The organism is Paraburkholderia susongensis, from assembly GCF_900177725.1.
Taxonomy (GTDB): Bacteria; Pseudomonadota; Gammaproteobacteria; order Burkholderiales; family Burkholderiaceae; genus Paraburkholderia; species Paraburkholderia susongensis.
In genome coordinates, this window is the sequence record NZ_FXAT01000002.1 from 285,180 (window position 1) to 342,027 (window position 56,848).

General features: G+C 62.0%; 53 protein-coding genes and 1 tRNA gene (1 of these 54 running past the window's edge). 27 read left to right on the plus strand and 27 right to left on the minus strand.

Annotation, left to right across the window (positions count from 1 at the left end; genetic code table 11):
• Positions 1-330: 330 nt before the first annotated feature.
• Entirely contained in the window at positions 331-528 is a 198-nt protein-coding gene (locus B9Z01_RS06395; RefSeq protein WP_085481413.1) for a ribbon-helix-helix protein, CopG family, read from the plus strand.
• A gap of 547 nt (positions 529-1,075) precedes the next feature.
• Here B9Z01_RS06395 and B9Z01_RS06400 read toward each other — a convergent pair.
• From B9Z01_RS06400 to tig, 7 genes are all read right to left on the minus strand, one after another.
• The gene (locus B9Z01_RS06400; protein ID WP_143808844.1) at positions 1,076-1,381 is read right to left on the minus strand and encodes a hypothetical protein; all 306 of its coding nucleotides are present in this window, start codon (positions 1,379-1,381) and stop codon (positions 1,076-1,078) included.
• A 124-nt stretch (positions 1,382-1,505) separates the two neighbouring features.
• A tRNA-Val gene (locus tag B9Z01_RS06405) sits at positions 1,506-1,581 on the minus strand.
• Between the two features lie 89 nt (positions 1,582-1,670).
• Positions 1,671-1,943, minus strand: a complete 273-nt coding sequence (locus B9Z01_RS06410) for an HU family DNA-binding protein (protein WP_008923411.1) — start codon at positions 1,941-1,943, stop codon at positions 1,671-1,673.
• A 371-nt stretch (positions 1,944-2,314) separates the two neighbouring features.
• The gene (lon, locus tag B9Z01_RS06415; RefSeq protein WP_085481415.1) at positions 2,315-4,732 is read right to left on the minus strand and encodes an endopeptidase La; all 2,418 of its coding nucleotides are present in this window, start codon (positions 4,730-4,732) and stop codon (positions 2,315-2,317) included.
• Positions 4,733-4,932: 200 nt separating this feature from the next.
• The gene (gene clpX / locus B9Z01_RS06420; protein WP_085481416.1) at positions 4,933-6,204 is read right to left on the minus strand and encodes an ATP-dependent Clp protease ATP-binding subunit ClpX; all 1,272 of its coding nucleotides are present in this window, start codon (positions 6,202-6,204) and stop codon (positions 4,933-4,935) included.
• A 197-nt stretch (positions 6,205-6,401) separates the two neighbouring features.
• Positions 6,402-7,055 (minus strand): ATP-dependent Clp endopeptidase proteolytic subunit ClpP, encoded by a 654-nt coding sequence (gene clpP, locus B9Z01_RS06425; protein WP_006048927.1) that lies wholly within the window; start codon positions 7,053-7,055, stop codon positions 6,402-6,404.
• A 196-nt stretch (positions 7,056-7,251) separates the two neighbouring features.
• On the minus strand, positions 7,252-8,598 hold the full coding sequence (gene tig, locus B9Z01_RS06430; protein WP_085481417.1) for a trigger factor: 1,347 nt from the start codon (positions 8,596-8,598) through the stop codon (positions 7,252-7,254).
• Between the two features lie 539 nt (positions 8,599-9,137).
• Between tig and B9Z01_RS06435 the strand changes: the two genes are divergently transcribed.
• From B9Z01_RS06435 to B9Z01_RS06445, 3 genes are all read left to right on the plus strand, one after another.
• Complete coding sequence (locus B9Z01_RS06435; protein WP_085482037.1) at positions 9,138-10,283, plus strand: glycerate kinase; 1,146 nt, start codon at positions 9,138-9,140, stop codon at positions 10,281-10,283.
• Between the two features lie 63 nt (positions 10,284-10,346).
• Positions 10,347-10,796 carry a MarR family winged helix-turn-helix transcriptional regulator gene (locus B9Z01_RS06440; protein WP_085481418.1) on the plus strand — a complete coding sequence of 150 codons (450 nt, stop codon included), beginning with the start codon at positions 10,347-10,349 and terminating at the stop codon, positions 10,794-10,796.
• A gap of 116 nt (positions 10,797-10,912) precedes the next feature.
• The gene (locus B9Z01_RS06445) at positions 10,913-11,200 is read left to right on the plus strand and encodes a hypothetical protein (RefSeq protein WP_085481419.1); all 288 of its coding nucleotides are present in this window, start codon (positions 10,913-10,915) and stop codon (positions 11,198-11,200) included.
• Between the two features lie 191 nt (positions 11,201-11,391).
• Here the strand turns inward: B9Z01_RS06445 and B9Z01_RS06450 are convergent, their stop codons facing one another.
• Both B9Z01_RS06450 and B9Z01_RS06455 read right to left on the minus strand, forming a co-directional pair.
• Entirely contained in the window at positions 11,392-11,769 is a 378-nt protein-coding gene (locus tag B9Z01_RS06450; protein ID WP_085481420.1) for a glyoxalase, read from the minus strand.
• Positions 11,766-12,851 (minus strand): zinc-binding dehydrogenase, encoded by a 1,086-nt coding sequence (locus tag B9Z01_RS06455; RefSeq protein ID WP_085481421.1) that lies wholly within the window; start codon positions 12,849-12,851, stop codon positions 11,766-11,768. The genes B9Z01_RS06450 and B9Z01_RS06455 overlap by 4 nt, the downstream gene beginning before the upstream one ends.
• A gap of 139 nt (positions 12,852-12,990) precedes the next feature.
• Here B9Z01_RS06455 and B9Z01_RS06460 point away from each other — a divergent pair, with 139 nt between their 5' ends.
• A complete protein-coding gene (locus tag B9Z01_RS06460) occupies positions 12,991-13,914 on the plus strand; it encodes an AraC family transcriptional regulator (RefSeq protein WP_085481422.1) in 924 nt (307 codons plus the stop codon).
• 37 nt (positions 13,915-13,951) lie between these two features.
• On the opposite strand, the gene B9Z01_RS06465 is transcribed toward B9Z01_RS06460, so the two are convergent.
• A complete protein-coding gene (locus tag B9Z01_RS06465) occupies positions 13,952-14,818 on the minus strand; it encodes an SDR family NAD(P)-dependent oxidoreductase (protein ID WP_085481423.1) in 867 nt (288 codons plus the stop codon).
• 97 nt (positions 14,819-14,915) lie between these two features.
• Here B9Z01_RS06465 and B9Z01_RS06470 point away from each other — a divergent pair, with 97 nt between their 5' ends.
• Together B9Z01_RS06470 and B9Z01_RS06475 are read left to right on the plus strand one after the other, a co-directional pair.
• On the plus strand, positions 14,916-15,584 hold the full coding sequence (locus tag B9Z01_RS06470) for a TetR/AcrR family transcriptional regulator (RefSeq protein ID WP_085481424.1): 669 nt from the start codon (positions 14,916-14,918) through the stop codon (positions 15,582-15,584).
• 62 nt (positions 15,585-15,646) lie between these two features.
• Positions 15,647-16,588: a D-alanyl-D-alanine carboxypeptidase family protein gene (locus tag B9Z01_RS06475; RefSeq protein ID WP_275937487.1), complete on the plus strand. Its 942-nt coding sequence runs from the start codon at positions 15,647-15,649 to the stop codon at positions 16,586-16,588.
• Positions 16,589-16,688: 100 nt separating this feature from the next.
• Here the strand turns inward: B9Z01_RS06475 and B9Z01_RS06480 are convergent, their stop codons facing one another.
• Positions 16,689-16,988 (minus strand): DUF4148 domain-containing protein, encoded by a 300-nt coding sequence (locus B9Z01_RS06480; RefSeq protein WP_085481426.1) that lies wholly within the window; start codon positions 16,986-16,988, stop codon positions 16,689-16,691.
• 285 nt (positions 16,989-17,273) lie between these two features.
• Between B9Z01_RS06480 and B9Z01_RS06485 the strand changes: the two genes are divergently transcribed.
• From B9Z01_RS06485 to B9Z01_RS06495, 3 genes are read left to right on the plus strand one after another with little or no spacing between them, the layout of a single operon-like run.
• Entirely contained in the window at positions 17,274-20,504 is a 3,231-nt protein-coding gene (locus B9Z01_RS06485) for an efflux RND transporter permease subunit (RefSeq protein ID WP_085482039.1), read from the plus strand.
• Between the two features lie 48 nt (positions 20,505-20,552).
• Positions 20,553-21,980 carry an efflux RND transporter periplasmic adaptor subunit gene (locus tag B9Z01_RS06490; protein ID WP_085481427.1) on the plus strand — a complete coding sequence of 476 codons (1,428 nt, stop codon included), beginning with the start codon at positions 20,553-20,555 and terminating at the stop codon, positions 21,978-21,980.
• Positions 21,981-22,013: 33 nt separating this feature from the next.
• Entirely contained in the window at positions 22,014-23,522 is a 1,509-nt protein-coding gene (locus tag B9Z01_RS06495) for an efflux transporter outer membrane subunit (protein WP_085481428.1), read from the plus strand.
• 110 nt (positions 23,523-23,632) lie between these two features.
• On the opposite strand, the gene B9Z01_RS06500 is transcribed toward B9Z01_RS06495, so the two are convergent.
• The 8 genes from B9Z01_RS06500 to B9Z01_RS06535 all read right to left on the minus strand — a co-directional run bounded on the left by B9Z01_RS06500 (position 23,633) and on the right by B9Z01_RS06535 (position 31,656).
• Positions 23,633-25,117, minus strand: a complete 1,485-nt coding sequence (locus tag B9Z01_RS06500) for a heavy metal sensor histidine kinase (protein WP_085481429.1) — start codon at positions 25,115-25,117, stop codon at positions 23,633-23,635.
• The gene (locus B9Z01_RS06505) at positions 25,114-25,791 is read right to left on the minus strand and encodes a heavy metal response regulator transcription factor (RefSeq protein ID WP_085481430.1); all 678 of its coding nucleotides are present in this window, start codon (positions 25,789-25,791) and stop codon (positions 25,114-25,116) included. The genes B9Z01_RS06500 and B9Z01_RS06505 overlap by 4 nt, the downstream gene beginning before the upstream one ends.
• 142 nt (positions 25,792-25,933) lie before the next feature.
• The gene (gene hutC, locus B9Z01_RS06510; protein WP_085481431.1) at positions 25,934-26,677 is read right to left on the minus strand and encodes a histidine utilization repressor; all 744 of its coding nucleotides are present in this window, start codon (positions 26,675-26,677) and stop codon (positions 25,934-25,936) included.
• Positions 26,678-26,737: 60 nt separating this feature from the next.
• Positions 26,738-28,348 carry an HAL/PAL/TAL family ammonia-lyase gene (locus B9Z01_RS06515; RefSeq protein WP_085481432.1) on the minus strand — a complete coding sequence of 537 codons (1,611 nt, stop codon included), beginning with the start codon at positions 28,346-28,348 and terminating at the stop codon, positions 26,738-26,740.
• Positions 28,349-28,408: 60 nt separating this feature from the next.
• Positions 28,409-29,200: an ABC transporter ATP-binding protein gene (locus B9Z01_RS06520; RefSeq protein WP_085481433.1), complete on the minus strand. Its 792-nt coding sequence runs from the start codon at positions 29,198-29,200 to the stop codon at positions 28,409-28,411.
• A 32-nt stretch (positions 29,201-29,232) separates the two neighbouring features.
• On the minus strand, positions 29,233-29,979 hold the full coding sequence (locus B9Z01_RS06525) for an ABC transporter permease (protein WP_085481434.1): 747 nt from the start codon (positions 29,977-29,979) through the stop codon (positions 29,233-29,235).
• Between the two features lie 18 nt (positions 29,980-29,997).
• On the minus strand, positions 29,998-30,720 hold the full coding sequence (locus tag B9Z01_RS06530; protein ID WP_085481435.1) for an ABC transporter permease: 723 nt from the start codon (positions 30,718-30,720) through the stop codon (positions 29,998-30,000).
• 90 nt (positions 30,721-30,810) lie between these two features.
• Positions 30,811-31,656 (minus strand): transporter substrate-binding domain-containing protein, encoded by an 846-nt coding sequence (locus B9Z01_RS06535; RefSeq protein WP_085481436.1) that lies wholly within the window; start codon positions 31,654-31,656, stop codon positions 30,811-30,813.
• 816 nt (positions 31,657-32,472) lie between these two features.
• Between B9Z01_RS06535 and B9Z01_RS06540 the strand changes: the two genes are divergently transcribed.
• The 3 genes from B9Z01_RS06540 to B9Z01_RS06550 all read left to right on the plus strand — a co-directional run bounded on the left by B9Z01_RS06540 (position 32,473) and on the right by B9Z01_RS06550 (position 34,765).
• Positions 32,473-33,063: a c-type cytochrome gene (locus B9Z01_RS06540; RefSeq protein ID WP_244195940.1), complete on the plus strand. Its 591-nt coding sequence runs from the start codon at positions 32,473-32,475 to the stop codon at positions 33,061-33,063.
• Between the two features lie 472 nt (positions 33,064-33,535).
• Positions 33,536-34,336 carry a hypothetical protein gene (locus B9Z01_RS06545; RefSeq protein WP_085481438.1) on the plus strand — a complete coding sequence of 267 codons (801 nt, stop codon included), beginning with the start codon at positions 33,536-33,538 and terminating at the stop codon, positions 34,334-34,336.
• 9 nt (positions 34,337-34,345) lie between these two features.
• Positions 34,346-34,765, plus strand: coding sequence for a DUF4279 domain-containing protein (locus B9Z01_RS06550; RefSeq protein ID WP_085481439.1), 420 nt, complete (start codon positions 34,346-34,348; stop codon positions 34,763-34,765).
• Between the two features lie 318 nt (positions 34,766-35,083).
• Here B9Z01_RS06550 and B9Z01_RS06555 read toward each other — a convergent pair whose 3' ends face one another.
• On the minus strand, positions 35,084-36,547 hold the full coding sequence (locus tag B9Z01_RS06555) for a catalase (protein WP_085481440.1): 1,464 nt from the start codon (positions 36,545-36,547) through the stop codon (positions 35,084-35,086).
• 90 nt (positions 36,548-36,637) lie between these two features.
• Positions 36,638-37,279 (minus strand): HD domain-containing protein, encoded by a 642-nt coding sequence (locus tag B9Z01_RS06560; protein ID WP_085481441.1) that lies wholly within the window; start codon positions 37,277-37,279, stop codon positions 36,638-36,640.
• A gap of 211 nt (positions 37,280-37,490) precedes the next feature.
• Between B9Z01_RS06560 and B9Z01_RS06565 the strand changes: the two genes are divergently transcribed.
• Positions 37,491-38,456 carry a GlxA family transcriptional regulator gene (locus B9Z01_RS06565; RefSeq protein WP_085481442.1) on the plus strand — a complete coding sequence of 322 codons (966 nt, stop codon included), beginning with the start codon at positions 37,491-37,493 and terminating at the stop codon, positions 38,454-38,456.
• Positions 38,457-38,524: 68 nt separating this feature from the next.
• On the opposite strand, the gene B9Z01_RS06570 is transcribed toward B9Z01_RS06565, so the two are convergent.
• Positions 38,525-39,010, minus strand: a complete 486-nt coding sequence (locus B9Z01_RS06570; protein ID WP_085481443.1) for a hypothetical protein — start codon at positions 39,008-39,010, stop codon at positions 38,525-38,527.
• A 280-nt stretch (positions 39,011-39,290) separates the two neighbouring features.
• Here B9Z01_RS06570 and B9Z01_RS06575 point away from each other — a divergent pair, with 280 nt between their 5' ends.
• From B9Z01_RS06575 to B9Z01_RS06595, 5 genes are all read left to right on the plus strand, one after another.
• Positions 39,291-39,884: a cytochrome b/b6 domain-containing protein gene (locus tag B9Z01_RS06575; protein WP_085481444.1), complete on the plus strand. Its 594-nt coding sequence runs from the start codon at positions 39,291-39,293 to the stop codon at positions 39,882-39,884.
• Between the two features lie 2 nt (positions 39,885-39,886).
• Positions 39,887-40,660, plus strand: coding sequence for a molybdopterin-dependent oxidoreductase (locus B9Z01_RS06580; RefSeq protein WP_085481445.1), 774 nt, complete (start codon positions 39,887-39,889; stop codon positions 40,658-40,660).
• 50 nt (positions 40,661-40,710) lie between these two features.
• Positions 40,711-41,325, plus strand: a complete 615-nt coding sequence (locus B9Z01_RS06585; RefSeq protein WP_085481446.1) for a hypothetical protein — start codon at positions 40,711-40,713, stop codon at positions 41,323-41,325.
• Between the two features lie 389 nt (positions 41,326-41,714).
• Positions 41,715-42,290 carry a DUF308 domain-containing protein gene (locus B9Z01_RS06590; RefSeq protein WP_085481447.1) on the plus strand — a complete coding sequence of 192 codons (576 nt, stop codon included), beginning with the start codon at positions 41,715-41,717 and terminating at the stop codon, positions 42,288-42,290.
• A 277-nt stretch (positions 42,291-42,567) separates the two neighbouring features.
• Positions 42,568-44,040 (plus strand): HD domain-containing phosphohydrolase, encoded by a 1,473-nt coding sequence (locus tag B9Z01_RS06595; protein WP_085481448.1) that lies wholly within the window; start codon positions 42,568-42,570, stop codon positions 44,038-44,040.
• A gap of 62 nt (positions 44,041-44,102) precedes the next feature.
• Here the strand turns inward: B9Z01_RS06595 and B9Z01_RS06600 are convergent, their stop codons facing one another.
• Together B9Z01_RS06600 and B9Z01_RS06605 are read right to left on the minus strand one after the other, a co-directional pair.
• Positions 44,103-44,477: a cupin domain-containing protein gene (locus B9Z01_RS06600; RefSeq protein ID WP_085481449.1), complete on the minus strand. Its 375-nt coding sequence runs from the start codon at positions 44,475-44,477 to the stop codon at positions 44,103-44,105.
• 173 nt (positions 44,478-44,650) lie between these two features.
• On the minus strand, positions 44,651-45,601 hold the full coding sequence (locus B9Z01_RS06605) for an AraC family transcriptional regulator (protein WP_085481450.1): 951 nt from the start codon (positions 45,599-45,601) through the stop codon (positions 44,651-44,653).
• A gap of 210 nt (positions 45,602-45,811) precedes the next feature.
• Here B9Z01_RS06605 and B9Z01_RS06610 point away from each other — a divergent pair, with 210 nt between their 5' ends.
• A complete protein-coding gene (locus B9Z01_RS06610; protein WP_085481451.1) occupies positions 45,812-47,188 on the plus strand; it encodes an NAD-dependent succinate-semialdehyde dehydrogenase in 1,377 nt (458 codons plus the stop codon).
• A gap of 395 nt (positions 47,189-47,583) precedes the next feature.
• Here the strand turns inward: B9Z01_RS06610 and B9Z01_RS06615 are convergent, their stop codons facing one another.
• Together B9Z01_RS06615 and B9Z01_RS06620 are read right to left on the minus strand one after the other, a co-directional pair.
• The gene (locus B9Z01_RS06615; RefSeq protein ID WP_085481452.1) at positions 47,584-48,447 is read right to left on the minus strand and encodes a shikimate dehydrogenase family protein; all 864 of its coding nucleotides are present in this window, start codon (positions 48,445-48,447) and stop codon (positions 47,584-47,586) included.
• A 235-nt stretch (positions 48,448-48,682) separates the two neighbouring features.
• Positions 48,683-49,756, minus strand: a complete 1,074-nt coding sequence (locus B9Z01_RS06620) for a Gfo/Idh/MocA family protein (protein WP_085481453.1) — start codon at positions 49,754-49,756, stop codon at positions 48,683-48,685.
• A gap of 222 nt (positions 49,757-49,978) precedes the next feature.
• Between B9Z01_RS06620 and B9Z01_RS06625 the strand changes: the two genes are divergently transcribed.
• Both B9Z01_RS06625 and B9Z01_RS06630 read left to right on the plus strand, forming a co-directional pair.
• Positions 49,979-50,581: a nuclear transport factor 2 family protein gene (locus B9Z01_RS06625; RefSeq protein ID WP_085481454.1), complete on the plus strand. Its 603-nt coding sequence runs from the start codon at positions 49,979-49,981 to the stop codon at positions 50,579-50,581.
• 131 nt (positions 50,582-50,712) lie between these two features.
• Complete coding sequence (locus tag B9Z01_RS06630; RefSeq protein ID WP_085482041.1) at positions 50,713-51,510, plus strand: sugar phosphate isomerase/epimerase family protein; 798 nt, start codon at positions 50,713-50,715, stop codon at positions 51,508-51,510.
• Between the two features lie 5 nt (positions 51,511-51,515).
• Here the strand turns inward: B9Z01_RS06630 and B9Z01_RS06635 are convergent, their stop codons facing one another.
• The gene (locus tag B9Z01_RS06635; protein WP_244195941.1) at positions 51,516-52,508 is read right to left on the minus strand and encodes an IclR family transcriptional regulator; all 993 of its coding nucleotides are present in this window, start codon (positions 52,506-52,508) and stop codon (positions 51,516-51,518) included.
• On the opposite strand from B9Z01_RS06635, the gene B9Z01_RS06640 reads away from it, so the two are divergent.
• The 5 genes from B9Z01_RS06640 to B9Z01_RS06660 form a co-directional block, all read left to right on the plus strand.
• Positions 52,491-53,312 (plus strand): sugar phosphate isomerase/epimerase family protein, encoded by an 822-nt coding sequence (locus B9Z01_RS06640; RefSeq protein ID WP_085481455.1) that lies wholly within the window; start codon positions 52,491-52,493, stop codon positions 53,310-53,312. The two genes, B9Z01_RS06635 and B9Z01_RS06640, sit on opposite strands and share 18 nt — an antisense overlap.
• Before the next feature lie 107 nt (positions 53,313-53,419).
• On the plus strand, positions 53,420-54,211 hold the full coding sequence (locus B9Z01_RS06645) for an alpha/beta fold hydrolase (protein ID WP_244195942.1): 792 nt from the start codon (positions 53,420-53,422) through the stop codon (positions 54,209-54,211).
• A 28-nt stretch (positions 54,212-54,239) separates the two neighbouring features.
• Positions 54,240-55,268, plus strand: a complete 1,029-nt coding sequence (locus B9Z01_RS06650; RefSeq protein WP_244195943.1) for an alpha/beta fold hydrolase — start codon at positions 54,240-54,242, stop codon at positions 55,266-55,268.
• Between the two features lie 9 nt (positions 55,269-55,277).
• A complete protein-coding gene (locus tag B9Z01_RS06655; RefSeq protein WP_085481458.1) occupies positions 55,278-56,156 on the plus strand; it encodes an alpha/beta fold hydrolase in 879 nt (292 codons plus the stop codon).
• Between the two features lie 221 nt (positions 56,157-56,377).
• Positions 56,378-56,848 carry the 5' portion of an alpha/beta fold hydrolase gene (locus B9Z01_RS06660; RefSeq protein WP_085481459.1) on the plus strand. It continues 300 nt past the right edge of the window, so only the first 471 of its 771 coding nucleotides appear in the window; the start codon lies at positions 56,378-56,380; the stop codon falls past the right edge of the window.

Sequence of the window (56,848 nt, forward strand, 5' to 3'; positions counted from 1 at the left end):
TGCGACGCGTCAACGACGGCACCAGTCCAATCCGCGCTTTTTTGAGCAGGCGCGTTCCCTAGGAAAGAAGATGACGGCAGGAAGCGACAACGAACGCAGCACCTTGACCCATACGGCCGTCTGGGCGCTTGAGCGCCCGGCCCAGCAACGATACGGTCGCGATGCGACCAGGCTAAGCTGGTCGGTCGCGCAGGAACTGCGTAACCGGCGGCGTATAGGCGAGCGATTCATGGATCGACGGCGCGTGGTGCGCTCGTGGCGTCAAGATGATGACCCGGATCACGTCTTGTATTATAATTGGATTAACATACTTGGGTGTTGCTTCTCATCATGGAAACGAAAAGCGCTCGATTCACGATTCTGATCGATCCTGTGAAGAAGGAAGCGTTCGAAAAACTGTGCGCAGCACAGGACCTGACGCCCTCACAGGTGGTGCGTCAACTGATTCGCGAATACCTTGAGCAGCACGGCGTCACCTACAAGACAAAGAGCGCCGTTGGCGCCCGCCCGCGTCGAAAAACGGCCTGAGGTACATCCGGCTCAAGCCCATGACGTGATCCGGCGAAGAGGCCGCCGCCCGTTCGCGCTGGCATGCTGCCGGGTACTCTTTCGGGCTGCTTCCTTTACAGCATACCCATAAATCACGAGTCTTCTGATGTGCGCGACGACGCACGGTCGCCAGTGTCGCGCAATATTATGGGTTGGAAATGCACCGCCTGGAGGTGAAAGCAGAACTGCTCTGTTTTCTCGCGTTATCTGAAATCTTTGCCTTTCGCTCCAGGGGCACATGATTGCAGATCGACCATCTCGTCGAAAGCATAAGGATCTGGCTACGGCGCCACGATCATCGCGTCGACTGGCGCGAGCGGTGGTTACCACGATCGGTTGAATCCGCCATTTACCTAGCTGTTGCATCTCGTTGATCAGGTAATAAATTGAGCACATATTCACTCAGAAATCCTAATTAATTGACGGAGACTCAAGCGTTCAATTGAACCATACTGGTTCGCTACCCCCCCCTTTGGGGATCGTATGCGTTGTCTTCGGACCGTGAGCGGATCCTGTTTACTGGCGTTCAGCGTGGAAGGTCAGGGGCCGCGAGGCGGGAAAACACGTTTTCGGCCACAGGAAGTTGGAGTCTCGCCTGAACGACATCTGGAATTTGAGTGGCTTTGCTTAGGCGCGTTTCCTCGGCCGGCATATTCAACCGCGCGAGATCGTCTTCGTTTTCGTCGCTTACCAGCCGCTCCAGATAGTCGGCCCAGGCCTGGCTCATCCGTCGTCGCTGATCGAGGAATTGAGCCCGGCCGTATGCGTCTCCAAGTTCCTCGTCGCTGCCGTGTGCAAGATGCCGTTCAACGATTTCCTTGTCGTAGCCCAAGCGCTCCCGAATCAGCGTACCTGTCCGCAGGCAACAAAAAACCCGCATAGCCAATAGCCACGCGGGTTTCAGAGACTGCACACAACTTGTTCAGACTACCTTGGACAACAGCGAATCACGAAACTGGTGGGTGCTGAGAGGCTCGAACTCCCGACCTACGCCTTGTAAGGGCGCCGCTCTACCAACTGAGCTAAGCACCCGTTTCGCGATTCAGTGCTTCCGTTGCCGCCGATTCATACGGCTTGAACCGAGCAAGTCGCTTCAAGCAATTCCTCAGGCAGCAAGCCCATTAGTTTAGCGCATCCTTCAGTGCTTTGCCAGGCCTAAATTTAGGAACCTTCGCCGCCTTGATTTTGATCGCAGCGCCGGTGCGCGGATTACGTCCTGTGCGTGCAGTGCGCTTGCCGACCGCGAACGTGCCAAAACCGACCAACGTCACCGAACCACCCTTCTTCAACGTACTCTTGACACCCGCAATGACTGCATCGAGTGCACGGCCGGCCGCGGCCTTCGAAATGTCGGCTTGCTGTGCAATGTGATCGATCAATTCCGTCTTGTTCATTCCAACCCCCGAGAATGTTTATGGAATCGTGACGGTGCTTTCCGGCACCTGGTTTCACGCGGCCGGCGGCGACGCCGGGCCGACCCATTAGAAGTGGCCGAAACCCAGGTGTCAAGCCGGGTTGAGCCTGATCGGCGCGGTTTTGGAAGGGCTCTTTTATCACCAGATATTGCGACGGGTCGGCTCATCTGCGACGAGTCAACGTGCGCGTTTTCACAGCGCCCATGATGTGGAAACGCGAGGCTTTCGTGATCCATTGCGAGGTCGACGTGGACAATAAAAAACCCGCGGCCGTAACCGCGGGTTCTTTGCTTCAGCAAGCAGCCTCGCAACAGGATACTTTAGCGTACCTTAGCGCGCTTGCGTACGCTTCAGTGCTTGACGACCTCCGTCGCGGCGTCCTTGCCCTCTCCAGCAACAGGGGCGGCCGGCTTCGGCTCTTCTTCCAGCAATGGCTGCGGTACACGTTCGAGCGCCAGTTCGAGCACCTTGTCGATCCAGCGAACCGGCACGATCTCGATCGCGTTCTTCACGTTGTCCGGAATCTCGGTCAAGTCCTTGACGTTCTCTTCCGGAATCAACACGAGCTTGATGCCGCCGCGATGCGCTGCGAGCAGTTTCTCCTTCAGGCCGCCAATCGGCAGGACTTCGCCACGCAGCGTGATTTCGCCCGTCATCGCGACATCGGCACGCACCGGAATACCGGTCAATACCGACACGAGCGCGGTCGTCATCGCGATACCAGCCGAAGGACCGTCCTTCGGCGTCGCGCCTTCCGGCACGTGGATGTGGATGTCCTGCTTCTCGAACGCTTCGTCCTTGATACCCAGACGGCGCGAACGCGAACGCACGACCGAGCGCGCTGCTTCGACGGATTCCTTCATCACGTCGCCGAGCGAACCGGTGCGGATCACATTGCCCTTACCCGGCATCACAGCGGCTTCGATGGTCAGCAGATCGCCGCCCACTTCCGTCCATGCCAGACCCGTGACCTGACCAACCTGATTTTCCTTGGCGGCCAGACCGAAGTCGTACTTGCGCACGCCGAGGAACGTGTCGAGGTTGCTGCCGTCGACCTTCACCGCGCCCTCCGCCTTCTTCAGCAGAAGCATCTTCACGACCTTGCGGCAGATCTTCGAAATTTCACGCTCGAGCGAACGCACGCCCGCTTCGCGCGTGTAGTAACGAATGATGTCGCGGATCGCGGTTTCCGTCACATCGACCTCGCCATCCTTGAGGCCGTTGTTCTTCTTCTGCTTCGGCAACAGATAACGCTGCGCAATGCTGACCTTTTCGTCTTCCGTGTAGCCCGACAGACGGATCACTTCCATCCGGTCGAGCAGCGGCGGCGGAATGTTCAGCGAGTTCGACGTCGCGACGAACATCACGTCCGACAGATCGAAGTCGACTTCGACGTAGTGATCGGCAAACGTATGGTTCTGTTCCGGGTCGAGCACTTCGAGCAGCGCCGACGACGGATCGCCGCGGAAATCCTGGCCCATCTTGTCGACTTCGTCGAGCAGGAAGAGCGGATTGCGCACGCCGACCTTGGTCAGGCTCTGCAGGATCTTGCCCGGCATCGAACCGATGTACGTACGACGGTGGCCGCGAATCTCGGCTTCGTCGCGCACGCCGCCCAACGCCATGCGCACGAACTTGCGGTTCGTCGCGCGCGCGATCGACTGGCCGAGCGACGTCTTACCGACACCCGGAGGCCCAACGAGGCACAGGATCGGCGCTTTCACCTTATCGACACGTTGCTGGACCGCGAGATACTCGAGAATGCGTTCCTTCACCTTCTCGAGACCGAAGTGGTCTTCATCGAGCACGCGCTCCGCATTCGAGAGGTCGTTGTTGACCTTGCTCTTCTTGCGCCACGGCAAGCCGATCAGCGTATCGATATAGTTGCGCACGACCGTCGCTTCCGCCGACATCGGCGACATCAGCTTGAGCTTCTTCAGCTCGGAGTCGGCCTTCTTCTTCGCTTCCTTCGGCATGCGCGCAGCCGTGATGCGCTTCTCGAGTTCTTCGAGGTCCGCACCCTCTTCGCCTTCGCCGAGTTCCTTCTGGATCGCCTTGACCTGTTCGTTCAGGTAGTACTCGCGCTGGCTCTTCTCCATCTGACGCTTGACGCGCCCACGGATACGCTTTTCGACCTGCAGGATGTCGATCTCGGCTTCGAGTTGCGCGAGCAGATGCTCGAGCCGCTCGATCACCGGGAACATTTCGAGGATGTGCTGCTTCTGGTCGAGCTTGAGCGGCAGATGCGCCGCGATCGTGTCGGCCAGACGCCCGGCTTCGTCGATACCCGACAGCGAGGTCAGGATCTCCGGCGGGATCTTCTTGTTCAGCTTCACATACTGGTCGAACTGCGACACGATCGCGCGGCGCAGCGCTTCGGTTTCAGCGCTGTCGGCGTGGTCGGGTTCGAGCGGTATGACTTCGCACGAGAACTGCGTTTCCTGTTCTTCGATGGAAAGCGTCTTCGCGCGCTGCAAGCCTTCGACGAGCACCTTCACCGTGCCGTCAGGCAGCTTCAGCATCTGCAGGATGTTGGCAATACACCCTACTTCGTACATGTCCTTTTCGGTCGGCTCGTCTTTCGCAGCCGTTTTCTGGGCGACGAGCATGATGTGCTTGCCGCCTTCCATCGCTGCTTCGAGAGCCTTGATCGACTTCGGGCGGCCTACGAAGAGCGGAATCACCATGTGCGGGAAAACGACTACGTCGCGCAGCGGGAGCAGCGGCAGCGTAATGCGTTCCGGCGGGAGGAGTTGGGTTCCTGACATTTCATTTCCCCATGAGTGGAATCAGTTCGTTCGATAGGTGAGGCCGGCAGAAAATATTGCAAGCCTTCGCGTGTGGGAAAAGTTCAGTGACTCCGAAAGGTTCAGTGACTCCATAGTGAAAACAACCAACCTGACCACACGATAAACGAAAAAGCCGTTCACGTCGCCATGAACGGCCTTTTTGCAGAATCCGAAGCCGATCAGTTCGAACCCGCGACCTTCGGCGCGTCTTCGTAGATCAGCAGCGGTTTGCCGTCGCCGTCGATGACGTTGTCGTCGATGATGACCTTGCTGACCCCCTTCATCTGCGGCAGGTCGTACATCACGTCGAGCAACGCCTGTTCCAGGATGGAGCGCAGGCCCCGCGCGCCGGTCTTGCGGCGGATCGCCTTGCGCGCCACGGCCTGCAAAGCGGCCGGACGAATTTCGAGTTCGACGCGCTCCATGTTGAACAGCTTGTGGTACTGCTTGACCAGCGCATTCTTCGGTTCGACGAGGATTTTCATCAGCGCGGCTTCATCGAGCTTGCCAAGCGTGGCGACCACCGGCAGACGGCCGATCAGTTCCGGAATCAAACCGAATTTGATCAGGTCTTCCGGCTCCACTTCACGCAGCACTTCCCCGGCGTCGCGGTCCTGCTTGCTCTTCACGCTGGCGCCGAAGCCGATGCCGGTCTTCTCGGTACGATCGACGATGACCTTTTCGAGGCCGTCGAACGCGCCACCGCAGATGAACAGAATGTTCGTCGTGTCGACCTGGATGAAGTCCTGGTTCGGATGCTTACGGCCACCTTGCGGCGGCACCGACGCCATCGTGCCTTCGACGAGCTTCAGCAAAGCCTGCTGCACGCCCTCGCCCGACACGTCGCGCGTGATAGACGGGTTGTCGGACTTGCGGCTGATCTTGTCGATTTCGTCGATGTAGACAATACCGCGCTGGGCCTTGTCCACTTCGTAATTACAGTTTTGCAGCAGCTTCTGAATGATGTTCTCGACGTCTTCGCCGACATAGCCGGCTTCCGTCAGCGTGGTTGCGTCCGCAATCACGAACGGCACGTTCAGAAGGCGCGCAAGCGTCTGCGCGAGCAGCGTCTTGCCGGAGCCGGTCGGCCCGATCAGCAGGATGTTGCTCTTGGACAGCTCGATCTCGTCCTTCTTGTCGAGATGCTTGAGACGCTTGTAGTGGTTGTAGACCGCAACGGCGAGAATCTTCTTCGCGCGCTCCTGGCCGATCACGTATTGATCGAGGATTTCGCGGATTTCCTGCGGAGTCGGCAGATCGGACTTGGACAAACCCGCCTCGATGCCCGCGCCCGCCGCTTCGTCGCGAATGATTTCGTTGCACAGGTCGATACATTCATCGCAGATGAACACCGACGGGCCAGCAATCAGTTTTTTGACCTCATGCTGACTCTTGCCGCAAAACGAGCAATACAACAGCTTTTCGCTGTTAGAACCTTTCTTGTCCGCCATAGATGTGTGAGCCTCCGGACACCGGATTACATGATACGCCGTTTGCCCCCGCCTCGCAGTTTGGGCACGACAGGACTAGTGAGCAAAATGACGGCGTTTGCCGCAGACGCCCGGACAGATGTTGATCATTTCACAATTGACTCGATGACGGTTCCGCCCCAATTCCGAGCAAAACAGCGGGGCAAAACCGTACCCGATCAAGGACGCTTATGCGCCACCTGGTCGACGAGACCGTAGGCTTGCGCGTCATCGCCGGACATGAAATTGTCGCGATCCGTGTCGCGCGCGATGCGCTCGACCGGCTGACCGGTATGGTGCGCGAGCAGATGATTCAGCCGCTCTTTCAAATACAGAATTTCGCGCGCCTGGATTTCGATGTCGGACGCCTGGCCACGCGCGCCGCCGAGCGGCTGGTGAATCATCACGCGCGAGTTCGGCAGCGCGAAGCGCTTGCCCTTCGCGCCGGCCGCCAGCAGGAACGCGCCCATGCTCGCCGCGAGGCCCATGCATAGCGTGGAGACGTCCGGCTTGATGAACTGCATCGTATCGTAGATCGCCATGCCCGCCGACACCGAACCGCCCGGGCTGTTGATGTAGAAATAGATGTCCTTGTCGGGATTCTCGCTTTCGAGAAACAGCATCTGCGCGACGACGAGATTGGCCGTCTGGTCGTTCACTTCGCCTACGAGGAACACGATGCGTTCCTTCAGCAGACGCGAATAAATGTCATACGAGCGCTCGCCCCGGCCGCTCGTTTCCACGACGATCGGCACCAGACCGAGTGCCTGCGCTTCGAGATCCCGGGACGACTGGGAGGTCAACGTGTCCAGCATTTGGGCGCGAAAGGTCATGCAATGGATCCTTGTCTGGAGATATTCCGAATATAGGTGCTAGACAGGTAGGTGCAACGACCCCGTTATTCAAGTGCGCGATCAGTGCATGCGCACCGCGCAACCGCATGCAGCACGCAACGCATCTTCACAGCACAAAAAAAACGGCGTGCGGGCCATCGTCGCTCCGACAGCCGGCACGCCGTTGCAGCGACGCTTACGCTTGCGCCGTTGCGCTTGCCAGTTCTTCGAAGCTCACCAACTTATCCGTCACCTTGGCCTTGCTCAGGACGAAATCGACGACGTTGGCTTCAACGACGTACGCTTCCATTTCAGCAAGACGTTGCTGGTTGGAATAATACCAGCGGACGACTTCCTTCGGGTCTTCGTAGCTTTTTGCGAATTCGTCGACTTCGGCGCGGATCTGCTCCGGTTTCGCCTGCAGTTCGTTAGCCTTGACCAACTCGGCCAGCACGAGGCCCAGCTTGACGCGGCGTTCAGCCTGCTCCTTGAACATCGCGGCCGGAATCGGCGCGTCCTTCGCGTTCGGCACACCGCGCTGCTCGAGGTCCTGGCGAGCCATCACGACGAGACGCTCCTGATCCTGTTCGATCAGCGCGTTCGGCACGTCGAGTTCCGAAATCTTCAGGAGCGCGTCCATCACCTGGTTCTTGACGATGGCCTGCGTGCGGCGCTTCGCTTCACGCTCGAGGTTGTCCTTGATCTCGCCGCGCATCTTGGTCAGATCGCCGTCTTCGATGCCGAGCGACTTCGCGAATTCGCCGTCGACTTCCGGCAGATGCGGCCATTCGATCTTCTTCATCGTGATCGTGAATTGCGCGGTCTTGCCTGCCACGTCCTTGCCGTGGTAGTCGTCCGGGAACTTCAGGTCGAATTCCTTGGCCTCGTCGACCTTCAGGCCGAGCGCCGCCTTTTCGAATTCCGGCAGCATGCGGCCTTCGCCGAGCACGAACGCGAAGTCTTCGGCGCTGCCGCCCTGGAATACTTCACCGTCGAGCTTGCCGACGAAGTCGACCGTCACGCGGTCGCCGTCTTTCGCCGCCGTGTCCGCACCGCCGTCGCCGTGTTCGCCGGCTTCGCCGCGAGCGTGGAAGTGCACGCGCTGCTTGCGCAGGATGTCCAGCGTGCGGTCGATTTCTTCTTCGCTGATGGTGGTCGTGGTGCGCTCGATTTCAGCCGTGGCGACGTCGCCCAGCTTCACTTCCGGATACACCTCGAAGGTCGCATCGAACGCGTAGTCGCCTTCGGCGGCGTCGGTCTTCGGCGCGAAGCTCGGCTGCCCCGCGACGCGCAGGTTCTCGGCCCGGCTGATGTCGAAGAATTCCTTGCCGACCTTGTCGCTCAGCACTTCGGCTTCCACCTGGCCCGAATACTGTTGCGTCACCATTTTGAGCGGCACCTTGCCCGGGCGGAAACCCGGCATGCGCACGTTCTTCGCGAGTTGGCGGATACGCGAGTCCACTTCCTTCTGCACGGCATCCTTCGGCAGGGAAATCGTTACGCGGCGTTCGAGCTTGCCGAGGTTTTCAACAACGTTAGCCATGGCTTCAATCGTCCTAAAATTATTCGAGCGAATCAGTTATATCTTTTCCGTGCCGCTCTTCGATGTCGCTTCGCACCGATTGCGCCGATTGCATCGCGCGCTCGCGTCGGGATAAGCGCCTGCGCCGCGGGCTCGCAGGCCGCTGGCAGCACGGTTGAGTCCAAAGAGCCGAATATTTTAGCAAACTATTTGCGCGCTTAGCCGGGATTCGATGATTGCATCGGTTTTTCCCGCTATTCCTGCCGCTTTGTGGGTCATTTCGGGGTGTTTTTCGCATGCATCGAGCCGTTTTTTGGGTGCCTGCGCGAGCTGATCGAAGCAGCGCTTCCCACCCGCGCCCACGCGTCGCCGCGACACGCGACACGCCCAGCGGCGCGCCACCGCCGCGTCTTCGCCTCCGATTCCGCCTATGCCGTTCGACATATTCAGCCGGCGCGCCCATGCTGATAAGCTAACGACCTCGGTTGGGCCTGTCCCTCGCCGATTCGCTTCATACGCCGCGCAATCGCTCACAACGACTCAAATTTCTCAGAGACACCATGCCGAATTCGTCGCCCTCGCCTATCGTCGTCATCGCTCCCGATTCATTCAAAGGCTCGCTCAGCGCGGAACAGGTCGCGCAGGCGATTGCGTCCGGCATCCAGCGCGCCCGGCCCGACGCCAGCGTGCGCATCTGCCCGATGGCCGACGGCGGCGAAGGCACGCTCGACGCGATGCTCACGAGCGGCGGCGAACGCCGCAAGCTGAACGTGCGCGGCGCCGCCGGTCCCGCACGTGAAGCGCTCACCGGCCTGCTCGCGGACGGCAGCGCGATCATCGAAACAGCCGAAATCGTCGGCATTACGGACCCGGTGGGAATGGGCGTGCCGGTCGAGGCACGCAGCACCCGCGGCATGGGCGAGGCGATTCGCGCATTGCTCGACGCCGGCGTGCGGCGCTTTTTCGTCGCGCTCGGCGGCAGCAGCACGAACGACGGCGGCGCCGGCCTGCTGGCGGGCCTCGGTCTGAAGCTGTTCGATGCCCAGGATCATGAACTCGAAGGCACGCCCGAACAGCTTGCCCGCGTTGCGCGGCTCGACGTCTCGCAACTCGACGCGCGGCTCGCCGAAACACAGTTCGTCGGCATGTCGGACGTGGACAATCCATTGACCGGCGATCACGGCGCGACCGCGATCTTCGGTCCGCAAAAAGGCGTGAAGCCCGAACAGGTCGCGCCGATCGACGCGGCGCTCGCGCGCTTCGCCGATCTGCTCGAAGCCGCGCTTGGCCGCACCGCGCGCGACCAGCCGGGCGCGGGTGCGGCGGGCGGTCTCGGCTTCGCGCTGCACATGCTCGGCGCGCAGTTCGAGCCGGGCGCGGAAACGGTCGCGCGGCAGATCGGCCTCGATGCCGCGCTCGCGGGCGCCGACTGGCTGATCACCGGCGAAGGCCGCTCGGACGTGCAAACGCTGCACGGCAAGGCGCCGTTCATCGCCTGCGCTCATGCGCGTGCCGCAGGCGTGCCCGCCACGCTGCTATCAGGCGCGGTCGACCCGGCCGCGCTGCCGCGTCTTGCGGAATACTTCAGCGGCTGCTTCTCGCCGGCACCCGGCCCGATCACGCTCGACGTCGCGATTCGCGATGCCGCGCGCCTGCTCGCCAACGAAGCAGAACAACTGACGCGACTGAAATACGGCGTGCGTTGACCGGCGGAACGGTTGCGGCAACAATCACAACGCCACGACCGCTCCACACATTACGGGACCACCATGAAGGACTCCGTTAAAGCCGGGCTCGAGCAGTTCCTCACCTACCGTCTGCATGTACTGAACAAACTGGCCGAGCGCGGCATCAGCGAGCGCTATCAGGCGAAGCTCGGCGTAACGCTGCCCGAGGCGCGCGTGATTGCATCAGTGGGCTCGTTCGGGCCGTTCTCAATCATGGAGCTGGCGAGGCACGCCAATCTCGACAAAAGCCAGGCGAGCCGCGCGGCCGTTGCGCTCATCAGGCAAGGGCTCGTGCAGCGTCAGCCGAGCGCCGAAGACGGCCGCGTCGTGCTGGTTTCGCTCACGCCCGAAGGCCGCACGCTGTACCGGAAGGTGATGCCGATCGCACGCAAGTGGAACGGCGATATGTTCGACTGTCTCGACGAACGGGAGAAGGCTGTGTTCGGCACTGCGCTCGACAAGGTCATCGGCGCAATGAGCGAGCGGGAGTAATTGCGCGGCATGCTCGCGAGTGCGAGGCACGCCGCTGCACGACGACCTGCCACGCATGTCAGAATCGAGCCTCGGCCAACGCGCCTTCATTCGTCTTTTCATTCAGGGAAGTTTCAGTGGACATCAACAAACAGGTCGCGGCACTCACCGCTTCGGAACTCCAGACCGCCGGCGCAAGCCAGGCGACGGCGATCGCGCTCAGCGTCGTGCTGCGTCATCTTCGTTCGCCCGAGCTGGCGAAACTGCTGTCGTCGGCATTCGAAAACCATCAGGCGGTCATGCTGCAAACGCCGTGGCCGGATCAGATGCTGCAGGCTTTCGAATCCACGCGCCGTTTTCTCGAAGGCGCCGCGCAAGCGGAATTGCCGGGCTCGCAGGAGCAGCCGGGAACACCTGACGCCTGAGTTGCGTCTCTGCGCCAGTTACGGACCGCGTAGCCGAGGTTTAGCCGGCCGAGTGCGCCCAGTGACTCGGCCTTCAAAACTGCATGATCGAGCCCGTGTCGCGCCGATCGACGTCTCGATTGTCCCCGTGCGCCGCGCCAGCCGATGATCAAAGACGCTACGTCGACTGGCTTGGCGTTTGCGGAATTGCCCTATCCCACGCTCTCCTCGCGCGCGGCCTCGAAGTATTCGGCGACGAAACCATCGGGATGCTGCACCGTCATGTTGCGCCCCACCGGCGTTTGGTGAAATTCGCTCGGCACGCTCGCGCCGAGCGAACGCAGCGGCCCGGCGAAATCGTCGAGGGAATCCACGATCAGCGCCGCTTCGATATGCCGTACCGGCGCGAGTGCCTCATCCGTGCCAGCCAGCACGATGAACGCGCCGATCACGGCGACCTCGATGCCCATTTCCGGAAAGCTCAGCCGCCGTTCGCATCGCAGTCGTTGCAATGCCTCGTAGAACGCGATGGTCGAATCCAGTTGTGCTGGGGCAACATACCGGCGATACAGCGTCCTCAGGATTTTCATGCAGCGCGCTCCTCGTGATCGATCAGAATGCACTCGAGACCCGCCGCATCGGTGGCACGATCGATGGCCGTTTCGAGTTGCGCGATGCCGAAGACCACCGGACTGAGCACGCCGAAATCCAGTACGCCGCTTGCCGCCAACGAAAACAACCGCCGGTACGCGTCACGCGGATACATGAACTGGCCGATGATTTCCCAGCCGTTGAGCATGACCTCGGTGTACGGGACCGGAAAATCGACCGCCATGCTTCCCATCAGCACGAGCCGGCCGTTGCGTCCCAGGCTGCGCAGCGCCGAGAGCGTCATGTTCGGATCGCGTGCGTTGCCGACCATGTCGAACGCGAGATCGACGTGCCCTCCCGCTGCATCGCGAATCGCCTCCACGTCTTGCGCGACGTCGCCGCACACGGCAACCGGCACGATCCGGCCCGCGCCCCGTTCGGCAACGCGCCTGAGCGCCTGCGCATCGCGCCCGATCGCCACGACGCGGCCTGCCCCCATCGCCACGGCCAGCAACGCCGCCGCGCCACCGTAAGCGCCTGTCGCACCGGACACGACGACGGTTTCGCCGGCCGCGAGCCGCCCGCGCAACAGCCCGCCGAGCGGCACGACGAATCGCGTCGACAGGGCGAGCCGTTGCGCGTCGAGACCGGCGAGCGCGTCGGCCGCGGTCAGCACCGACGCCGGCAGCAACGCGTATTCGGCGAGCGTGCCATCCGGCCAGTCCGATTGCATCGCGTAACCCTCGGCCCCCGCCGCCGTAATGCCGATCAATATCTGCGCTGCGTCCCTGACGTTCTCGTGGGCCACGAAGTGCGACGAGATCACGACGCGCTGCCCCGGCTTCAGATGCCACACGTCCTGTCCAACCGCGTGCACGATCCCGACGCCGTTGCCGCCGGGAATGAACGGCCGCCCGGGCGCGTGGTACACCGGCAGTTCGCCGGCCACATACCGGCGCATATAGGACATCACGGCCGACATCTGCATCCTGACGACGACACTGCCGGGCCGCGGCTCGGGCAGCGGCACGTCGACGAACCGGAGATCACCGCCCAGGCGGCTCAATTGCCACGCTTTCATACGCTGTACCTCATTCAAAGGAAACCTGCAGTTTGCCGATTCCGCGTGCGCGAATGCAGCGGCGTCGATGCAATCCTCCCCCAGATGCCGTGAACTTTCTATAATCAATGAGCCTTAATTTATTATCAATCGTACATTTATGGACGCGTTGTCCGATGTTTTGTCGCTCCTGAAGGTGCGCAGCGGGCTGTCGTCGCGATTCGAAGGCGAAGGCGCCTGGGCCTTCCGGTTTCCCGCCTATCAGCATATGAAGTTCGGCACCGTGCTGCGCGGCCGGCTCTATCTGCGGATGGCGGACGAGGCCGAGGACCGGCCGATCGAAGAAGGAGATGTGTATCTGCTGACGAACGGGCAACCGTTCTGTTCGGCGAGCGTGCCCGGGTGCGCGACGCTCGACGGTCCCGCGACTTACCGCTCGATTCGCAGCGCGGACGGCGTCGTGAGATTTCGTGGGCCCGGGAACATCGCGCCCGTCAGTCTCGCGAGCGGACGCTTCATCTTCGGGAACGACGTGACAGGCATGCTGCTCAGGCACCTGCCCCCGCTCATTCATCTGCGCGCCGCCGATGTCGCCGCCCATGCGCTTTCTCATGTGCTCGCGCTGCTCAGGCTGGAAACGGGCGACCCGGCGCCTGGCGCGGACATCGCGAAAACCAGTCTCGCGACGCTGGTTCTCGTGCAGGCGCTGCGCGCCTATATCGGCAGCGGCGAGCCCGCGAACGGCTGGCTCAAGGCCTTGTCGGACGCCAGGGTCGGAGCGGCGCTGTCGATGATGCACGGCTCGCCCGGACAACGCTGGACGATCGAATCGCTGGCGTCGAATGTCGGGATGTCGCGCACGGCCTTCGCGTCGCGGTTCCGCAGACTGGTCGGCAGCGCGCCGCTCGAATACCTGCACCAGTGGCGCATGGCGATGGCCATGACGGCGCTCAAAGACTCCGATGAGCCTCTCGTCTCGATTGCCGAACGCATCGGCTATCTGTCGGATACGGCGTTCAGCATCGCATTCAAGCGCACGGCCGGTATCAGCCCGGGGCGCTATCGCGTGGAGCAGCGCCGCTAGAAGCGGATGCGCCTCGCGCGCGCCTCGACTGCAGCCGTCACACCTTGCCGGCAGGAAGCTCCACCGGATACGGCTGACCGAAGTCGGCCGAACGGCTGACCTGTTCCCACGCGGCCGCTTCGGCGATCTGCCGTTGCGAATATTCCTGCGCCATTCCGGCAGCACCCGCCCCAAGCAACAGATGAGTCGGCAAGGGCGTGTGCTTGACGGCCCGCACAAGGATTTCGCCGGCCCGCTTCGGGTCCCCTGCCGACGCACGCCCGCTACCGAGGATGCGGATCAGCTCGCCGACGGTCGGGTCGTATTCGGCCGGCACCTCGGGGGTCTTCATCGACGACCCGGCCCAATCGGTGGCGAAGCCGCCCGGCTCGACCACCACGTACTGGATGCCGAACGGCGCCGTTTCCGCCTGGAGCACTCGCGTGAAGCCATCCACCGCGAATTTGGCGGCCTGGTACGAGCCGAGTCCGGCCGTGCCGCCCACGCGTCCGCCGACCGACGAGAATTGCACCACGATGCCGTGTCCCTGCGCGCGCAGAACGGGCAGCACGGCTTTTGAAACGTTGTAGACGCCCCAGAAGTTCGTCTCGAACTGCGTGCGGAAGTCTTCTTCGCTCGTCGTTTCTATCGGCGACACGTTGGCGTAACCTGCGTTGTTGACCACCACGTCGAGCCGCCCAAAGCGGTCGGCCGCGGCCTGCACGGCCGCGGCAGCCGCGGCGGGATCGGTGACGTCGAGGGCGACCGGCAACACTCTGTCGCCGTACCGTTGAACCAACCCGGCGAGCTGCTCGGGACGACGGGCCGTGGCGGCCACCGCATCTCCCGCTTCCAGCGCGGCCGTTGCGAGTGCGTGCCCGAAGCCACGGGAAGAACCAGTAATGAACCAGACTTGAGAGCTCATCGGCGAACCTCTTTGATCGGTGCATGAACTTCATGCGGATGAGGCATTTGAGCATGAGCCCACAGTTAACGCAACCGCGTTTTGTTATAATGACCGCATGACGACCTCTCCCTTCCAACGTGCCCGCAGCCACGAGGCCAAGCAGCAGCGCGTCAGCGAGATTCTGGAAAGCGCGCGCGTACTCGGCGCCGAGCGCGGGGTCGGCAACGTGTCGCTGACCGACATCGCCGACGCCGTCGGCATGCACAAATCGGCCTTGCTGCGCTACTTCGAGACACGGGAACAGATCTTCCTCATCCTGACCGCGTCGGCCTGGCAGGAATGGGCTGAAGACGTGATCCGGCGCCTCGAACGGTCGAGCCGATTGTCGCCGGCATCCGTCGCGGCCGCGCTTGCCAGGTCGCTCGGTGCAAGACCTTTTTTTTGCGATCTCGTTGCGCATGCGGCACTGAGCCTCGAGCGTCACGTGTCACTCGACGCAGTGCGCACATTCAAGTTCGCCGCGCTCGATGCGACCTATGCGATTGCCGCGCGCTTGCAGGAGCGCGCGTCGCTCACGCAACGTCAGGCGGTCGATGCCATTGCAACGGCCACCAGCATGGCAGGCGCCCTATGGCAAATGGCGACACCGGCCCCCGAAGTTCGGCCGCTATACGAAAGCGACCCGAGACTCAGTCATGTGGTCGCGGACATTGTTCCGCGGCTCACCAGAATTCTGGAAAGCCTGTTGACCGGCTACGCTGTCGCGAATGGTTCTGAGCATTGAACTGTCTTTCGCGGTAATCCAGCAAGCGTCGTACTAAATACCGCTCTCACATAGGTTGCAACTTGAAGTCACGATCACGTCCATCCCTTTTCCGGCAGCCGCTCGTTACCGCGGTCGCCGCATGCCTTACCGCAATAACGGCAAGCGCCGCCGCTCAGCCACCGTCGAATATCCGGGCCGTGTCATGGATCGTCGTCGATGGTGAATCCGCGCAGACACTCGTCGAACATAATGCGGACGCCGAGCGTCAACCGGCTTCGCTCACCAAGCTCATGACCGCCTACGTCGTATTCGATGCGCTCAAGCGCGGCACCGTGCGCTGGGATGAGCAGATAACCGTCGACGCCGCCGACATCGGCAAAGTCGGCAACGATGAAGCCAGGATGTACCTCGTGCCGGGACAACGCGTCCCGGTGAGGGAACTGGTTCAGGGTCTCATCGCCGCGTCCGCGAACGATGCCGCGTTAGTGCTCGCGAAGCGCGTCGGCGGCTCGCCCGCGGGCTTCGAGCAGATGATGAACGCCACGGCGCGGCGCCTGGGAATGGATCATACCCATTACTCGACGCCGTCCGGCATCACCACCGCGGAGAACTACTCGACCGCGCGCGACCTTTCCGTTCTGGCCTTGCGCCTCACGAAGGATTTTCCGGAGTACTACACTTTTTCGTCCGAACAGCATTTCGCCTATGGCACTTTCCAGAAGCGAAACAAGAATTGGCTGCTTGGAAAAGATCCATCCGTCGATGGAATGAAAACGGGACATACGCAGGCAGCTGGGTACTGCATCGTCGCGACCGCGAAGCGCCAACAGGCATCGCCCCCGCTGACGAGACGCGTATTCGCCGTCGTGCTGGGTGCGCCGACGGCGAACGACCGCATTACCGGAGCGGGCAGCCTCCTGAACTACGGATTCGCGGCATACAACGACTATCCGGTGATCGATGGCGCCGGATCTCATGTGGTCACGCGCATGTCGCAAGCGAATCTCGCGCACGCCGACTGATCCGGCCGCCGGCCGCGCAACTCGCGCGAGCCGGCACAGCATCCTCATCGCTGTCAGACGCATTGCCATACGCACTGCCATACGCACTGTCATACGCACATCACTGCGCGCTCGCGGTCGACGCCTGCATCGACGCCGGCGCGGACGTGTTGCTCGCGGTGGCGTGCTCCTCGCCGTGGGTGATCGCATACAGCTCGCGATTGCGCGCGATCGTCCGCGCGCTCGGCGGATAGTCCCAGTCCGGCGCGGGCACGGTGCCGTCGCGCTGCGCCTGGATCAACTCGGCGCGTACCTGAGCGCGCGTCACGCCATCGGACGAAGTCGTCTGTGCATAGGCGCCGGCCGGCAAGCCGATCGCGAGGGTAAGCAGCGCGGCGGCTGCCAGCAGATTGCGTTTCATGGTGGAACTCCTGATCAAGTGTCAATGAACACGCATCGTCGATGCGTGGCCGGCGGGACCGTTTGCACGGTGCCTCGGCCGACACGTTCATTGTGGTCAGCGGCCCCGGCGCGAGCCTGACCGCAAGATGACAATTTTGAAATCCACCGTTCCTCGCGCACGCCGTTCCTCGCGCAGATAACAGCTTCGTAATCTACGGGTCAGCCCCGGGTCACGGCCGCCGCTCCACACTGCGAACCAGCCGCTTCGATGCGGTATCCGAATCTCGCTTCGAGGAACAACATCATGTGGATCGTCCGGCTGGCATTGCGCAGGCCCTACACGTTCGTCGTACTCGCACTGCTGATCTTCATCATGGGACCGCTCGCGATCCTGCGTACGCCGACTGACATCTTCCCGAACATCAACATTCCGGTCGTCAGCATCGTCTGGTCGTACAACGGCTTCTCGGCCGAGGACATGGCAAAGCGCATCACGTCGAACTACGAACGCGCGCTCACGTCCGACGTCGACGACATCGAGCACATCGAATCGCAGTCGCTGAACGGCGTGTCGGTCGTGAAGATCTTTTTCCATCCGGGCGCGGACATCAATCGCGCGATCGCGGAAGCGGCGAGCAATTCCGCGTCGATCCTGCGGATTCTGCCGCCCGGCACGCTGCCGCCGAACATCATCACGTACAACGCGTCGACCGTGCCGATCCTGCAGCTTGGACTGTCGAGCGACACGCTGCCGGAGCAGCAGCTCTACGACCTCGGCAACAGCTTCATCCGCACGCAGCTCGCGACCGTTCAGGGCGCGGCGGTGCCGCTGCCGTTCGGCGGCAAGATCCGCGAGATCGTCGTCGATCTCGACACGCGCGCGCTACAGGCGAAGGGGCTCGCGCCGATCGACGTCGTCAACGCGATCAACGCGCAAAACCTGATCCTGCCGGGCGGCACCGCGAAGATCGGCACGCGCGAATACAACGTGCAGATGAACGGCAGCACGCAAACGGTCGCGGCGCTCAACAACCTGCCGGTCAAGACGGTCGGCGGCAACGTCATCTACGTGCGCGACGTCGCTCACGTGCGCGACGGCTACGCGCCGCAGACCAACATCGTGCGCAGCGACGGCAAGCGCGCGGCGCTGCTCACCGTCGAGAAGACCGGCAGCGCGTCGACGCTCACGATCATCAGCCAGGTGAAGGCGATGCTGCCGCAGATCGCGGCCGGTCTGCCGAAAGCGCTGCATATCAGCGCGCTTGGCGACCAGTCGGTATTCGTGAAGTCGGCGATTCAGGGCGTGGTGCGCGAGGCGCTGATCGCCGCGTGCCTGACCGCGCTGATGATCCTGCTGTTCCTCGGCAGCTGGCGCGCGACCCTCATCATCGCCGTGTCGATCCCGCTCGCGGTGCTCACGTCGCTGCTCGCGCTTTCCGCGCTCGGCGAGACGATCAACATCATGACGCTCGGCGGGCTCGCGCTTGCGGTCGGCATTCTCGTCGACGACGCGACGGTCGCCATCGAGAACATCACGCACCATCTCGAACGCGGCGCGCCGCTCGAGGACGCGATCCTGACCGGCTCGGGCGAAATCGCGGTGCCGACCTTCGTGTCGACGCTGTCGATCTGCATCGTGTTCGTGCCGATGTTCCTGCTCACCGGCGTCGCGCGTTACCTGTTCGTGCCGATGGCCGAAGCGGTGATCTTCGCGATGGTCGCGTCGTATTTCTTCTCGCGCACGCTGGTGCCCACGCTCGCGATGGTGCTGATGCGCGCGCGCGGCCACGGCAAGCCACCGAGCGGCATATTCGCGCGCATCGCGAGCTTCCAGGCCGGCTTCGAGCGCCGCTTCGAGGCGACCCGCATGCGCTATCGCGCGCTGCTCTCGGCCGCGATCGCGCACCGCCGCCGCTTCGCCGCCGCCTTCCTGCTCGCGTGCGTCGCGTCGACGAGCCTGTTCGCGTTCGCGGGCCAGGATTTCTTCCCCTCTGTCGATACGGGCGAAATCCGGCTGCACCTGCGCGCGCCGACCGGCACGCGGATCGAGCAAACCGCGCGCATCACCGACGAAGTCGAGACGCGCATCCGCTCGGTGATTCCGCCACAGGAAATGGCGGGCGTGCTCGACAACATCGGCGTGCCGGTGAGCGGGATCAACCTCACGTACGACTCGTCCGACCCGGTCGGCACCGGCGACGCCGACGTGATGATTACGCTGAAGCCGAACCATCATCCGACCGCCGCCTACGTCGCGAAGCTGCGCAACCTGCTGACGCGGGAGTTCCCCGGCGTGACCTTCGCGTTCCTGCCGGCCGACATCGTCAGCCAGATCCTCAACTTCGGGCTGCCCGCGCCGATCGACATCCAGATCGTCGGCAACAAGCTCGATCAGAATCGCGTGGTCGCGAACCGTCTGCTCGCGCAATTGCGCGGCGTGCGCGGTCTCGTCGACGCGCGCATCCAGCAGCCCGGCGACGAACCGGCGATCAACGTGAACGTCGACCGCACCAAGGCGATCGAGGCTGGACTCCAGCAGCGCGACGTATCGCAAAACATGCTGATCGCCCTGTCCGGCAGTTCGCAGACAACGCCGAACTTCTGGCTCGATCCGCGCAACGGCGTCAGCTATCCGCTCATGGTGCAGACGCCGCAATACACCGTCGATTCGCTGCAGGCGCTCGCCAACCTGCCGCTGCCGACGAGCGGCGCGCACTCGCCGCAGACGCCCGCGGGCGGCCCGGCGGCCGGCGCTCCCGCGCAAAACCTGCTCGGCGCGCTCGGGACGTTCTCGCGCGCCACGCAGCAGGCGGTCGTGTCGCACTACAACGTGCAGCCCGTGCTCGACATCTTCGCCTCGGTGCAGGGCCGCGACCTCGGCGGCGTCACGGCGGACGTGACGAAGCTCGTCGACGACGCCCGCGCGCAACTGCCGCCCGGCTCGTCGATCGTGCTGCGCGGCCAGGTGCAGGCGATGCACGAATCGTTCGCGGGCCTGCTGAGCGGACTCGTGTTCGCGATCGCGCTCGTCTACCTGTTGATGGTCGTCAACTTCCAGTCGTGGCTCGACCCGCTCGTGATCGTGAGCGGCCTGCCCGCGTCGCTCGCCGGGGTCGCGTGGATGCTGTTCGCGACCAACACGACGCTCTCGGTGCCCGCGCTGACCGGCACGATCCTGTGCATCGGCATCGCGACCGCGAACAGCATTCTCGTCGTCAACGCGGCGCGCGAGCTGATCGCCGGCGGCGCGGCGCCGTGGGAAGCCGCGCTCGAAGCCGGCTTCAGCCGCTTCCGCCCGGTCGTGATGACGGCGCTCGCGATGCTGATCGGCATGCTGCCGATGGCGCTCGGCCTCGGCGACGGCGGCGAGCAGAACGCACCGCTCGGCCGCGCGGTGATCGGCGGACTCGCGTTCGGCACGATGTCGACGCTGCTGTTCGTGCCGGTCGTATTCGGCTTCGTGCATGCGTGGCTCGAACGGCGCCGCGATGCGGCCGCCGCGCGGCGCGCGCAGAACACGCCGGCCATTCCCTGATTCACGGATTCGTTCCGACTCCTTACGACTCGCCCGACAGGCCCCACCATGAACGACTCGACCGATCTCCTCGCTCCGCCGGCTCCGGACCCCGCTGCGCCCGGTTCGCCCGACTCGACCCTGCCGCCCGCCGCGCCGCCGCCGCGCGGGCGGCGCAGGCTCGCCGCGCCGCTCGTCCTGATCGCAGTCGCGGCCGCGCTGCTCGCGGCCGGCATCGTGCCGCGCCTCGACGCGCGCGCCGCGCAGCGCACGCAGGTCGCCGCGCAGCAGGCGCTGCCCGTGTCGCTGATCCTGCCAGGCACTGCGCCCGCGGACCAGATGCTGACGCTGCCCGGCTCGGTGATGCCGTACGCGGAAGCGTCGATTTACGCGCGCACGAGCGGCTACATCGCGCACTGGCGAGCCGACATCGGCGCGCACGTGAAGGCTGGGGACACGCTCGCGCAGATCTCGGCACCCGATCTCGATGCGCAGTTGAGTCAGGCGCGCGCCGACGCCGCGACCGCGCAGGCGAACTACGACTACGCGAAATCCACCGCGCAGCGCTGGCAGGACATGATGAAGACGCAGTCGGTGTCGCAGCAGGACACCGACACGAAGGTCGCCGACATGAATGCGAAGCGCGCGATGCTGGCGTCCGCGCAGGCCAACGTCGCGCATCTGACCGAGCTCGTGTCGTACGAGACGGTCACCGCGCCGTTCGCGGGCGTGATTACCGCGCGCAACGTCGACGTCGGCACGCTCGTGACGGCGGGCGGCACGCCGGGCAGCTCCGGCATGTCGGGCGAACTGTTCCATCTGGAGCAGACCGACATGCTGCGCGTGTTCGTCGACGTGCCGCAGGACAGCGCATCCGGCATCTCGACGGGGACGCTCGCGTACCTGACCACGCAGCAGTATCCGGGACGGCATTTCGCCGCGCACGTGGCGCGCAGCGCCGGCGCCATCGATCCCGTCACGCGCACGCTGCGCGTCGAGATCGACGTCGACAACCGCGACGGCACGCTGATGCCGGGCGCGTTCGCGCAGACCCATCTGCTCGTGCCGAGTGCGGCGCCCGCGTTCGAGCTGCCCGTCAGCGCGCTGCTGTTCCGGCCGAACGGCGTGACGGTCGCGACCGTCGGCGCGAACGGACGGACCGCGCTGAAGACCGTGCAGATCGGCCGCGATTTCGGCACGTACGTCGAGATCGTGTCGGGGCTTGCCGCGAGCGATCGCGTGATCGACAACCCCGGCGATTCGATTGCCGCCGGCGAGGCCGTGCGAATCATGTCGATTACAAAAAGCGCGATACCGGCGAACGCGGCGGCCACGGCGGCCACGGCGGCCACGGCGGCCACGGCGAGCAAGACCGCGGCGGGTGCGCCGAGTTCGCCGGGTACCCGGAGTACTCCTGGTACATCGGGCACATCGGGCACGGCGGCGCGTGCCACGGGCGCGCCCGCCGCGCACACTTCACCGGCCATCCGCGGTTGACCCATCTACAGCAACAGCAAGGGAATGCCCGTCATGCGTATCTTCCATCCGCTTCCGTTCGCGCGCCGCGCCGTCGCGCTCGGCGTCGCCATCGCACTGGCAGCGTGCTCGACGCTGCCGCCCTATTCTCCGCCCACCGTCGCCGTACCCGCGCACTATGCGGGCGCGCCCACCGCGCAGCCCGGCTGGAACGTCGCGGCGCCAGCCGACGCCGCACTGCGCGGCGCATGGTGGACCGTCTTCGGCGACACCGATCTGAACGCGCTCGAAGCGCGCGTCGACGTATCGAACCAGACCGTGCAGAAGGCTGTCGCCAACCTGCAGCAGGCGCGTGCGATGGTCGATTATCAGCGCGCCGGCTTCATGCCGACGATCGGCGCGGGAGTGGCGCAAAGCCGCTCACGTGTGTCGCAGAACAAGCTCGGGTCGTCGCTCGCCGGTAAGACGACGCCCGACTATCTGGTCGGTCTGACCGCGAGTTGGGAACCCGACGTGTTCGGGCGCGTACGCGATGCGGTGGCCGGCGCGCAGGCGAGCGCCCAGGCGAGCGCCGCCGATCTGCAGGCGGTCAAGCTTTCGGTCACCGCCGAACTCGCGACCGACTATTTCTCGCTGCGCTCGCTCGATACGCAAAAGCAGCTGCTCGACGACACCGTGCGCGCCTACGCCGACGCGCTGAAACTTCTGCAGCAACAACTCGCGGCCGGCGCGATCGATGCCTCGGCCGTTGCACAGGCCGCGACGCAACTCGAATCGACCCGCACGCAGGACGCCGACATCGACGTGTCGCGCGCGCAACTCCAGCATGCGATTGCGACGCTCGTCGGCGAGAGCGCGTCGACCTTCACGCTGCCGCCGCGCGTGCAATCGTTCGCCGACGTGCCCGCGATTCCGCCTGGCCTGCCGTCGCAACTGCTCGAACGGCGGCCCGACATCGCCGCGTCCGAACGCCGCGTTGCCGCCGCGAACGCGCAGATCGGCGAGGCCCACGCCGCGTTCTTCCCCGACCTCGTGCTGTCGGCGAGCGTGGGCTTCGAAAGCTCGTTCTTCGCGCCCTGGCTCAGCGCGCCGAGCCTGTTCTGGTCGCTCGGTCCGCAGCTTGTCGGCACGCTGTTCGACGGCGGCAAACGCAGCGCATCGCTGCGTGGTGCGAACGCGCAATACGACGGCACCGTTGCCGATTACCGGCAAACGGTGCTCGTCGCGTTCCAGCAGGTCGAGGACGAACTGTCCGCGCTGAACACGCTCGCCTCGGAAGTGGACAGCCAGAAGCGCGCGACCGACGCAGCCGACCTGTCGCTGCGGCTGACGACGAACCGCTTCAAGGCAGGCGCCGTGAGCTATCTCGACGTGGTGACCGCGCAGACGATCGCGCTGACGAACCGCCGTCTCGCGGACCAGATCGCCGCGAGACGGATGGAAGCCACGGTCGCGCTGCTGAAGGCGCTTGGCGGCGGCTGGCAGGACGGTGCGGGTGGCGTGGGTAGCGCAAGCGCGGGTAGCGCAGGTGGTGTGGATAGCGCGCCTCGTTCGCACGGCTGAGGCCTTCGCCGATCAACGTCTACCGGGTCGCGCTGCCTCCTTGCGCGAAGCCTCCTGGTTCACCCGGTCATGCAAGTGCCGCTAGTGCTATGAAGTGCCGTGAAGCGCCGTTACGTCGCCGCGGTCTTGACGAAATCGAGAATGAACCGCGTGCCGCTCGCATCGCTCTCGACACGAGCGGTGCCGCCGTGCAGTTCCATCACCGAGCGTACGATCGCGAGTCCGAGCCCGGCCGTGCCGCCCGGCACGCCACCGCTGCGCGCGCGATCGCCGCGCACGAAACGCTCGAAGACGCGCGGCAGCAGCGCGGGGTCGATCGGCTCGCCCGGATTCGCGACGACGACCCGCACCGCGTCGCTCGTCTCCTCGACCCGCATCGTGATTTCGCCGCCCGCGGGCGTATAGCGCAGCGCGTTCGCGAGCAGGTTGCTGACCGCGCGGCGGAACAGTTCGAGGTCGGCGGTAAGCCGGCCGCGGCCCTCGACGCGCAGCACCGAACCGGCTTCGTCGGCCAGTCCTTCGAAATAGCCGGCGATGCGAGTCAGCTCTTCATACACGTCGAATTCGCGCTCTCGCGTGACGAAACTCGGGTGCTCGGCGCGCGCGAGGAACAGCACGTTCTCGATCATGCGCGCGAGGCGGTCGTATTCCTCGAGATTCGATACGAGGAGTGTCTGGTACTCGTCGGGCGAGCGCGGCCGCGAAAGCATGACTTCGGTGGCGCCGCGCATGTTGTTGAGCGGCGTGCGCAGGTCGTGCGCCAGATCGGCGCTGAACTGCGACAGATGCCCGAACGCCTGCTGCAGGCGGCCGAGCATGGCGTTCTGCGCGTCGACGAGCGCGCGCAGCTCGCGCGGAGCATGCGACGCATCGAGCCGTGTGTCGAGCCGGTCGACCGTGATCCGGCCCGTGTCCGTCACGATCTCGCGCAGCGGCGCGAGCGTCGTGCGGATCAGCCAGTAGCTGAGCAGCGTCGCGAGCAGCACGCCGAGCCCGCCCGCGATCTTCAGCGTGTCGCGGTAGCTGTCGAGCAGCCGCACGCGGTCGCTCAGGTTGCGTGCGACCGCGATCCTGATTCGCGCATGGTCGAGCAGTTCGGCGTCGGTGACGATGCCGCGCACGGGTGTATCGTCGTCGGCGCTCCAGGCCACGATCTGCTCGCTCGTGATCCGCGCGTCGGCAGGTATCGGTACCGCATGCGGCGGAAACAGCTCGGCATCGGGTGATAAGGCGTCCGAAGCGCCCTTGGCGGCGGGCCGCGCGCCGGCCGGCGGCTCTTCGAGCTCGGTCCGCTCGACGTTCCGGCGTGCAAGGATGTTGCCCTGCGTATCCGCAACGGCCATCGAGAGCGCCTTGTTGCCGAGCACGAGGCTCGTCAGCCGGTCCGCGTGCGTGCGCACGCCGTCGAGCGATTCGAGTTCGCTCGCGAGCCGGCGCGCGTGCCGCGCGGCGAGCACGATGTCGAGATCGTCCTGCATGCGCACCTGCCGTTCGAGTCCGACATACACATAGGTGCCGACGAGCGCGAACACCGCGAACGTGGTCACGCCGAACGCGAGCGCGAGCGTCGCGGTGAGCGAGCGCCCGAGCATCATGCTTTGTCCTTCGGTTCGAGCACGTAGCCGACGCCGCGCACCGTGTGGATCAGTTTGACGGGAAAGTCGTCGTCGATTTTCGCGCGCAGGCGGCGAATCGCCACCTCGACGACATTGGTGTCGCTGTCGAAATTCATGTCCCACACATACGACGCGATCTGCGTGCGGCTCAGCACTTCGCCTTGCCGGCGCGCGAGCAGTTGCAGCAGCGCGAACTCACGCGGCGTGAGTTCGATCCGCACCGTGCCGCGCCGCACGCGGCGGCGCACGACATCCATTTCCAGATCGCCCACGGTGATCCGTTCGGTTTCGCGCGGCGGCCCGCGGCGCGCGAGCGTGCGGATGCGCGCGAGCAGTTCGACGAACGCGAACGGTTTCACGAGATAGTCGTCGGCACCGAGTTCGAGACCGTGCACGCGGTCCTGCACGTCGTCGCGCGCGGTCAGGAACAGCACGGGGGTCGTGTGCGTGTCGCGCAGACGTTTCAGCACATCCCAGCCGTCGAGCACGGGCAGCATCACGTCGAGCACGATCACGTCGTAGCTTTCCTCCTGCGCCAGCATCAGTCCTTCCGCCCCGTCCTTCGCGAGGTCGACGCTGAAGCCGGATTCCTCGAGCCCCTTCTTCAGGTACGCGCCCGTCTTCGGCTCGTCTTCGACTATCAGGACACGCATGGCCGGCTCCGGTGATGGCATGCACCGATATTACCGGGAAACAGCACGCGCGAAAGCGCGGATTACCGAACTGTAATCCGCGAGTCAGCATGGCGACGGATGGGACGGCCAGAATGGGCGGCTTGGGACGCCCGGCGCGGGCTCAAACGCTCCCGGCGAGATGAAAGCGCGATGCCGGATGCCAGAGCCGCACCGACGTCGCGACCAGCTCGCCAATCCACGTATGGCGCCACATCATCAGGCACGGCTCGCCGATTTCCATCGCGAGATGCCGGCGAACATGCGCGTCGGGCCTCTGCGCATAGATGCGAAACTTCGCGTACTGGATTGGCGCGAGGCGCACCATGTACCGGTTCGGCGTCTCGGCGGTGAAGTCCTGTTCCAGATAGTTCGGAAATACCAGCGGATTCACGTAGCGATCTTCGTACTGGATCGGCACGCCCTCCTCATGGTGCACGATCTGCGAATGAAACACAGGCCCTTTGCGCACCGTGAGCGCGTCGAACGCCTGCGGATCGTGACATGCCTCGAGCGTCAATACCTGCGCGCTATATCGATGTCCGCGCGCGGCAACTTCGTCGGCGATGTTGCGGATGTCGAGCACGGTCGACTCGACATCGCGCGGCGCGACGAACGTGCCCAGGCCCTGCGCCCGCGTCAATACACGTTCAGCGGTGAGTTCGCGCAGCGCGCGCGAGACGGTCATTCGCGCGACGCCGAATTCCTTCACCAGCTCCGTCTCCGAAGGAATCATCTCACCTGTTTTCCACGTGCCATTGGCGATGTGTTCGATCACGTAGCGCTTGATCTGCTCGTAGGCGGGCACGAGTTTCCGGGCAGCGACGGGCTGTGCCGGTTCGTACACTGCGTTGATGTTCTTCTTCATGTCCAGCCTCGTGCGTCGTACGTCGACGGAAATCGGCCAGGCGCAGCCGCGTTGGTGTCGTCAGCAACCGATCGCCGCGCGAAAGGCGGTGTTGGCCGCTGCGAGCGCCCTGCAGTCTCCGGGGAGATCGGTGCTCGCGAGCGGCGGGCGGCCGCTCACGCAAACGGCTTGCGGATCCGGCAGCAGCGGCGGCCCGCCATCGGCGATCAGCCGGAACGCGATGGTCATATCGTCCGCGAGCGGACGATCATCGCGATACGTCGTCACGACTGTGCGAAGCCACGCGTACAACGCATCCGTGTACGGCGCGCGCGGCGCGTCGATCGGCTGCAGGTCGTACGCCTGCGCGGCCGCGAGCAGTTCTATCGCAAGAATGCGGCTGCTGTTTTCGATCACGGCCAGCGCCTTCAACGCTGCCGGCGTCGCATGGCACAGATGGTCTTCCTGCAGCCCGGACGTCACGCCGCCGTCCAGGCTGGCGGGCGCCGCATCGCGACGGTTCTGTGCGACGAGCGACGCCGCCGTGTATTGCGCGATCATGAAGCCCGAATGCGTGCCGCCGGCATGCGCAAGAAACGCGGGCAGTCCGCTCACGAGCGGGTTGACCAGGCGGTCGAGCCGGCGCTCCGCCATCGCGGCGACCTGTGCCATTGCCGCGGCGAGGCTGTCCATTGCGAGCGCAATCGACGCGCCAACGGCATGCGCCTGCGAAAACACGCGTGGCGCGTCCAACGTGCCGGAGACGATCGGGTTGTCGGTCGTCGATTCGAGCTCGCGGTTCACGACGTCGGCACTCGCCTCGAACACGTCGCGCGCGGCGCCGTGAACGTGCGGAATCGTGCGCATGCTGAGCGGGTCCTGCGTGCGGCGGCCGAACGCCGACGCGATCAGGCCGCTGCCATCGAGCACCGCGCGCATCCGCGCGCCTACTCGCTCGAGGCCCGGCGACACGCGAAAACCGAGCGATTGCGCGTCGAACGCGGCCATCTGGCCACCGAGGTTTTCGAAGCTCATGGCGGATACGACGTCGGCCCAGTCGAGCAGGCGCTCCGCGCGGTGCAACGCAAGCGCCGCGAGTCCGGTTACGCACGGCGTACCGTTCACGACGCTGAGCCCCTCCTTCGCTTCGAGCGACAGCGGCGCGAGCCCGAGCCGCCGCAGCGCCTCGGCGCCCGTCAGGCGCTCGCCCCGCCAGCGCACATGCCCCGCGCCGACACAGACGAGCGCGATGTGCGCCATATGGCTCAGATAACCGACCGAGCCAAACGCGGGCACTTCGGGCAGGCAATCGGCATCGAGAAGCGCGGCGAGCCGTTCCACCAGTTCGACGCGCACGCCGGAGTGGCCGTGCGCGAAGTTGTTGATGGCGGCGGCAATGATCGCGCGCGTCTCCTCACGGCCGAGCGGCGCTCCAACACCGACCGCGTGGCTCATCAGGATGTTGTGCGACAGATCGTGCTGTTCGGCCGGCGACACCACGACGTCGCACAGCGCGCCGACGCCGGTGTTCACACCGTACGCGCGGATGCCGCGAACGACGATCTGCTCGACGAGTTCACGCGCGGCGCGAATGCGGGCGCGCGCATCGCCGGAAAGATGCAGCGGCTCGCCGGTGGCGACGGCGGCGATATCACGCCAGCCCAGCGGCCGCTCGGAACGGATCACAGCCATGACTACCCCTGTGGATTGGACGGAGTGACGTTGCAACGGCAAACCGCGACGTCGACGCGCTCAGTTCGTATTGCGATCCTGGTGGCTCGACACGAACTTGCGGAAGCGGTCCGATTTCTGTTCGCCGAACACTTCGTCGGGCGTGCCGTCCAGATCGACCTGACCTTGATGCAGGAACATCACACGATTCGACACGTGCCGAGCGAAGCCCATCTCGTGCGTGACGACGAGCATCGTGCGGCCCTCGTCGGCGAGCGCGCGCATTACGCGCAGCACTTCGCCGACGAGTTCGGGGTCGAGCGCCGAAGTCGGTTCGTCGAACAGCATCACGCGCGGATGCATCGCGAGCGCACGCGCAATCGCAACGCGCTGCTGCTGGCCGCCGGACAGATGCGCCGGATAATGGCTGCGCTTGTCCGCGAGTCCGACCTTCGCGAGCAGCGCCTCGGCCTCCTCCACCGCTTCCGCGCGGCTGCGCTTCTGCACACGCATCGGCCCTTCGATCACGTTATCGAGCACGTTCATGTGCGACCACAGGTTGAAATTCTGGAACACCATGCCGAGTTGCGAGCGCACGCGATCGACCTGGCGGCGGTCACCCGGCAGCAGCTTGCCGTCGCGCTTGCGCTTCATCTTCAGCTCCTCGCCCGCGAGCGACACCGAACCGTCGTCGGGGATCTCGAGCAGGTTCAGGCAGCGCAGGAACGTGCTTTTCCCGGAACCGCTCGCGCCGAGAATCGAAATGACATCGCCTTCGTGCGCGTCGAGCGAAATACCCTTCAGCACGTGGTGATCGCCGAACGACTTATGAATATTCCTGGCGGACAGGGCAACAGCGGGTACGGAATTCATGCGTTTCTCCGGGAGAATTGGCGTGTCACGTGTCACGACGCGGTGCGTTGGGTTTCGAGCGGCGCAACGACACGCGATGCGGACGGCGGACGCTCGCGCAAGTGGCGGGACAGCCGCGTCTCGACGAGACCAATGATCCGCACGACGAGGAAGTTCAGGAACAGATAGATCAGCGCGGCACAGACGAACACCTCTGTCGTCCGGTAGGTCTGCTGAATGATCTGCTGCGCGACGCCCGTCACTTCCCATACGGTCACGAGGCTCGCGAGCGCGGTCGACTTCACCAGCAGCACCGCCTCGGTCGAGTACGCGGGCAAGCACTGGCGCAGTGCAATCGGTCCGATTACGCGGCGCAGCAGCGAGAAGCCGGACAGTCCAATCGCGTAGCCGGCCTCGATCTGGCCGATCGGCACCGCGATCAGCCCGCCGCGAATGATCTCGGCCGTGTAGCCCGCGGTACAGAGCGCGAGCGACAGCACCGCGCACACGTACGGCTCCCGCAGCACCGGCCACAGGAAGCTCTCGCGAATGACGCCGAATTCGCCGAGCCCGTAGTAGACGAGGAACATCTGGATGAGCAGCGGCGAGCCGCGAAATACGAGGATGTAGGCACGCGCGAACCGGTTCGGCAGCCAGTGCGGCGACACGCGCATCGTGACGATCACGAGCGACAGCAGGCCTCCCAGCACCAGCGACGCGAAGAAGAGGCCCAGCGTAACGGGCACCGCGGCGATCAGTTGCCGCATTGTGTCGAGTAGGAACGGGAAATCGATAGCCATGATGGAGCCCCCGTAGCGTCAGTTGCGAGCGAAGTTGCGCTTGAATGAGCGGCCGACGCGCGCTTCAGCGCGGCCGAACACGCGGTTCGACATGCCGGTTATCAGCAGATAGATAACACCGCCCGCGACGAAGAACAGGAAATACTGGTGCGTCGAGCCCGCTGCAACCTGCGTTGCGCGCAGCAGCTCGGCGAGCCCTGTCACGGAGACCAGCGCCGAATCTTTCAGGCTGAGCTGCCAGACGTTGCCGAGCCCAGGCAGCGCGAAACGCAGCACCTGCGGAATGAGAATCCGGCGTGCCATCGTGAGCGACGGCATGCCGATCGCTCGCGCGGCCTCGAGCTCGCCGCGCGATACCGCGAGCACCGCCGCGCGATAGACCTCGGCCTGGTACGCGCCCGAGATCATCCCGACCGCCACCGCGCCGACCGCGAACGGCGGCACGCCGACAAAGCCGTCTGCGCCGAACGATTGCCCGACCGTCGTGACGAGCGACGAGCCGCCGAAGTAGAACAGATAGATCACGAGTAGTTCGGGTACGCCGCGAAACACGGTCGTATATGCATCGCCGAGCACGCGCAGCGTGCGTAGACGTGACAGCTTCATCGCGGCAACGACTCCGCCGAAGAGCGCGCCGATCACGAGCGCGGCGAGCGTCAGCACAAGGGTCATCCATGCACCGAGCAGGAGCACGCTTCCCCACCCCTCGGAGCCGAAGCCGAACATTTCGAACACAGTCATGGAGATCGCTCCAGGCAAAACCGCAAACCGGAAATCACGTTGCGCCGCGCGCCGCCGATGGCCTGTCCGGCGCGCGGCGAGACGATGCGCTTATGGCATCACATCGGTTTTGAACCACTTCAGCGCGAGTTTCTTGATCGTGCCGTCGGCCTGCGCGGCGACGATCGCTGCGTCGAACTTCGCTTTCAGATCGGTATCCGTCTTGCGGAAGGCGAGCCCTTCGCCCGGCCCCCAGATCGGCCCGGCGATCGTCGGGCCCGCGATAATGACGGGCGACTTGCTGGCGTTCGCCGTGAAGTAGGTGATGTCGTCGAACGAAGCGTCGATGCGGCCGTTCGTGAGATCGAGGTCGCGCTCCGGCGCACTCTTGTATACGCGGATCGATGCGACGTCCTTGAAGTTGTTGTTCACGAACGCCGTGTAGATCGTGCCCGACTGCAGGCCGATCGTCTTGCCCTTCAATGCCTTGCGAAGCGCCTCGATCGCGGGCTGGTTGCTGCGCGCGTCGTTATCGAGCTTGACCGTGTCGTTGCCGCTCGCCTTCGGCAGGATCTTGGTGTCGGCAACCGAGAATGTTGCCGGGGTCGCCGCGTAGGGCTTCGACAGTGCGAGAATCTTTTCGCGATCCGGCGTGATCGAAATCGCATCCATCAGGACGTCGAACTTTCCGGCCTGCAGACCCGGAATCATGCCATCCCAGTCCTGCGTGACCAGGTTGCACTTGATCTGCGCTCGCGCGCAGAGGTTCTCGACCAGCTCGGGCTCGAAGCCGCTGAGCTTGCCGCCTGGCAGCGTCAGATTCCATGGTGCATAGCTGCCGTCGAGTGCGATCGTCACGCTCTTCCATTCCTTCGCCTGCACAGAACCTGCGGCCATTGCGGAACCCAGCACCACGCCGATCAACCATGTTGCGACGCCTTTGCGCTTACTCTTCATTTCGACATTCCTCATCGGTTCGGAACTTCAAGCCATACCGTTATTGGCAATCGATCTTGTATAGACAAGAATGCAGGAACAGAAACTCAGAGGCAAGAAGTTTTCAGAAAAGAATCGATGAATCCGGGAATACCCTCGGCCACTACTAGCGTATTTGTACAAATATCGGGATTTACACCGTGCGCAAGTGGGTGAAGCCGGGAATAGGATGGTCACCTGGAAAGGATAGGTCACCTAGTCAAGTACGCTGGTAATTTGCATTGTCCGATCTGTCATGCGTGGTGATGTTGCCCAGCGCCGCAATCTTCCGTGCTTACATTTCATACCGTTGCGCTGCGCCAGTCATCGACATGGACTCGATGAAGGAACGTTTCTTTTCAACGGAAGTTCTCCCCGTCTACCTGCATGGCATAAAGAACCGCTTATACCGATAGCGCGTGTTCCTGAGGCGCCATCTAGATAACCGGAACATTGCGACCCGGTTACGATTTCGTCATTAATGCCTCGATGATCGCCGTGATGTTCCGCCGGAAAGTGTTGCTACTGCTCGCTTCCGACGCGTCCATAGCGTTGATTGATTGCCGTGTTCGGCAAAAGCGATTTCACTTCCCGCCCCTCTCTCAATAGATTGAGGACCCTACATGTTCGTCCCGGGAAGAAAGAAAAATGTCGACCATTGCCTTGTTCCGTGAATGCAGCGAGCTGATCAGTTCGTCCCCCATCGATTCGTTTCGGTGCCGAACGCTTTCGCCCCTGCGGCGCATCTTGCGATTTGTGCTGGGTTTCGGTTTAGCCGCCTCCCTCGGGACCTTCGGTGTGCCCGGTCACGCGCAAAACCTGAGCATCGGCAACCAGCAACCGGCCACCACTCACGGACCGTCGATCGCCACGTGCGAAGGTTGTCATGGCGCCTTAGGTGCGGGCAGCGAAACGGGCGCACCGCGGCTCGCAGGACAGAATCCGGATTATCTTGCGCATGCGCTGTCGATGTTCAAGGCAGGCACTCGCATCAGTCCGCCGATGCAAGCCGTTGCCCAGAACCTCTCCGAAAGCGACATGCGCACGCTGTCAGCCTTCTTCGCCAGTCAGCACCCGCCACTGCCTGCCGCGTCGACGCCGCCTTCGCCAGCGCTCGTGGCGGCAGGCAGACAACTGGCGGAAACCGGAAGTAGTCCGAACGTGCTTGCGTGCTTCAGTTGCCATGCCGCTGGCGGCAAGGGAAACGGCGCGCGTTTCCCGAGCATCGCGGGCGAACCTGTCGCTTTCACGGTCGCGCGATTGCACGAGTTCCAGGCGCGTGCGAAAACGTCAACGCCCAAACCCGGAAGCATGACGGCGGTCGCGGCTTCGCTCACGCAAAGTCAGATCGAGCAGGTTGCTGCTTATCTTTCGGTAACGGCGCCGTAGGTGTTTCGAAGTCGTTACCTGATCGATTCGATATGAAGGACTGGCGAGGGATAGCGCCTCGCTCGCGGCCGCGCTTCAGCTATTTAGCGAAGAATGTGCGAATGAGGTCCACACGCACGTGAATTCGCTGGTTGTGGTCAATGGGTTGGAACAGTCGATTAAAACCGATGGGGACACCGCGCACGGTCCCTGGTCGTTCATCGCACTGTCCGGCGTTCATCACTAGCATCGTGGTGGCTGCGTTCATGCACTGAACCGGATTCCCGCCGCGCGGATGTGTGCGGCGTCGTTCGTGCATCGGCTCGCTTGAACCGCGCAACAGAACCGCCATTGTGTGCGCGGGTTTTTTCTGTTTCATTAAAGGTAGCGGAGATTTTGGGCCGTCGCCCATGTACGGACAACCTGTCGCACGGTATTTATTCTGATCGCCGCCGATCCGGGCAGCGACTTCAGATAGATCGTCGACACACCTATGTCCCTGTCCGTATTTGAGATGTGCTCCGTGGAACCGTGCTGTCAGAGACCACTGGGCGCCCGTTATGTCATCTGCGATGAGCAGCACTACAAGGCGTGCCTGAGAAAGGCCGCCGACCTCGGGAAGGCGAAAGCCGATACGCAGGAATTTCTCGGTATTGCCGGACTGAACCGTCGCGAGTGGGAGAAGGACGGGAATCTGGTCAGGAGTATCCAGAAGCGTGGCTGGCTGTGGTTGCATGGTGTTCGGGACCGCAACCCCGACACCGATGGCTGGTGGGTTATCAATGCGCTTCTCTCCGAGGTGCGCAGGGGGTCCCTGCTTGCCATCAAAGGCCCTCGTGCTGACCTGTTTCCGCGACCCCACAGCACGCCGTTGAGGACTCTCCCGGCGACCGCCGTCTATCTCCCGAACGGCAAACCCACGCTGTCCGGCCGGTATGATCCGGGCACCGGGCAAAGCCGGTTGATTGCCGCTCGCGCGGCCATGTCTGGCGGTAGCAGCGGTGGCGGCCTGACCGATGATGGGGGCACCTCAACGCCTCTCGGCAATGCCCAGCCGTTCGACTATCAGCCAGACATGCCGGAAAGCGACGCCGAGGAACTAGCAGCGAGCACAAGGAATCCGGACCAGGCTGCGCGAATGCTTGGTTACGACCGCAAAACCTTCGGCGATATGATTCATTCGATGAAGTATTTCTACAAGTTGCGTGGCGACGATAACGTTATTTGGCATGACAATGGGAACGTCGAGTTCAATGGGGAAACTCTCGACAACATGCACAGTTGGGCACCCTGAAGGAACGAAATGAAATCTGCTTATCAACGTGCGCACGCGTCCTTCTCTATCTACCAGGACACAGAGCCACCGGAATTCTGGACGAATTATTTCAATGTGCAACCAGATACAGCCATAGTCAAAGGCAAGCCATTTGTTACGCCATCGGGCCGAATAAGTAGCGGGCCCGCGCGCGTTGGATTGTGGGGAATTGGAAGCAAAGAGCACGTCCGCAGTGATCTTTTGGAACCTCATCTTCGCTATCTGGTCGAGCGCCTGGGACTACCCAGATCCGAACTGCCCGAATTGCTAAAGCGCACTGGCGCGCACATGCGTTTCTTCTGCTATTGGGACAACGAAGCCGGGGACCGCGTGCCCGACGTGCCAGACGATATCCGCGCCATGATAGAAACAATGGGCGGCACAATCGAGATTGACGAGTATCGGTAGTCTGCCATTCGCACGCCTATCAACAAAAAGCCGACCCTCGCGAGTCGGCTTTTTTGTGCCCGTCTTTCAGCGCTGTCTGTTCGTGCTGCGATGTGCCTCGCCGAGGATTGTTTTCCGTTCGATTCGGGCGAGGCAAAGCGTGCGAGGAGCTACGGCGCCAGGATATATGAGGTCCATTCATAGCCCCATCCCGAGCCACAATCTGGGCGAATGAGCCGCCCGCCGCTTTCCGCAGGGAAGCGGCCTGCGGCGGCAACCTCCGGTTCCGCACATATAACCCCGAACCGGCCTCGCGCGAGCCGGCGCCTGGCCAATCGCCTACCCCCTTTCTCCGGCGAGACGCGCGAGCGACGCGACAATGCCCGCGCCGTACGCCGGATCAGCCTTCGTACAGTTATCGATGTGACGTTGCTGGATGTCCTTCGACACACCGGCAATCTGTCGCGCGGTGTTGTCGAACAGCGTCTGCCGTTGCGTCGCGTTCATCTTCCGGAACAGATCGCCTGGCTGCTGATAGTGATCGTCGTCGACGCGATGGTCCCAGTGCGCCGCTGCACCATCGAGTTCGAGCGGCGGCTCGTTGAGCTGCGGCTGATCGGTCCAGACACCCTTGCTGTTCGGCCAGTACGACGGCGTGCCGCCGAGATTGCCATCGGCGCGCATCGCACCGTCGCGGTGGTAGCTGTGAAACGGGCACTTCGGCGCGTTCACGGGAATATGGTTAAAGTTCACGCCGAGCCGATAGCGCTGCGCATCGCCGTAAGAAAACAGCCGCGCTTGCAGCATCTTGTCCGGCGAGTATCCGATGCCTGGGACGATGTTTGCCGGCGTGAACGCGGCCTGCTCCGTCTCGGCGAAGAAATTGTCCGGATTGCGGTTGAGCTCGAAATAGCCGACCTCGATCAACGGGAACTCGGCTTTCGGCCAGACCTTGGTCAGATCAAACGGATTGAACCGGAACGCCTTGGCTTGCGCGTCCGACATCACCTGAATGAACAACGTCCAGCGCGGAAAATCGCCGCGCTCGATGCTCTCGAAGAGATCGCGCTGATGCGTCTCGCGGTCCTTGGCGACACGCGCCTCGGCCTCGGCGTCGCTCAGATTCTCGATGCCTTGCTGCGTGCGGAAATGGAACTTCACCCAGGTCCGTTCGTTCGCCGCATTGAGCATGCTGAACGTGTGGCTGCCGAAGCCGTGCATATGACGGAACGATCGCGGAATGCCACGATCGCTCATCACGATCGTCACCTGATGCAGCGCTTCGGGCAGCAGCGACCAGAAATCCCAGTTACTCTCCGCGCTACGCATCCCCGTGCGCGGGTCGCGCTTGATCGCGTGGTTCAGGTCGGGGAAACGCAGTGGATCGCGGAAAAAGAAGACCGGTGTATTGTTTCCGACCAGATCCCAGTTCCCTTCCTCGGTATAGAACTTCAGCGCGAATCCGCGGATGTCGCGCTCCGCATCCGCCGCGCCTCGCTCGCCGGCGACCGTCGAGAAGCGCGCGAACATCGGGGTCTGCTTGCCGACTGCCGAGAAGATCTTCGCCTTCGTGTAACGCGTGATGTCGTGTGTCACGGTAAACGTGCCGTGCGCGCCGGCGCCCTTCGCGTGCATGCGCCGCTCCGGGATGACTTCGCGGTCGAAATGCGCGAGCTTCTCGATCAGCCAGACGTCCTGCAAAAGCGCGGGCCCGCGTGGACCGGCGGTCTGGATATTGACGTTATCGCTGACCGGCGCGCCGTTTGCGTGGGTCAGTTTGTGATCAGTCGACTTTTCACTCATGATAGTTCTCCTGAATACTATTGATAGTACGGAACACGTTGTGCGCACGATCCCCGGCTCAGGCCGCGAACCGTGCGATGCCCGGTCGTATTAGCCGGCCCATGCGGAGGAGCGGATCACGCTGCAGAAATTGCCGGCGTGGAAATGCGGGTTCTTGTCGGCGATCACGTCGGCCTTCACGTTGCCAAACGTCGTGTCCGGCTTGTGCTTGATCCCGTCGTAGAACGTCTGGATGATGTCTTCCTTGAAATGCGGCGTACGCGGATGCGCGCGAACGACGGCCTCGCGTTCGATATCGCTATATTCCGGATACGTGAGGCCCAGCACGTCCATCTCGACACCCGCCGTGACGAGCGCGATCACGGGATGCATGTGCTGCGGAATCCCTGGCGTGGTGTGCAACGCAATCGAGGTCCACACGACGTCGATGTCCTGCTGGGAAATGCCCTTGCTCTTCAGGAAATCGCGGGCGGCATTGGCGCCGTCCACCTCGAAGCGCTCACACGCGCTGCTGTGCTTGTGTGTGAGCCCCATGTCGTGGAACATGCAGCCGCAGTACAGCAGTTCGGGATCGTACTTGAGGCCGCGGCGCTGGCCGGCCAGCGCACCGAAGTAGTAGACGCGGCTTGAGTGATTGAACAACAGTTCGGACTCGGTATCACGAACCAGCTCCGTGATCTCGCGAGTCAGTTGGCTATCGGGAATGGTGATACCGGCAACGTTCACAGTCATGGTCAACCTCCATAGAAAACACCCTAGATTCTCCGGAATCCAATAGATGGTCTCAATAGGAGTATCACGTCAAATCCTGCCATTTTGCGTGACGAGCAGCCATGGCGTGAATTCGCCTGCTTGAGGATCCCAATGGGTCGATAGTCGTCGCCAGATCTGACGCCTATACTGCACGTACCATGCCGACTACAACAAGGAAGCACTCCCGACCATGCCGAAAGTTGTTGGAATTTTTGCCTTGCCTGGCGTTCAGTTGCTTGATGTTTCCGCACCTCTCGATGTGTTCGCACAAGCGAACGTCGAATCCGGCAAGCCGTTCTATACACTACGCATCATTGCCTGCGAGTCAGGTCCGGTTCGCAGCTCTTCGGGTGCGCAACTGCTGGCAGACTGGATCATTCCGGATATCCCCGGGCGTATCGACACACTGCTGGTCGCCGGTGCGCCGGGCGCCAGTCAGATGGTGCTTCCTGCCCGGGTCATGGAGTGGCTGCGAGCGGCCGCCGTGCAGAGCAGACGATATGGTTCGATCTGCACGGGGGCTTTCATATTGGCGGCAACCGGTCTTCTGAAAGGGCGCCGCCTGACAACGCATTGGGCTGCGACCGAGGCGCTGAGCGAGGCGTATCCGTCGCTCATTGTCGATGCGGACGCACTCTACGTTCGGGACGGCAAGCTGCGCACGGGCGCCGGTGTCACGGCCGGCCTCGATCTGGCATTGGCCCTGGTCGAGGAAGACCTGGGTCAGGAGGTTGCACGACGGGTTGCAGCTCAACTCGTGATGTTCTTCAAGCGGCCTGGCGGACAACTCCAGTTCAGTCGCAAAGGCGAGATACGCCCGGTCGGTCGATCGGTTTTGCAGGAGGTTCAGCGATGGATCGCGGCCAACCCGGGACTCGACCACTCCGTGGCGGAGATGGCAAAACATACGGGGATGAGTCCTCGGCATTTCGCTCGCCTGTTCCGCACGGAGGTGGGCATGACGCCCGCGGCATGGGTCGAGGAAACACGCATATCCGCTGCTCGCAAGCTGCTCGAAGAAGGTCACGATACGCCGAAACAGGTCGCCGCAAAATGCGGTTTTTCCAATGTCGATACGTTGCGGCGGACGTTTGCCAAACATGTGGGAATAACGCCCGCCGAGTATCGGAAGCGGCAAGCTGTTTGGTCTGAATGAGCCGGATGCGGTGGCGGTGCAGGTGTGTGTCCTCGCGGGGGATCGGCAAGCCACGCACACCGTCCCGGTTATCTCGTGCAAAAGGCCGCTCGTTGGCGGCAACAGAACCAGCGGCATTGGTCTCGCTGAATGTTCGAAGCAAATCGAGCGCAGAGGCCCACAAAAAGGGCGAAGGGTTTGCTGGCCACCTGACGCTCGATGAAAACACTACCGAACACCAGGTGAGCATTCCCCTCGAAGTCGAGAAAGCCTGCTCCCTGCTCACGGCACAAGGCTTGCACTTCCGGCGACAGGTACGGTGCGATGAAAACAGGGGTCGCCTCCCCCTTACGGCGGACCAGTTCGTCTCGAAGCTGCAGCAAGGCCAACAGTGCATGGCGCGGTTGACCACTGGACTTCACCTCGCAAACCAGCGTGTAGCTTTTGCCCATGACTTCGGCCTGCGCGACGATGTCGACGGCGGCGTTCGACCTCTGGGGCCGAACGTCCAGATGCTCGATCACAGGCACCTGCTCAAGGAGCTGGCGCAGGGTCTCAATCGCTTGGCGCTGCATTTTCGGTGAATCATTAGATTTCAGCACATGCTGAAGGTAGCCAGGAGAACTCGCCCGGGTCGGTCATTTGACCGATGGTGTTGCACGACCCCGGATGCGATTCTTGTCCGGGGCTAAAGCACGAGCATCCAAACGATGACCGTGCAACGTGACAGTCTTTCACGAGCCAGGATTCGAGTTAAGTCTGCGAGGAGAGGCGCGATGCACAGTTGTTTTCGCTCGCCGCTGACAGCCGCAGAACACGCTTTGAACTTTCAATACCGTCGAGAGTGAGGTCGCCTTGACTCATGCAACGATACATCCCGTATGGGTCCGCATCATCCACTGGATCAATGCAGCCGCTGTCATAGTCATGTGCCTGAGTGGCTGGCAAGTGTATGACGCGTCGCCCATCTTCAAGGCTATCTGGTTTCCAGGTTCCATCACACTGGGTGGCTGGCTAGGCGGTGCCCTGCTCTGGCATTTCACGGTCATGTGGATACTGGTCGCAAACTTTATCGCCTACCTGGTCCTGAGCGCTTTGACGGGGCGCCTACGCAAAAAATTCTTTCCCATCGGCATTCGCGCGATTGCCGCCGACCTGGTTGCCGCGTTGCGCGGCAAGCTCAGTCATGGCGACCTCGGCCAATACAACGCAGTACAGAAGTTGGCGTATCTCGTCGTGATCTCGGACATCGTGCTCGTGGTGTTGTCAGGCCTGGCTCTCTGGAAGCCGGTTCAATTGCCGATCTTGCGAACGTTGATGGGAGGTTTCGACAACGCACGCATCGTCCACTTCGTCGCGATGGGCGTGCTCGTCGGCTTCTTCCTGATACATGTCGTGATGGTTGCGCTGGTGCCGCGATCTTTGCTCACCATGATCCGAGGCCGCTAATCGTGACTTCACGAAAATCCGCACGGCCGCTCGACGCTGCATCGATCATCAAGGATGCAGAAAAGGAACTGCAATCGTCCGCACGCCGCCTGTTTGGCAAACGAATTCTTACCTTGGGCGGACTGGCGCTACTGTCGGGCTGCGATTTGACCAACGAAAAATCGGTCAACGCCATGCTGCGCAGAATGTCTTCATTCAACGATAGCGCTCAAGCCCTGCTGTTCGATCCGCACAAACTGGCGCCTGTCTATCCGGAATCGATGATCACGCGACCCTTTCCGTTCAATGCCTTTTATGACATTGACGAGGTACCCGACGTCGACGCACGCACATATCGCCTCGAACTCAGTGGTCTCGTCAAAGGCAAGCGTATCTGGACGCTCGACGAACTGCATGCGTTGCCGCAGCAGAGTCAGGTTACACGGCACATTTGCATTGAAGGCTGGAGCGCAATCGGCAAGTGGGGTGGCGTGCGATTCTCCGACTTTCTCTTGCGGGCCAGCGCCGATACAACTGCAAAATACGTCGCACTGCACTGCGCCGACAACTACTGGACCAGCATCGACATGCCGACGGCGTTGCATCCGCAGACGCTGCTCACGCTGACCTATGACGGCAACATCCTGCCCGCGAAGTACGGCTTCCCCATGAAGCTTCGCATGCCCACGAAGCTCGGCTACAAAAACCCGAAGCACATCGTCGCCATCACCGTAACCAACGAATTCCCCGGTGGCTATTGGGAAAATCAGGGCTACAACTGGTTCGGCGGATCCTGAACCACGCGCCGCAAATATCTTCTCACCTCAACACATCTCACGGAGCAACTATGTCCATCCGCTTCAAACTCGCTGCTTCCTTTGTCGCGCTGACGCTCGCCGGCACAGCGTTCGCTCAATCCTCAACCGACAAGCCCGAACGAATCCGTGGCGAGATCGTGTCGTTCACTGGCAGCACCCTCAAAGTACATCGGCGCAGTGGCGACACTGTGACGATCGAAATGCAGGATTCCTCGGGTGTCAATGCCGTAAAGGCGATCCAGCTTTCCGATATCAAGCCGGGCTCTTATGTCGGCGCGGCCGCAATGCCCGGCCCCGATGGCAAGCTGACCGCCAGGGAAGTTCTGGTCTTCCCGGAAGCCGCTCGCGGTACGGGCGAAGGCCACTACGGATGGGATCTCGGCGCGAACAGCACGATGACGAATGCCAACGTGGATACGGTGGTGCAAGGCACGAGCGGCCGCGATCTCAAACTTTCATACAAGGGCGGCAGCAACACCATCACCGTGCCGCCCAACGTTCCGGTCGTGACGCTTATTCCAGCGACCCGCTCTGAGTTGACGACGGGCAAGAAGGTGTTTGTCGTGGCAACTCCAATGGCAGCCGGCACTTATGGCGGCAAGTTCGTCGTTGTCGAAAAGGACGGCGTCGCGCCGCCGATGTAAACCGGCAAGGAGTGGGGTGTGCTTTCCCCTGACACGGCTGCGCGATCTGTGGCCTGGTCGCAAATCCGATCCCGTCGGGCACACTGGCCTGCAGCCGAGTTACCGGATCCCTCGCGCATTCCTGCGGCAGATAAAGCTGATTACAGGGGCAAGTCGAGTAATGCCGTATGGCATCGGTCATTCGACCGATGCCATACAGCAGGGGTCGATGTCATTCTATCGCTTGGCTCATGTTGCATCTTGCAAACGAAGTATCCGTTTCCATTTCAGGATTTCACCATCGCGTCAATTACTTCCACAATTGTCGGACCGATATTCGGCCCATTGGCAACAAACACACGTGAGCCCCTCTGCGGGCGCGATCGAGCATCTAACGGGAAGGGTTTCGAATGGTTGAGCGTAACGTCAAATCGAGTAGCGTCCACGAAGAGCAATGGCTTAGATCATATTATTTTGTTCGGGCGGCATTCTCCGCCATCTGGGTCGCATTAGCATTTTCCATCGGTAAGCAAGGTACGGCTAGCGTCGCGGTTCTACTTGTCATTTATCCCGCCTGGGATGCTCTGGCCAATTTCATCGACATGTCGCGCAGCGGTGGAACCGATAAGAACCGAACACAGGCCATCAACATTGCTGTCAGTGCCGTTACAACGGTCGCAGTGCTCCTGGCATTGAGCATCGGGATGCCTGCGGTACTCGTAATCTTTGGCGTTTGGGCGATCCTCTCCGGGCTACTTCAACTCGCTACCGCGGTCCGCCGCTGGAAGGACCTTGGGGCGCAGTGGGCAATGATTCTAAGCGGGGCGCAATCCGCGCTCGCGGGAGCATTCTTCATTATCCAAAGCGGCGCATCAACGCCTCCTGCCATTTTCAAAATTGCGGGCTACGCAGCCGTTGGGGCGGTTTACTTCCTGATATCCGCTGTGTGGCTACATGTGAGGCATGCGCGAAGTAACGCTGCTTGAGGGCTTGCGAAAAACGTAACGGGTGCGGCGAGAGACTCGCTCGAGAAACGCAGTTATACGTCACAAGCCGGGCTCTGGAGCCGCTCTACGGATTAGCCGTCGAGCGCGCGCTTGCGAGAGTTTGTGTAGAAGCTTGAGGCGCTATTCAACGACCTATCTCCGGTACAGGCACGTTCGACCCGAGTTCCGATATCGTCGGATAGCACTACCGTGCAGCACCCCGTATCGTCGCGTATGATTGTTAGCTCATCCTCGTGACGATTCCATACCCAATCCGATGTTCGACCTTGAGGCCAGCCACGCCACGCTGCGTATATTCGATGCCGTGAGAGCGCTCGCTTTCATCGGCGATCTGAGTATGGGACAACCGACCGACCATTCGTTGCGCACCGGGTGGCTGGCATCGCGGCTCGCGCACGCGGCCGGACTCGAAGCCTCGGCTTGCGACACGGTGCGCGAGGTGTCGCTGCTACGTTGGTCGGGTTGCACGGCAAACGCGGGAGGGTTCGCGAAAATATTCGGCGACGACATCGCGATCCGCACCGCGATGCTGGAGGGCAGGCCCGGCATCGCTGAAACGATCGGCGGAGTCGGCGCCGCGATGATGCCACTTGCGCAAACTCACTGCGAAGTATCCGGCGAAGTCGCGCGCACATTGGGTCTTTCGAAGGCGACCGAAACGGCGCTGCGTCACATTTTCGAAACGTGGGACGGCAGAGGCCTGCCCGCGCAACTCGCACGCGAGGAGGTGCCGATATCCGTGCTGGTCGTTGCGCTTGCCGGCGATCTGGAGGTGTTCAGCCGCACATATGGCGTCGAACCGGCGCTTGCGCTGATCGAACAACGCTCCGGCGCGCGGTATCCAGCGCACCTCGTCGCGACAGCAACGCGCCACGCAGGGAGCTGGCTGGCGGAACTGGAGCGCACATCGCTGGCTGATTTCGACGTCGCGCTGGCGACATCCGATATGCAACGGATGACGTCGGCGGAATTGATCGCCGACGTCATCGATCTGAAATTGCCGTGGATGACAGGCTTTTCGCGTGCGGTCGCGACGACGGCTGCCGAATGTTACGCCCAGTTCACGTCGGATGACGCAGCACGCGCGCTCGTATATCGGGCTGGATTGATTCATGGCATCGGCAGGGCCGCCGTGCCCAACGATGTGTGGAACCTGGCCATGCCCTTGCCGGCGAGCGCCTGGGAAAAGGTGCGGCTGGTGCCGTACTGGACAGAGCGCGCCGGCAAGCAAACCGGCGCGCTGGGCGAAGCCGCCGTACTTGCGTCGTTTGCGTACGAACGGCAAGACGGCTCGGGGTATTTCCGCGGCGCGCGCGATCCGGCATTGACGTTGGAGGCTCGCGTGCTGGCGGCGTCGGTGGCGTGGGTTGCGTTGCGCTCGACGCGGCCCTGGCGCGCCGCGCTGAGCAACGACGCTGCCGCGCACCTGTTGCAAGGCGAGGCGGCAAATGGCCGGCTATGCCGCGAGGCCGTAGGTGCGCTGGTGGCCGAAGGCATCCCCATCGCCAGGCGCGCGGCAAGGAGCACGCCGCAGGGTCCGCGTCTGTCAGCGAGAGAAATCGACGTCCTGCGCGCGATCTCGCGGGGTGCAAGCAACAAGGAAGCCGCGCAGGAATTGACAATGAGTCCAAGCACGGTGCGCACCCACGTCGAGAACGTGTTTCGCAAGCTCGAGTGTTCGACGCGCGCGGCAGCGACGCTCAAGGCGTCGACGATGGGCTTGATCTAGATGCATGGGCCTTGCATGCCCGAGCCGGAGACCGCATTCGCGTGATCCGGTATGCGCGTCGCTCATTGCACTGCGCGCGCCCTTCCCGGCCTGCCGCAACGAGACAACCCGGCCAGCACAATGTCCGGTACGCCACCCGCCTGGACCGTAAGATAGACGACATCCTCGTTCGTTTCGTTCTTGACGTGGTGAACGGTGCCCGGATCGACGGAGTAATAATCACGCACCTTGGTGCTCTGAACATGGCCGTCGATGTTCAACTCGACGCTCAAGACGCCGCGAACCACGAGAAACCGATCACTGACGTTCGTGTGGTGATGCCATTGCGTCTCACCACCGGGTTGAACTGTCGTTTGCATGATCGCGCAGCCTTCCTCGCGCAATAACGTCTTGTACTGCACCTTGCTGTTGGCAAGCGGAATATCCTTGTCATCCATCTCATTCTCCAATGCGCGGGTAGCGTGTTGCTCGCCGACCGTCGTCGTGGCTCCAAGGGCATCATGGCATTCGACTGATCTCTGCGGCATCGGTCAAATGACCGACCCAACCCGGAAGTCATCACATAGGGGTACTGAACTGCAATACAAGCCGATGTTTCTCGCTGGTGCCATCAATGAGATGACACGAAGGGCGACGACAAACTGGCCTCAGGCACGGCAAAATGCTGCTGCATACGCACGATCTCCTCCGACGGAGTACCGCCGAATAGCCGCTTGAATTCACGGCTGAACTGCGAAGGACTTTCGTAGCCGACCAGCGCGCTCGCTGCGGCCGCGGTCATGCCCTGCCTCGCCATGAGAAGACGCGCCTGATGCAGTCGTGTCGACTTGATGTATTGCAACGGCGAAGTATTGGTCGTGGCCTTGAAGTGCGCATGAAAGGAAGGTACGCTCATTTTTGCTTCAGCAGCAAGATCCTCAACCGACAAGGCCTCCGCATAGCTCAAATGAATCTTTCTGAGCGCCTTCGAGATGCGGCCAAAGTTGCCATGCCGGTTAAGGGCGGCACGCATCGAGCCGCCCTGCTCGCCCACAAAGACGCGGAAATAAATCTCCCGGACCAACGCCGGACCGAGTACCGCAGCCTCGAGAGGATTACGCATGGCACGCAGGAATCGCAGCACGGACTCGCCGAGCGCGAGATCGAGCGGTGTGGTGGCCATGCCGCGAGGCTCGGTCGCGACCAGGCCGTCACGCTCGTCGATCTGCGTGAGAACGTCGGCGGCAAGACTCATATCGAGTCTCAAATATATTGCGAGTAATGGTTCTTCGTGAGTCGCATCGGTCTCCATTGAAAACGGCAACGGCAACGCGACGACCAGATAGTGCTGCGCGTCGTAGACGTAGACCTTGCCGCCGAGGTAACCACGCTTTCTGCCCTGACAAACAATCACGATACCCGGCTCATAAAGCACCGGCGTACGCGTAAGCGGCCGGTTCGAGCGCAGGAAGCGGATATCGGCCATCGGAGTCAGGTTGTACCCTTCCTGCGGCGCCAGTTCCAGAAGCAGTTCCACCATGTCGGCGCGCACACGCGCCAGTGCCTGCGTTTCGCTTTCCATTGCAGATCACCCGTTCAGCGTCATTTCTATCGACACGGCCAGTGTGCCACATCGCATTGCGTTATGACGATCGCCTCATAGGATCAGGCAAGGAATGCAGACGATCCTGCGTTCGCGGATCTTCCTGGCGCGCATAGGATTCAGCCATGCCCCGGTACGCCGCAACGTGTGCCGGGGCGAGACCCTGAATCATCCCAAGGAGAAAGCTGCATGATCGACGTTCTTAATCCTGTAGACGGCAGTGTCGTCGGACAGGTCGAGCACCACTCCGAATCCCAGGTACGCGCGGCGATCGATCGTACCTGTGCCGCGTTTCCTGCGTGGTCGCGCCTGCTTGCCAAACAACGCAGCGACCTTCTGCGCAAATGGTTCGATCTCGTCAGTGCGGATAAGCACGTATTTGCCGAATTGATATGCCGGGAAAACGGCAAGTGTCTTGCCGAAGCACTTGGCGAAATCGAATACGGACTCGGTTTCGTCGAATGGTACGCCGAGGAAGCGAAACGCGTCTATGGCGACACTATCCCGACACATGCACAGGGTGCCGCAGTCATCGTCACCAAGGAACCGGTCGGCCCCGTTGCCTCGATCACACCGTGGAATTTTCCGTTCATGATGATTACCCGAAAGGTGGCTACCGCATTGGCCGCCGGCTGCACGATCGTCATGAAGCCGGCGGAAGAAACCCCGCTGACCGCCTACAAACTTCTCAAATACGCACGTCGCGCCGGCATTCCGGAGGGTGTATTCGAAATGGTGACAGGCGACCCGGTGCAGATCGGACAGCTCATGACGAGCGATACCCGCATCAAGAAGATATCGTTCACCGGTTCCACGGCGATCGGCAAACTGCTTGCTCGTCAGAGCGCGGATACGCTCAAGAAGATGACGATGGAATTGGGCGGCAATGCACCGTTCATCGTGTTCGACGATAGCGACATCGAACAGGCTGCCAATGGCCTTGTCGCAGCAAAACTGCGCAACTCGGGTCAGGTGTGTATTTCGCCGAATCGCGTGTATGTGCAGTCCGGAATCCATGACCGTTTCGTTCAACGCGTGAAGGAACTGGTGGAAGAGATTCCCGTCGACCAGGGACTGCAGGACCGCTTCGTAGTGGGCCCGCTGATCAACCAGAAGGCGGTTTCCAAGGTAACGGAACTGGTCGAAGATGCGCGGTCGAACGGTGCGAAGGTGGTACTCGGCGGCCGTCTGCATGCAAAAGGCGGGCTCTTTTACGCTCCGACTATCCTCACCGAACTGAAGGATGACTTGCAAATCCAGTCAACCGAAATTTTTGGCCCGGTGTTTCCTGTCTACCGCTTCGAGACCGAAGCGGAAGTCATCGCGCGAGCCAACAATACGGAATATGGACTTGTCGCCTATGCCTACACGCGCGATCTCGGCCGTGCGTTCCGGCTCTCACGAAATATCGAGTCGGGAATGGTCATCCTGAACTCGGGTTCCGTGGGCACAGCGTCCGTCCCGTTCGGCGGCGTCAAGCAATCGGGTTATGGGCGAGAAGGCAGTTACTACGGCATCGAGGAATACGTGGACGTCAAGTACACGCTGATGGCTGGACTGGATTGAGCACCCCGCTCATGCAGACGAGGCAGCCGACCCATAGGCCACGCTGAGTTGAATCCGGCGGCAGGCGTGATCCATGAAAATCGCGCCTGTCGCTGTCGCTCGATCAGCGCGCCGTCAATCGCTCGGCTCCGGAAACAGGCTTGTTTGCGTGGCGCTCAAGGCTCCTGATACGGGCGTCCTGCTTCAACCCCCAGACCCAGGTGACTGCAAGACAAGGAAGCAGCGATGCAATGAAGTAGCCGACACCAGCAAGCGGGTTACCCGTCCAATTCACGAGCGTCAGACTGATCAGCGGCAGAAATCCTCCGATTAGTCACCCTCCCGGGCAGGCAAACTTGGACACGCGCGCGAGTCCGGGCTGGACGAGCGTTGCCGGAACCCGACAACGCATGTCTTTAAAGGACGTTTCCGTTCCAATCGAAAGAAGCCGGAAAACCAAAAAACGACGCCGCTATCGGCATGGCGTAATTCATCATGTTCCTGCCATGATGAATCGTGAGTCCGCGCGCGCGTGCAGCTTCGAGCAGCGCGGTCGTGTGCGGTTCCATGATCACATCGGCGACGACTGCATGAGACGGCAGTGCGTCGACGGGAAATGGCAAGGCGTCGCTGGCGTTCAGTCCGACCGGTGACGCGTTGATGGCGATATCGATGTCCCTCATCGACGGCATGCCCGTTGCTAAACGGGCACGGGATACCGCAGCAATGGAGCGCGCCAACTCACGTGCACGCCCTTCATCGGCGTCATGGACGGTGAGACTCCCGATCTTCTCCATTCCGAGCGTCCATCCTATGCATCGGCCCACACCGCCGCAGCCATGCAGATAGACGTTGGCACCGTCGAGGCTCACGCCATCCGCATGTAGGCCCGCGAGAAAGCCGGCGCCATCTGCGTTGTCGCCTTCCCAGGTCCCGTCCGCAAGCCGCCGCAGCAGATTGATGGAACCGATGCGGCGCGCACGTTGCGTCAACACGTCAGCGTGGTCCATTGCTGCGAGCTTGTGCGGCATCGTGAAGATGGCGCCATCGACGTTTTCAGTCGCCTTCAGCCCCTTCATTACCGTGTTGAAGTTTGCGGCGGTGACGTCGGCAGGCAGCATCAAGGCATTGACGCCGTAGCGCTTGAAGAGCGCGCTCCAGACAACCGGCGCACGAACATGCGCGATAGGCGAACCGAGAATATAGAAGAGGCGCGTCAGCGCATCGACGGGTGAGTCGAGCGAATGTCTTTCATCTTTCATCGTCATTATCTTGTCCATATTGGTTCCGGGTCTCTCGACCCGGCGCAGGCCAGTCAGTGCGAAGCCGCATTCTTTAGCATGGGTAGCATCGTATTGGCATCACCGACTGCACTGCAAGGTTGGGCGAGCACGCCGAAAGCAGGCTCATCAGACCGAAGAAGAAAACGGCATCGGTCACGACCTTGCGTCTGCCGAAGCGGTCAGCCAGCGGACATCGGCGTCTCCTTATTTTTTTTCTTGTGCGCGCGCCGCTTCATGCAATGGTGTCGCGTGCTCTGAACCGGGTATCCGCGTTCATATCGATCTTCAGACCCGTTTTCGCGGCCTCCGCGACCGCGAGGGTCGCCGCGAGCGTCCGCGCGGCATCGTGCGCGTCGATGAGCGGCTCAGCCGCGCCGTTCACGACATCGATGAAATGGCGCAATTGATTTGCATAGGTGTTCTCTTCCTCCATTGGAGTGCACTCGCCATGAATCGGGCGATGACGGCCTTTCTCACCGTCATATGACCAGAGCGTTCTGTCCGGCAATGAAAGCGCACCATTCGTGCCCGCGAAGAAATGCGTTGGCACCGGACAGTAGTCGAAGAGCTGACGGTCTTCTCCCGCGGCGGTATCCCAGCTCCACGGCGTCGCGGCGGTATCGGAGAGACTGATGTTCGCGACCGTTCCGTTATCGAGTTCGAGCGTGCAAGCAGCTGAATCCTCGACCTCGTGCGCCCGGGTCCTGCTCGACGATACCGCCTGAACCGAAGCGACTTCTCCACAAAGATGCCGGATCAGATCGATCTCGTGAATCATGTTGATGAGAATTGGCCCGCCTCCGGTACGGCGACGCCAAGGCACGTCAAAATAAGCGTCGGGCTTATAAACGAGACACATGATGTTCGCAACCACCAGCTTGCCGATGTGGCCCTCGCCTATCACCTTCTTTGCGGTCCGCACCATCGGGTTGTGCCGACGGTGATGCCCAACGAGCACCGGCACTCGCGCAGTGCGCGAAGCCTCGGCGAGTGCGCGGGCGGATGCGAGGTCATCGGCAATCGGTTTCTCGATGAGTACCGGAATCCCACGGTCGATACACGCCATTCCAACTTCCACATGCGTGCTGTTCGGTGTGCACACGATGACCGCATCGGCGCGCTCCGTATCGAGCAGCTTGCGATAGTCCTTATAAAGCGCTACGCCCAGCGTACCGGCCTGGTGTTCGGCTTCAGAGGATGGATCGGCGATTGCCACGAGCCTGCATTGATCGCTACTCGCAATCTCCTGCATATGACGCTTGCCGATGACTCCCGCTCCGACTACCGCGATATTGATTTTCGACATTTTCCTGACGCCCCTTGCGAGTTTCTATATGTGACCACGTTGTCATACGTGCATTATCAAAGTTTAGAAACCGGACGAACGGGATGTCAACAACTTTTCCTTCCCCGTTCCCCTACAGGAACAAACAAGGGTTTCTTCGGAAATCGTCAAAACTGGCTTGACTCCATGTCATATTGAAATCACCATGTGAACATGTTTCCAAATATAAACTAAAGGATATCCATGAACACTGCGATACTTGATCGTCTGGCCATCCGCGAAGCAATCGAAAATTGGGCCGTGTGGCGGGATGCCGGAGACTGGGAACGGTTCGCGACACTGTGGCATCCGCAAGGCGTGATGATGGCCACCTGGTTTCAGGGCAGCGGACCTGAGTTCATTCGCGTGACGCGAGAGGGTTGGGCACGCGGCGTCAGCATCCTGCATTTCCTCGGTGGTACATCCATCGATCTCGCGGGTACACGTGCGATCGCGCAGACCAAGATGACCATCTCGCAACGTGGCGACGTAGAAGGCCATCGCTGCGATGTCGTGTGCACCGGGCGCTTCTACGATTTCTATGAAAAGATGGATGGCGAATGGCTGCTGCGCCTGCGTCAGCCGATCTATGAGAAAGACCGCCTCGATCCTGTCGAAACCGGCATGAGGCTGGATCTCGATGCCGAAATACTCGGCCGCTTCCCAGAGGGTTATCGTCATCTCGCGTATATTCAGACGAAGATCGGCTACGACGTCAAACGCGACATGCCCGGACTCACGGGTCCCGCCGTCGAGGCGCTCTACGCGCTCGGCCGCGCGTGGCTCGATACGGGAACACTGTCATGAGAGACGGATTTCGAAGCTGTCAGGCATGGACGGACAGGCCGGCGAGGCAGCCACGAAGTTGCACCGGGCACGTCACTGATTGCGTACCGGTTCGTGCTTCCAGATAAACCCTGAAGCTAATGGAAGGACTCGTGCACAAGCTTTCCTTGCATCACCTGACCATGCTCGACGCGCACCCGCTGCAGCTCGTCGACGCCGCGCATGCAGGCGGATTTGACTACTACGGCCTGCGCGTCGTCGCGCCGACCGTGGCAGATTCCATCATCGACGTGGCGCACGATGCCGTTCTCATGCGAGAACTCGCGGCGCGAATGGACGCGACCGGTGTGCGCCTGCTCGATATCGAGGCAATCTGGTTACAGGCCAGCACGCGGATCGAAGACTTGCTGCCGGCGCTGGAGGCAGGGCATCGCCTTGGCGCGAAGCACGCTCTTGCCGTGGGCTACGACGACGACCGCTCTCGCCTTACCGACACATTCAGCGCACTGTGCGAAGCCGCCGCACGCTTCGAACTGACCGTCGGCCTCGAACTGATCACCTATTGCCCTGTCGGCACGCTAGATGACGCGCTCTCGCTGATCCATGCAAGCCGCCAGCCGAATGCGCGCATCCTGATCGACACGCTGCAGGTGTTTCGCTCCGGCGCCAGCGTGGAGGACATCGGCAATGTAGAAACACGCCTCATCGAATACATTCAGATATGCGACGCCCCACGCGCTTCGCCCGCCTCCGTGGATGAGCGACGAACGGAAGCGCGCACCGCGCGCCTGCTGCCGGGCGATGGCGAACTCCCCTTGCGTGAGGTTCTTGCGAAACTGCCCGCCGACCTGACGCTTGCTGTCGAAGCCCCGACACGAGAATTACGCGGCCGCCCATTCGATCAACAGGCGCGCACGATCATGGAAAGAATGCATCGCTTTCTCGCCTGAGCGTGTCATTCCACGAAGTACTGACGCTGGATCCGCGCCGCCGACGTGGTGAGAATGGCGACTGCCCGTTCGCCGATCTCCTTCGAATAACGTACGACCGGTATCGCAAGATTCAACGATCCGAGCGGGAAGCCGCTCGCTGACAGGATGGGCACACCGACACCCACGATGCCCGGCGTGAATTCTTCCATGGAATGCGCGAAACCTTTCTTGCGCACGTCTTCCAGCGTGGCGAGCAAGGCTTTCTTGGTGGAGATCGTGTTCTTCGTGAAGCGCTCGAACGTGACCGCACGCATGTATTCCTCACGCATCACGTCAGGAAGATAAGCAAGAATCGCCTTGCCGCCGGACACGGCATAGAGCGGCGCGAGATCACCGAGCCGCATGTGCGATTGCAGGCGCTGCTGACTGATGACCGTGGCCACGACTTCGACCTGCTCGCCCTTCAGTTGGTTGAGCGCACACGATTCCGCGGTCTGCTGCGTGATGTCGCGCAAAACCGGCTCCGCACACGCGATCAGGCTGCGCACCTGGTTCGACTGCTGTGCGAGCTTAAGAATGGCGTCGCCGAGCCGGTAGCGCTTGGTCTCGGCCACGAAGCGCAAGTAGCCGCGGTCCGTGAGATTGCGAATCAGCTTCGTCAAGCTGCTCTTCGGGATGCCGAGCGCCTCGGCTATTTCCACATGCGACATTTCACGGCCCCATTGAGCCAGAAGCTCTAGCAGGTCCAAGGTTCGGTCGGCCGATTTCACGGTACTCGCTGTCTCGACATCGTTCGTGCGCATGGTCATCTGGTCCTTGTTCATATATGGGAACATGGTATACCGCGTCGGGTAAATGTCAAGCAGGCCGGGCTGAGGGCTTGCGCATCCGCTCAAGAGCAGAATCACCAAATAATTCTTGTTCCTTACCAAGAACAAGTTCACAATTGGATTAACCGATTGAACTTCAACTGAACGACGCATACTTGCGAGGAAAGCATGGAAAGCATCGCGCAAGGCTTTGGGGGAAGCACTTTCTCATTCATGTGGCAAGACACAGCGCTCGCCGCGATGCGGAAGATGCAGAAGCTGGACCTGAACGACTTCGACGTGCTGGTCGTCCCCGGTCATCTTTGGCCCGATGAGCTTTCCGCAACGGATCGGTCCGGCCTCGCGGCCGTCTTGAGAAACGAAGGCATCCGCATCGAGTCGCTCAATCTTCCGGCGCTCGATCTCAACCTCGTCAGTCGCGTCGAAGAATTCCGGCGCTACTCCGTTGACCTGTATGTCCGCACGATGCAACTCGCCGCCGATCTCGGCGCCCGCGCCGTAGTCGTGGTTCCCGGCAGGGTTTCATCGCTGTTTCCGCCGCCGCCCGAAGATTCGGAACCGTTGCTTCGAGACAGCCTGGAACAGCTTCTTCGGATTGCCGAGCGGCTCGATAAGAAGATCTTCGTCGAGCTTCATCCGCAAACGCCCATTCCGACCACCGACGCGATGCTTGCCTTTCTCGATGGGCTGGCCCATGAAAAACTTCAGATTGCCTACGACGTCTCGAACGCCGAATTCGTCGGAGAAGATCAGTCCGGCGCGATCAGGCGGTCTGGCAAGCGCATCGGGCAACTGCATCTTTCCGATGGCACACGCAGCCAGTGGCGCCATGACCGTGTCGGCCTTGGAACGGTGCGCTTCGATGAAATCCTGAGCGCACTGAAAGAAACGGGAGTTTCCGCAACCTCCATTCTCGAGATCATTTCCTCGTCACCACTGGAGGATTTGAGCGCGTCTGCCGATGCGCTCAAGCGCAGCGCAATCGATTAACCGAACTAACGGACCTTTCTACCATGCGTTCTTCTCAAGATGCTGTCCCAATGCCCTCGTCGTTCGAACACCGGTCTGCAATCGTGAACGATGTCAATCTGCACTACGTGATCGGTGGCAAGGCGCTGGGTTCCGCGCCGCTGATGCTCCTCATCCACGGCTTCCCGCAAAACTGGTGGTGCTGGAACGGCGTCATCGCCGAACTGGGAGAGCGATATACCGTCGTCGCGCCGGACCTCAAGGGCGTCGGCTTATCCGACAAACCAGCGGGCGGATATACGAAGCGCGAGATGGCCGCCGATCTCCACGCTCTCGTCGAGAGCCTGCACGGAGCACCCGCGCATATTGTCGGCCACGATATCGGCGGGATGATTGCCTACGCTTACGCAAGCTGCTATCCCGCGCGTTCGCTCACGATCATCGATGTGACCCTTCCCGGTATCGGCGATTGGGATCAGGTGATCTCGGATCCGCGTGTCTGGCATTTCGCCTTTCATCAAAAGCGCGATCTGCCTGAAGCCTTGATCGTCGGCGGGCGGGAGCACGTGTACATCAGTTCGTTCATCCATCAGCAAACATTCCGCCGAGGCTCGATCTCCCTTTCGGACATCAACGAGTATGTCGAGGCATACCGGCAGCCGGGCGCGTTTCGCTCGGCCATGGAGATGTACCGCCAGTTCCCTCAGGACGCAATCGACAACCGCAGTGCAGGACGACTTCCCGAAGAACTCCCGGTGCTCGCCATTGGCGGCGAAAGGCGCTGGGCAGGCCGCGTCGGCGAACGTCTCGGCACGGTGTCGTCGAAAGTGACGAGCGTCTCGATTCCAGATGCCGGTCATTTCGTCGCCGAAGAGCAGCCCGGGCGCGTCATCGACGCGATATTTCAATTCTGCGGGTGAAAAAACAAAAAGACCAAGGAGACCTGGCGTGGAAGCCGAATCGAAAATCGACATCAAGACATTCCTGGACGGCCGGCCCTTGTGTTCCTTCCAGATTCGCATCGTTCTATTCCGATGTCGCGTCTGCCGACATGCCAGCGTCGGGTATCGAAGATGTCGCCACCTTCGCAAGAGAATCAGGATGATCCACGAAAACATTCCGTTTCGCTCTCACCGCCTGCATGATGGACGACTAGCCTATCGTCGCAGCACAGCGGCAAATGCCAGGCAAACCGTGCTGCTTCTGCATGGTTGGCCGCAAACATCCTGGGCGTGGCGGCGTGTCATGCCTCTGCTGAGTCAGCAGTTCGACGTCATCGCGCCCGACCTCCCCGGCTTCGGCGATTCCTCGAAACCCGAGTCGGGCTTCGACAAGAAGACCATCGCGCAAAGGCTTCACGAGTTGATCGAAGCGCTGGGTATAGAAAGGATGGCGATCGTCGGTCACGATCTGGGTGGCCACGTTGCGTATGCTTACGCTGCCCAGTGGCCGGAAGCGGTCAGCCACTTCGTCTTTGTCGAAAGCAGTCTTCCGGCATTCGGACAGGAAGAAGCGATGGACGTATCGCGCGGTGGAAGCTGGCACTTCGGCTTCAACATGGCCGGCGACATATCGGAATCGCTCGTCGAAGGTCGCGAATTTCTCTTCGTGAACCACTTCGTGCGCCGGGAGTCCGTTGGCGTATTCGATCCCGATTCGATCAGCAACAGCGACATCGACGTCTACGCCCAGGCGCTCGCGCGTCCAGGCGCTTTGCGTTGCTCCTTTAGTTACTACAGGGCCTTGCCGCGCGACCGGCAAGACAACGTCATCTGGGGCAAGACACCGCTTTCGATGCCCGCGTTGAGTATAGGCGGGCAATGGGGTTATGGGGCGGCTTCCGCTCGGACGCTTCGACGTGTCGCGACGAATGTCTCGGACGTCGTCATTGACGACTGTGGTCACTACGTTCCCGAAGAGCGGCCTGTCGAATTCGCCAAGGCGGTGAGCGGATTCATATCGAATGAAACTGCGTAATGAGGTTATATGGAAACAGGTCATATCGAAGGATTCGAATCGCGCCGGCTTGCCGGTCACGGTGTCCAGATCGATTCGCTCGTTGGCGGTTCAGGTCCGCCACTTCTTTTATTGCATGGCGCGCCACAGACGCGGGTCTGCTGGAGCGCAGTCGCACCGGCGCTGGCGGAACACTTCACGGTGGTCGTACCCGACCTTCGCGGATATGGCCGAAGCGACAAACCGCGCGGTGGCGGCGATCACTCGGCCTACTCGAAGCGCGAGTTGGCACTAGACCAGATAGCGACGATGGACGCCCTCGGATTCGGGCGCTTCAGCGTGGCCGGACACGATCGCGGAGGACGTGTCGCCTACCGTCTTGCGCTCGACCATCCCGAGCGCATCGACCGTCTTGCCGTGCTCGATATCGTACCGACGAGCGACGCGATGGCGGCATTCGACCAGCATTCTGCATTGCGTTTCTGGCACTGGGCGTTTCAGGCGCTCGACGAACCGTTTCCGGAGCGCATGATCGGCAACGATCCCGCCTTCTACGTCGAGACCATGTTGAGCGCGCATGCATCCAAAGGCTTTCGGTTCGATCCGTCGAACGTCGCCGACTATCTGAAAAGTATCAGCGACCCCGCCGCGATACACGCTATGTGCGAAGACTATCGGGCAGCATGGACCTTTGACCGTGAGCTGGACGATTCTGAACGGGGCGTCCGAACCATTGAAGCGCCTGTTTTCGTTCTTTGGGGACAAGAAACGCCAGCGGCGAATTCCCCGTTGGAAAAATGGCGCCGCTGGGCGAACGTAGTGGATGGTCGCGCCATCTCGTGCGGGCATTTTTTGCCCGAGGAGGCCCCCGTCGAAACCGCAACGGCGCTTCTACAATTTTTCTCCTGACGGGCCGAATAGCGTGCAAGCCGCGCCACCTCGATCAGGCCGGGCAAGCGCAGTGGCACATGAGCAAGTGCCCGGTCCAGCGAAGCGAAGGTATCGCATAGTAGAACCAGGTGATGTCGAAAATCTAAATAACCCTCATCGTTCTCGCTTCGTTAGCAACTCAGTTGAGCGAGAGCCGCACGGAGCCCAACCGGGTATCTGCAAAGTAAACTGGAGTCGACATGGAATTGGAACGCAGGAATCAGGAGTCACGCGATAAGGCGCCTACAACTTTCGTGCTTTTGCACGGCGCCTGGCATGGCGGCTGGTGCTACCGCGACACCGCACGTGTGTTGCGCGCGTCCGGCCACACCGTCTACACCCCCACCCTCACGGGCGTCGGCGAGCGGGCGCATCTCAACAACCAGAACATCACGCTGGAAACTCACATCCGCGATGTGTGTGGCGTGCTGGAGGCCGAGGAGCTCTCGGACGTTGTCCTCCTCGGCCACTCCTATGGCGGCATGGTCATTACCGGTGTGGCTGACCGCATGAGCGATCGCATCAAGTCTCTGGTCTACCTGGACGCCTTCGTTCCCGAGCACGCGCAGTCGCTCAACGATTGCCTTCAGGTGGCGCTATCCAAAGAGAACGCCGGTGCATTTCTATCGGCCTTTCGAACAAGCGCAATGACCGGTAACAGTGGTTTGACA

What these genes read in the sequence shown, in the direction of transcription:
- B9Z01_RS06395 (WP_085481413.1), top strand. Translation starts at nt 331, where the DNA reads ATGGAAACGAAAAGCGCTCGATTCACGATTCTGATCGATCCTGTGAAG.
- B9Z01_RS06410 (WP_008923411.1), bottom strand. Translation starts at nt 1,943, where the DNA reads ATGAACAAGACGGAATTGATCGATCACATTGCACAGCAAGCCGACATT.
- lon (WP_085481415.1), bottom strand. Translation starts at nt 4,732, where the DNA reads ATGTCAGGAACCCAACTCCTCCCGCCGGAACGCATTACGCTGCCGCTG.
- clpX (WP_085481416.1), bottom strand. Translation starts at nt 6,204, where the DNA reads ATGGCGGACAAGAAAGGTTCTAACAGCGAAAAGCTGTTGTATTGCTCG.
- clpP (WP_006048927.1), bottom strand. Translation starts at nt 7,055, where the DNA reads ATGACCTTTCGCGCCCAAATGCTGGACACGTTGACCTCCCAGTCGTCC.
- tig (WP_085481417.1), bottom strand. Translation starts at nt 8,598, where the DNA reads ATGGCTAACGTTGTTGAAAACCTCGGCAAGCTCGAACGCCGCGTAACG.
- B9Z01_RS06435 (WP_085482037.1), top strand. Translation starts at nt 9,138, where the DNA reads ATGCCGAATTCGTCGCCCTCGCCTATCGTCGTCATCGCTCCCGATTCA.
- B9Z01_RS06440 (WP_085481418.1), top strand. Translation starts at nt 10,347, where the DNA reads ATGAAGGACTCCGTTAAAGCCGGGCTCGAGCAGTTCCTCACCTACCGT.
- B9Z01_RS06450 (WP_085481420.1), bottom strand. Translation starts at nt 11,769, where the DNA reads ATGAAAATCCTGAGGACGCTGTATCGCCGGTATGTTGCCCCAGCACAA.
- B9Z01_RS06455 (WP_085481421.1), bottom strand. Translation starts at nt 12,851, where the DNA reads ATGAAAGCGTGGCAATTGAGCCGCCTGGGCGGTGATCTCCGGTTCGTC.
- B9Z01_RS06460 (WP_085481422.1), top strand. Translation starts at nt 12,991, where the DNA reads ATGGACGCGTTGTCCGATGTTTTGTCGCTCCTGAAGGTGCGCAGCGGG.
- B9Z01_RS06465 (WP_085481423.1), bottom strand. Translation starts at nt 14,818, where the DNA reads ATGAGCTCTCAAGTCTGGTTCATTACTGGTTCTTCCCGTGGCTTCGGG.
- B9Z01_RS06470 (WP_085481424.1), top strand. Translation starts at nt 14,916, where the DNA reads ATGACGACCTCTCCCTTCCAACGTGCCCGCAGCCACGAGGCCAAGCAG.
- B9Z01_RS06480 (WP_085481426.1), bottom strand. Translation starts at nt 16,988, where the DNA reads ATGAAACGCAATCTGCTGGCAGCCGCCGCGCTGCTTACCCTCGCGATC.
- B9Z01_RS06485 (WP_085482039.1), top strand. Translation starts at nt 17,274, where the DNA reads ATGTGGATCGTCCGGCTGGCATTGCGCAGGCCCTACACGTTCGTCGTA.
- B9Z01_RS06490 (WP_085481427.1), top strand. Translation starts at nt 20,553, where the DNA reads ATGAACGACTCGACCGATCTCCTCGCTCCGCCGGCTCCGGACCCCGCT.
- B9Z01_RS06495 (WP_085481428.1), top strand. Translation starts at nt 22,014, where the DNA reads ATGCGTATCTTCCATCCGCTTCCGTTCGCGCGCCGCGCCGTCGCGCTC.
- B9Z01_RS06500 (WP_085481429.1), bottom strand. Translation starts at nt 25,117, where the DNA reads ATGATGCTCGGGCGCTCGCTCACCGCGACGCTCGCGCTCGCGTTCGGC.
- B9Z01_RS06505 (WP_085481430.1), bottom strand. Translation starts at nt 25,791, where the DNA reads ATGCGTGTCCTGATAGTCGAAGACGAGCCGAAGACGGGCGCGTACCTG.
- hutC (WP_085481431.1), bottom strand. Translation starts at nt 26,677, where the DNA reads ATGAAGAAGAACATCAACGCAGTGTACGAACCGGCACAGCCCGTCGCT.
- B9Z01_RS06515 (WP_085481432.1), bottom strand. Translation starts at nt 28,348, where the DNA reads ATGGCTGTGATCCGTTCCGAGCGGCCGCTGGGCTGGCGTGATATCGCC.
- B9Z01_RS06520 (WP_085481433.1), bottom strand. Translation starts at nt 29,200, where the DNA reads ATGAATTCCGTACCCGCTGTTGCCCTGTCCGCCAGGAATATTCATAAG.
- B9Z01_RS06525 (WP_085481434.1), bottom strand. Translation starts at nt 29,979, where the DNA reads ATGGCTATCGATTTCCCGTTCCTACTCGACACAATGCGGCAACTGATC.
- B9Z01_RS06530 (WP_085481435.1), bottom strand. Translation starts at nt 30,720, where the DNA reads ATGACTGTGTTCGAAATGTTCGGCTTCGGCTCCGAGGGGTGGGGAAGC.
- B9Z01_RS06535 (WP_085481436.1), bottom strand. Translation starts at nt 31,656, where the DNA reads ATGAAGAGTAAGCGCAAAGGCGTCGCAACATGGTTGATCGGCGTGGTG.
- B9Z01_RS06545 (WP_085481438.1), top strand. Translation starts at nt 33,536, where the DNA reads ATGTCCCTGTCCGTATTTGAGATGTGCTCCGTGGAACCGTGCTGTCAG.
- B9Z01_RS06550 (WP_085481439.1), top strand. Translation starts at nt 34,346, where the DNA reads ATGAAATCTGCTTATCAACGTGCGCACGCGTCCTTCTCTATCTACCAG.
- B9Z01_RS06555 (WP_085481440.1), bottom strand. Translation starts at nt 36,547, where the DNA reads ATGAGTGAAAAGTCGACTGATCACAAACTGACCCACGCAAACGGCGCG.
- B9Z01_RS06560 (WP_085481441.1), bottom strand. Translation starts at nt 37,279, where the DNA reads ATGACTGTGAACGTTGCCGGTATCACCATTCCCGATAGCCAACTGACT.
- B9Z01_RS06565 (WP_085481442.1), top strand. Translation starts at nt 37,491, where the DNA reads ATGCCGAAAGTTGTTGGAATTTTTGCCTTGCCTGGCGTTCAGTTGCTT.
- B9Z01_RS06570 (WP_085481443.1), bottom strand. Translation starts at nt 39,010, where the DNA reads ATGCAGCGCCAAGCGATTGAGACCCTGCGCCAGCTCCTTGAGCAGGTG.
- B9Z01_RS06585 (WP_085481446.1), top strand. Translation starts at nt 40,711, where the DNA reads ATGTCCATCCGCTTCAAACTCGCTGCTTCCTTTGTCGCGCTGACGCTC.
- B9Z01_RS06590 (WP_085481447.1), top strand. Translation starts at nt 41,715, where the DNA reads ATGGTTGAGCGTAACGTCAAATCGAGTAGCGTCCACGAAGAGCAATGG.
- B9Z01_RS06595 (WP_085481448.1), top strand. Translation starts at nt 42,568, where the DNA reads ATGTTCGACCTTGAGGCCAGCCACGCCACGCTGCGTATATTCGATGCC.
- B9Z01_RS06600 (WP_085481449.1), bottom strand. Translation starts at nt 44,477, where the DNA reads ATGGATGACAAGGATATTCCGCTTGCCAACAGCAAGGTGCAGTACAAG.
- B9Z01_RS06605 (WP_085481450.1), bottom strand. Translation starts at nt 45,601, where the DNA reads ATGGAAAGCGAAACGCAGGCACTGGCGCGTGTGCGCGCCGACATGGTG.
- B9Z01_RS06610 (WP_085481451.1), top strand. Translation starts at nt 45,812, where the DNA reads ATGATCGACGTTCTTAATCCTGTAGACGGCAGTGTCGTCGGACAGGTC.
- B9Z01_RS06615 (WP_085481452.1), bottom strand. Translation starts at nt 48,447, where the DNA reads ATGGACAAGATAATGACGATGAAAGATGAAAGACATTCGCTCGACTCA.
- B9Z01_RS06620 (WP_085481453.1), bottom strand. Translation starts at nt 49,756, where the DNA reads ATGTCGAAAATCAATATCGCGGTAGTCGGAGCGGGAGTCATCGGCAAG.
- B9Z01_RS06625 (WP_085481454.1), top strand. Translation starts at nt 49,979, where the DNA reads ATGAACACTGCGATACTTGATCGTCTGGCCATCCGCGAAGCAATCGAA.
- B9Z01_RS06640 (WP_085481455.1), top strand. Translation starts at nt 52,491, where the DNA reads ATGGAAAGCATCGCGCAAGGCTTTGGGGGAAGCACTTTCTCATTCATG.
- B9Z01_RS06655 (WP_085481458.1), top strand. Translation starts at nt 55,278, where the DNA reads ATGGAAACAGGTCATATCGAAGGATTCGAATCGCGCCGGCTTGCCGGT.